This window comes from Amycolatopsis sp. NPDC047767 (genome assembly GCF_040704195.1).
In the GTDB taxonomy this organism is placed as follows: domain Bacteria; phylum Actinomycetota; class Actinomycetes; order Mycobacteriales; family Pseudonocardiaceae; genus Amycolatopsis.
This window is the reverse complement of the sequence record NZ_JBEYSJ010000001.1, coordinates 1-57,671: the sequence shown is the minus strand read 5'-3', so window position 1 is coordinate 57,671 and position 57,671 is coordinate 1. Positions and strand designations below refer to the sequence as shown.

The window sequence follows — 57,671 nt, the reverse complement described above, 5'->3', positions numbered from 1 at the left end:
ATCCTCGACGTCCTCGAACGCCACTACCCGCCGCGCCTCGCCGAGAAGTGGGACGCCGTCGGGCTCGTGTGCGGGGACCCGGCGGAGGAGGTCACGCGGGTGCTGTTCTGCGTCGACCCCGTCGAGGAGACGGTGACCGAGGCCGAGGACCTGGGTGCGCAGCTGATCGTGGCGCACCACCCGCTGCTGCTGCGCGGGGTGCACGGCGTGCCCGCCGACACGGTCAAGGGCGGCCTCGTGCACCGGCTGATCCGCGGCGGCCGCGCGCTCTACTGCGCGCACACCAACGCCGACTCGGCCGACCCCGGCGTGTCCGACGCGCTCGCGAACGCCATCGGCCTCACCGTCGACCGGCCGCTCGACCCGCAGGAGCCCGGTGGCCGCACGGGCATCGGGCGGATCGGGCACCTGGCGGAGGCCGAGCCGTTCGCGGTGTTCGTGCAGCGGGTCGCCGAGGCGTTGCCGGCCACGGTGCCGGGCGTGCTGGGCGCAGGGGACCCGGACCGGCCGATCCGCACCGTCGCGGTGTCCGGCGGTGCGGGCGACTCCTACCTCGCGCGCGCCACGGCCGAGGGGGTCGACGCGTACGTGACGGCGGACCTGCGCCACCACCCCGCCGGCGAGCACCTCGCCGCCTCGGGGCCCGCGCTGGTCGGGCTCACGCACTGGGCCAGCGAATGGCCCTGGTGCGGGCAGGCCTCGGCCCTTGTCGACGCGGCCTTTGCGGGTAACGTCGACAGTCACGTCTCCACGAGGTGCACCGACCCGTGGACCGTCCGCGCGACCCCCGCCAGCTGACTAACGCAAGTCCCCCCCCAATTCCACAAGGAGCACCGTGAAGGCCGACCCCGCCGTCCAGCGCCAGCTGCTCGAACTCGCGAAGGTGGACGCCGAGCTTTCGCGCACCGCGCACCGCCGGCGCACCCTGCCCGAGCTCGCCGAGATCGACGCGGGCGAGAAGGCCGTGCGCGAGAAGCGTGACGCGCTCGTGTCCGTGCAGACCGCCGCGTCGGACCTCGACCGCGAGATCGCCCGGCAGGAGAAAGAGGTCGAGTCGGTGCGGGCCCGTGAGGACCGCGACCGCAAGCTGCTGGAGTCGGGCTCGGTCAACGCCAAGCAGATGACCGACATCGAGCACGAGCTGCAGACGCTCGGCCGCCGCCAGAGCGCGCTCGAAGACGACCTGCTGGAGCTCATGGAACAGCGCGAGGCCCTGGAGCTCGACGCCCAGCGCACCGGCGCCGAGGTCGACAAGGCCGAGGCGGGCGTCGCGGCCGCGATCGAGCGCCGCGACGAGGAGTTCAAGAACCTCGACACCACGCGCGCCCGCCGCGACGAGGACCGCGCGAAGCTGCTGCCGCGCTTCCCGGAGCCGGTGCTCAAGCTGTACGAGCGCGTGCTGGACCACAAGGGCATCGGCGCGGCGCTGCTGCGCGCCCGTCGCTGTGGCGCCTGCCAGCTCGAGCTCGACCGCAACACCATCGCCGAGATCAAGGCGACGCCCGAGGACACCATCGTCCAGTGCGAGAACTGCGGGGCGATCCTGGTCCGCACGATGGAGTCGGGCCTGTGACCGACCGGGTTGTCGTCGAGGCGGACGGGGGGTCCCGGGGCAACCCGGGCCCGGCCGGCTACGGCGCGGTCGTGAAGGACGCCGCCACCGGCGAGGTGCTGGCCGAGCGCCACGAGTACCTCGGCGTGGTGACCAACAACGTCGCCGAGTACTCCGGGCTCATCGCGGCGCTGACCGCGGCGGCGGAGACCGGCGCGTCCATTGTGGACGTGCGGATGGACTCCAAGCTGGTCGTGGAGCAGATGTCCGGCCGCTGGAAGATCAAGCACGCCGCGCTGCAGCCGCTCGCCGCGCGGGCGCGTGAACTCGCGGACGGGTTCGATCGTGTCACCTACATGTGGATCCCCCGCGCAGAGAACTCCCACGCCGACCACCTCGCCAACGTCGCGATGGACAGCGGCACCGGCAAGGCCACCACCCCGGCGCCGGCTCAGGACAAACCGCAGGTCAAGACCACCTCCGGCACCGGTGAGGCCGACCGCGGCGCCAAAGCCGGCTGGACCGGTGCGCGCGGCACACCCACCCGGCTGCTGCTCCTGCGCCACGGCCAGACCGAGATGTCGGTCGACCGCCGCTACTCCGGCCGCGGCGACGTGCCGCTCACCGAGCGCGGGCGCGGCCAGGCGGCCGCGGCGGCGAAGCGGCTCGGCGCGTGGCCCGAGCTCGTCTCCGAAGACGGCGAGGCCGCCCCCATCGTCTCGTCACCCCTGACCAGGACGAAGCAGACCGCGCAGGCCGTGGCCGACGCGCTGGGTACCCGCTTCGTCACGCACCCGGGCCTCATCGAGACCGACTTCGGCCAGTGGGAGGGCCTGACTTTCAAGGAGGCCGCCGACCGCGACCCCGAGCTGCACGGCTGCTGGCTGCGCGACTCGTCGTGCGCGCCGCCCGGGGGCGAGAGCTTCGACGCGGTCCACGAGCGCGTCGACCAGGCCCGCCGCGACCTCATCGAGCAGTACGAGGGGAAGACGATCATCGTCGTCAGCCACGTCACGCCCATCAAGACACTGTTGCGGATCGGTCTCGACGCGGGTCCGAGCCTGCTGTTCCGCCTGCACCTGGACCTGGCGTCGCTCTCGATCGTGGAGTTCTACCCGGATGGCAACTCCTCTGTGCATCTGGCCAACGACATTTCACACCTCTCCTGACCGGGGCTCTGCTGATCGTTTACCGATCCGGCTTCAGCCACGGCGGGTACGGTCGCCGGACGGGATACCGTCCGGTTGGGTGCCCGCCTGCTTCTGGTCGGATTGGTAAATTGTGGGGCGGATCACGCGCAGGGACGACGCGTGAGCGGGTGCCGATCCGGTATTGGCTAGAGTGCTGTGTCGACCGCGGCGCCGCGGCGCGGGTTCCACCCGGGATCCTCATCAGGGGGGCGCAGGCTCGTGCGTTTCTCGGCAAGCTCTGCGAGTAGAAACAGTGACGAGGTAATGACCGCTAGCGCACTCACCGAAGCATCCGAACGCGACCTCCCCGGCGAGGACGCGCCCGTGACCGCCGTCGGCCTGCGCCACGGCTGGATCGCCTCCGTGCTGGCGGTACTGGCCGGTGTCGCCGCGGTCGCCTGGCACGCCACGCGCTACGGCCACTGGATCGTGGACGACGCGGCCATCACGTTCTCCTACTCGCGCAGCCTCGCCGACGGCCTCGGCCCGGTTCTGCAGCCGGGTGCGCCGCCCGTCGAGGGCTTCTCCGACCCGACGTGGATGGTCCTGCTCGCGGGCGGGAAGCTCGTGGGCCTGTTCGACCACGGCCTGCTGTTCGGCATCCCCGACTACGTGCTGTTCCCGAAGGCGCTCGGCCTGCTGTTCACCGCCGGCATCCTCACGCTGTGCCACGTCGTGGCGCGGCAGATCTTCCCGCGCCACGCGTGGGCGGCCACGCTGGCCGTGGGCCTCACGCTGGCGACGATCCCGTCGTTCGTGATCTGGGTGGTCTCGGGGCTCGAGAACTCGCTGTTCGCGTTCGCGGTGCTCGGTCTCGCGGTGCTGCTGTTCACCGCGGTCCGCAAGGAACGCACACTTTCGTGGAAGGTCGCGGTGGGCGCGGGCGTGATCGTGGCGTTCGCCGCGCTGACGCGTCCCGAAGGCCTGATCTACGCCGCCGCGTTCCCGCTCGTCCTGCTGTACGGCGTGCGGCGCGAGGGTTTCTGGGTCAGCGTCCGCTACGCCGTTCTGTCCATTGTGGCCTTCGCGGTCCCGTTCGGCGCGTATGTGGCTTGGCGCCACAGCGAGTTCGGCGGCCGGTTCCTCGCGAACCCGTCGGTGGCGAAGAAACAGGGCCTGCCCGACCTGATGTCGTTGGTGCGGCCCGGAACCCTGATCCTCTACGCCGGTGTCGCCGCCGTGGTCGTGCTCGCGATCGTGGTGATCTGGGCGCTGCGCAAGGCGCCGTGGCGGCGTCCGCTGGCCGCGTTGATCACGCCGTTCGCGCTCGGCGTGATCGCCTTCGGTGTGCTGATGCCCGACTGGATGGCGCAGTTCCGGTTCGCGACGCCGGTGTGGGTGCTGGGCGTGCTCGCGGGCACGTTGTCCTTCGGCGAGCTGCTGCGCACGGTGAAGGTGCGCTGGCGCGCGGTCGCGTCGGTGGTCGTGGTGGCCGCGGCGATCCCGTCAATGGTCGGGTTCGTGCAGCAGTCCGACGAGTTCATCAAGAGCCCCACCGTGCCGGCGTGCCTGATCGCCGACCGCTTCGGCCGTGGCTTCAACACCTACGCCGACATGCTGGGCCTGCAGCAGGCGTCGCTGCTGCTGCCGGACCTCGGCGGCTCGTCGATGACCAGCCGGCTGCAGCTCGTGGACATGGCCGGCCTCGTCAACGCCCCCATCGCGGACCTCACGCACGACGAGAACATGGCGGGCCTGCGCGACTACGTGTTCGACACGGTCAAGCCCACCTTCATCCACTCGTGGGGCCCCTGGGCCGGCGGCAACGGCATCTCCCTCGACCCCCGCATCGACCGCGACTACTACCCGATCTTCATCTACCCCGGCCCCGGCCTCCGCAACGGCGACTGGGTCCGCAAGGACGCGGTCAAGGATCCGGCCAAACTCCAGGCTGTCCAGCACTACGCGGCGACCACGATGATGGACGTCGAGGCCTACCGCTTCGGCAACGGCCTCGACGACTGCGGCCCGACGCTGGAGCCGGGGCAGACCATCCCGCCGCGTTCGTAGCCGGGTCCGTCCCGATCCGTCACGGCAGCACCAGCCACAACGCCGTGGTCGCCGCCGCGAGGGAGACGGGGGTGGTCAGCGCGCCCAGTGCCGTGAACTCGCGCGCGCTCGGCGTGTGGCCGTGGCGGGCCAGCACGCGCCGCCACAGGAGCGTCGCCAGGGAACCGAGGTAGGTCGCGTTCGGGCCGACGTTCACGCCGATCAGCACGGCCAGCAGCACACCCGTGTTCGGGTGGTCGCCGAGCACCGACAGCAGGATGAGCGTCGCCGGCAGATTGTTGAGGACGTTCGCCAGCACGGCCGCGATCGCGGTGGTGAGGAGCAGGTCGGGGAGTGCCGCCGTCGTCGGCAGGAAGGCCTTGAGGGCGCCGCCGAGCCCGTGCTCGTCGACGGCTTCCACCGTGATGGCCAGGCCGAGCACGAACAGCACCAGCAGCGGCGACGCTTCCGTCACCACCTGCCACGGCTTGATCTTGCGCTCGGCCAGCGCCCGGGAGCTGAGCACGAGCGCTGCCAGCGCCGCGACCCACACCGGCTCGACGTGCACGAGCTGGCCCACCCCGAAGCCCAAGAGCATCACGCCGAGCACGACGAGCGCGAACACCGGCGGCTCCCGGTGCTGCGGCTTTTCGGTGCTGCGGGGGCCGGCCAGGTCGCGTTTGAAGAACCGCGCGAACACGGCCAGCTCGATGAGGATCGTGACCAGCCAGGGCAGCGCCATCAGCGCCGTGAACCCGGCGAACGTGAGCCCGGACGCCGCGAACGCGAGCAGGTTCGTCAGGTTGGAGACGGGCAGCAGCGTCGAGGCCGAGTTCGCCAGGTGGGCGCACGCGTAGACGTGGGGTTTCGACTCGAGCCTGAGCCCCTCCGCCGTCGCCAGCACGACAGGCGTGAGCAGGACGACGGTGGCGTCGAGGCTCAGTGCCGCCGTCACACCCGCCGCCGCGACGAAGGTGAACACGAGCAGCCGCTTGGGCTTGCCCCGGCACACCTCGGCCAGCCGGCTGCCCAGCCAGGTGAACACGCCGTCGATCGCGGCCAGGTGGCTGACGAGCAGGATCGCGGCCAGGAACCCCATCGTCGGCAGGATCTCGACGACCCGCTGCCACGCGGCCTGCGGCGTCGTGAGCCCGATCGCCAGCACCACCCCCGCGATGGGCACCGCGGCCACCGCCTCGGGCAGCCCACGGGGGCGCACCATCGCGAACCCCAGCGTCACAGCCAGGAGCACGAGGGACACGACCGCGGCGAGGGGTTCGGGCACGCGAGAACGCTAATCGAGCGTGCGGCCGTCCCCCTCGCCGGTGCCTCAGAGAACCGCTGGTTCGGGAATGCCCTTGCCCTTCGCGAGTTCGGCTTCCTTCTCGCGGATCACGGGCAGCACGTTCTTCCCGAAGTGCTCCACGTCTTCCAGGTAGTGCAGGAAACCGAGCAGCAGCAGGTTCGCGCCGCGTTTCTTGTATTCGATGGCGCGGTCCGCGATGTGTTCCGGCGTGCCGATGAGCTGGGTGCGGAAACCGTCGTTGTACTGCACGAGGTCCTTGAACTCGGAGTCGGCCCACATGCCCTTGTTGTCCGACGTGGACTTCCCGGCCTGTGCGACGGCGGAACGGAATCCTTCGACGGCCGGCCGGTTCGCCTTCTCGATGATCTCGCGCAGCACGGCTTCGGCTTCGGAAGCCGTTTCGCGCGCGATGACGAAGCCGTTGAGTCCGAAGCGGACAGTGCGGCCGTCGGCGATGGCGCGGACGTCTTCGACCTGTTCGGTGAAGCCGTCGTAGTCCTTGCCGTTGCTGAAGTACCAGTCGGACACGCGGCCGGCGACCTTGCGCGCGGCCGTGGAGTTGCCGCCCTGGAAGATCTCCGGGTGCGGCCGTCCGGGGGAGACCTCGGGCTTGGGCTTGATGTCGAAGTCGTGGATGCGGTAGAAGTCGCCGCCGAACTCGGCGTGGTCGTTCGTCCAGAGCTCGCGCACGGCGGTGATGAACTCCTCCGTGCGGCGGTAGCGCTCGTCGTGTTCGAGCCACGGTTCGCCCAGTTTGGTGAACTCGTCCTTGAACCAGCCGCTGACGACGTTGATGGCCGCACGCCCGCCGGAGATCACGTCGGCGCTCGCGACGAACTTCGCGAGCACACCGGGGTGCCACAGCCCGGGGTGGATCGCGGCGATCACCTTCAGCCGCCGCGTGGCCAGCAGCAGCGCGAGGCTGAAGCCGGTGGATTCATGCTGGTAGGCGGCGCCGTAGCTGGCGGTGTAGCGGACTTGGGTGAGCGCGTACTCGAAGCCGTTGTTCTCGGCCAGGACGGCGAGCTGCTTGTTGTACTCGTACCCCCAGTCGGTGCGCTGCTCGATGTCGCTGGTGACCAGGCCGCCGCTCACGTTCGGGACCCAGTAGGCGAATTTCAGGGGCTCGTGCAGGTCTGGTGCGGACATGTCGCGAGTGAAACAGCGGCCCTGAGCAGCGTCAACGCACGTCCACGGCTTGAGATCATCCACAAAGGACCTTGCGCTGATCGACTTGAACCGGTCTCGGACGGGACCCGTACTCCCCTTTGTGAAGGGAGCTGGTGGCTCGTGAACCTGATCAACGTCGTGGAGCTCGTGGCGCTGGCGGTGATCGTGACGCTCGGCGTCGTCGAACTGCTCGCCCCGCCGCGCGCCCGTCCGGTGGTGCGCGGGTACGATTCCCAGGCGGACGAGTTGGCTGGACGGTCGCGAATCGGGGTGACCCGGTCCGAGGAAAGTCCGGACTCCGCAGGGCAGGGTGGTTGCTAACGGCAACCCGGGGCGACCCGCGGGACAGTGCCACAGAAAACAGACCGCCTCCGTCCTCGGACGGGGGTAAGGGTGAAACGGTGGTGTAAGAGACCACCAGCACCCCGGGTGACCGGGGTGGCTCGGTAAACCCCACCCGGAGCAAGGCCAAGAGGGAGCTGCCGCTCCTGCGCAGGCGTTTGAGGACGGCCCGTCCGATGCCTGCGGGTAGGCCGCTGGAGCCTGCCGGCAACGGCAGGCCGAGATGGATGACCGTCGCCCGACCGGCCGAGAGGCCGCGTCGGGCACAGGATCCGGCTTACACGCCAACTCGTCCGCCCTGTCCGGGGCGCCTTCTTCCCCGCAACCAGCCGAAAACCCACCGGCATCCCCGCAGACAAAAAACCTACCGCCCGGTAGCATCCCGCCCATGGGCGAAGCAGCCGAAGCGGCGAAGAAGTTCAAGGGCACCTTCGACACCCTCCACTCCCTGATCTACTTCGTCCCCGAAGCCGAGGAGCACCTCACCGCCGCGGGGTTGCGGCCCGGGCGCATGACGTACTTCGCCAGCCGTTCGGCGCCGATGGGAGCCGTGGAAGCCGGCGTGGTGGCCGCGACGTTCTACAACTTCAACCCCGAGATCGTCGAACGCCACATCCCGCGCGCGTGGACCCTCGCCGAGCCCGAACGGATCATCGAGGCCCGCTTCAGTGCCGTCGACGCCGCGCTCACCAGGCTCCTCGGCGACGAGGTCCACGCTGAAACCACCGCCGAAGCCGCCGAGCTCGCGCGGGAAGCCACGGGCGGCTGCGGCCCCGAAGGCCGGGCCCTTTACGCCGGCCACGCGAGCCTCGCCTGGCCCGAGAAGCCCCACCTCGTCCTCTGGCACGCCCTCACGCTCCTGCGCGAGCACCGCGGCGACGCCCACGTCGCCGCCCTCATGCTCCACGGCCTCGACGGCCTGGCCGCCCTCGTCACCCACGTCGCGAGCGGCGCCGGCTTCACGCCCGAGATGGCCAAGAGCACGCGCGGCTGGAGCGACGAGCAGTGGGACGCCGAGGTCGCCCGCCTGGCGAACCAGGGTGTCATCGGGGCCGACGGCGACCTCACGGACCAGGGCGCCGACCTCCGCGAGCGCGTCGAGGCCGCCACGAACGCGGCCTCCGAAGGCCCGTGGCGGCACCTGGGTGGGGAAAAATCCGCCCGCCTCGCCGAGCTGTGCCGGCCGCTGAGCCGCGCCGTCGTCAAGGCCGGGGCGTTTCCCCGAGCGGTGACGTCTTCCCGATAAGGCACCTCTCGTGCCCGATGTCCGGCATCACGCTATGTAGTGAAAATCCTGGCCCGGCTTGCGCGTATCGTGACGAGCGCCTCACTGCTCCCGGCGACCCTGGGGCAGGGCGGCGGTGACACTGCGGGCTCGCTCGGGGAGGCCGAATGGGGCATGCCACACTGGTTGCGGCCGGATCCCGACCACTTGGGAAGCACCGAGAGTGAGCAAAATACTCCCAGCAGGGTGAGTTCGTGGGTCCACTGCGAAATCCGGGTGGCCGGGGTTAATCCCAAGCACCCTTGCCACCATGATGGAGGGCGAGGAATTCTGACCAGACGACCCCTGCCTCCGCCCGTGTCCACAAGTCGACATTACACAGCGCGCTTTGACCACTACCCCTTGTGACGCCATGATGTTGTTCGAAGCTTCGCCGAAGCCAGAACCGCGCGGGACCGTCCGCGCACCGGGAGTAACGCGATGATGACCATGACCACCCTCGAGACGCTGGCTGCCGGCGAACTCGGCACCGGAAACGTCCGAAACTGGTTGCTCGACAACATCGTCCCCCTGGTGTTGCTCGCCGTCGCGCTCCTGCTGCTCTGGCTCGGTGGCGGCAAGGGTGACAACGCCGGTGTCATGCGCAGGCTCGCCGGTGTCGTCATCGCGCTCGCCATCATCGGACTCGCGGTCAGCGGCGCCGGCGTCAACGTGGGCCAGTGGATCGCCGGCCTGTTCACGGGCTGAGGCGGAGCAGGCGTGCGCATCAGGACGGATGACGAGGTCTATCGGGTCGACGCCGTCTGGCTCGGCCCGCCGAAGGCGACTTTTCCCTGGAGGGCCCGCTACGTAGCGTGGCTCATCGGCATACCGGTCTTCCTGGTCGTGCTCACCGTCGAACGGTGGGCCGGCTGGAGCTTCGGGTTCTTCTCCACGGCGTGGGCTTTCGTGGCCACGATCGTGATCACCCGGTTGATCACCGCCAAGATCAGCCACGAGCGCCCGCTGGGCGCGGTGATCGCGATGGCCGGCCGAGAGCTCAACACACCGCGTGAGAAGGCCGCGGGCACGGGCGGCGCCGTCAGCGCCAGCCGCATCCGCGTGCGGGCCGAGCGCCCGCTGCCGAAGCACAAGAGGAGGCGGCAGTACCGGCACCACGGCTACGGCCAGGGCGCCGGAGTTACGGCCGGAGCACAGGGAGCACCACGAGCGCGCCGGAGCCGCCCTGCGGCTCGGGCCGGGAGGTAGTCGTTGTTCGGTCGCGGCGGAAGCCGAGGAAAGCGGGATCGAAGCGTGCCCACGGGCGCCTGGGAAACCCCGCAGCAGGTCCGGCAACCCTCGCCGAGGAACAACTCCTCGGCGGGCAAGAGGCTGCCCGGTGAGCAGGCCATACCCGCGTACACGCCGTCGATCGCGGCGCGCAGCATCGACGGGCACCTGCTGCGCACCGGGCACGAGGTGTACGCCTGGTACCGGCTCGCGCCGCAACGGTGGTCGTTCCGCTCCGACTCGCAGCGCCGCGACCTGATCGCAGCCATCGCGGGCCAGTACGCCGAGCTGCAGGGCCGCTGGCTGCACCTGCGCGTGACCAACCGGCCGTACCCGATCCGCATGTGGGCCGAGGCCCACGTGCACAACGCCGTCGGCCGGCCGCAGGACGTGCCGGGCGCGCTTTCCTTCGACGACTACCTCATCGGCGAGCAGCAGCAGCTGATGGGCCGTTCGATGGCGGAAAAAGAGGTCTACCTCGGCGTCCAGGTGCAGACCCGGCGCATGGTCGACCGCGCCGTCGAACGCGCGGCCCCCGTGCTGCGCAAGATCCTGCCCGAGGCCGTCGACGCCGAGCTGGTGGCGCTCGACTCCGAGGTCGAGCACCTCGACCAGGTCATCGGCACCGCCGGGCTGGAAGGCCGCCCGGTGCACGCCGAGGAGATGTCCTGGCTGATGCACCGCTCGTGCTCGCTGGGCCTGCCCGCGCCGCGCAACATGCCGGCCGTGCCGGGCGCCGCCTGGGAGCCCGAGGACCTCGCCAGCTTCACCGACGCGGCCGACTTCCACGCCGACCCGTACGCGCCCACGGTCACCGTCCGTGGCCGCACGGGGTCCAACGCGGGCGTGTCGCGGCACCTCGCCGTGCTCACCGTCGGCCAGATGCACGGCCTGCAGATCCCCGAGGTCGACGACCCGTGGATCCAGCACGCCGACCGCCTGCCTGCCGCCGTCGAGGTGTCCGCGCGCATCTACGTGCGCCGGCCCGAAGAGGTCGCGGGTGAGCTGCAGCGCCAGATGAACAAGGTGCGTTCGCAGGTCAAGCATTACACCGACGAGCACGAGCTGGAGCCGCCGCAATCGCTTGCGCGCCAGGCCGGGCGTGTGCTGGAGATCGACGACGAGATGACGTCGGGCTTCACCGCGCTGGCCACGCGGGTGCGCTCGTGGTGGCGCCTGGCCGTGTCCGGTCCGACGGAGCGTGACGCGCTGCGCCTGGCCCAGCAGCTGCTCGACCTGTACAAGCCGAAGGTCGCGATCGAGCACCCCGAGGCCCAGTACGCGATGGCGCGGGAGTTCATCCCGGGTGAGCCGCTGGCGTCGGCGGCGTACATGCGCCGCGGCTCGGTGGTGTGGACGGCGTCGGCCGTGCCCACGGCCACCGCGGAGGTCGGCGACCGGCGCGGCATCCTGCTCGGCGAGACCGTGACCGCGACCCGTCGTCCGGTGGCGTGGGACCCGTGGATGGCGCAGGAGATCCGCGACGGCTCGGGCCTCACCGCGATGGTGGCCGGCCTCGGTGGCGGCAAGTCGTTCCTCGGCGGCGGCATCGTCTACAAGACGCTGCGCGCCGGGGCGCACTGGACGATCCTCGACCCGTCGGGCCCACTGGCTCGGCTGTGCGACCTGCCGGAGCTGCGGCCGTACGCGCGGCCGATCAACCTGCTCAACGCGCAGCCCGGCATCCTCAACCCGTACCGCGTGGTGGCCGACCCGCTCATCGAGCACTTCATGGACGAGGACGACCCAGAGCGCTCGTGGCGCCGCGAAAAGGCGCTCGCCGGCGCGACCCGGCGGCGGCTGGTCCTGGACGTGCTGTCGGGTGTGCTGCCGTACGAGGTGTCGCGCATGGCGCAGACGCGGATCGTGCTGCTGCGTGCCGTCCGTGCCGTCGGCGGTCGCTTCGACGCCGACCCGGGCCAGGTCATCGACGCGCTGCGCCGCGACTCGAGCGAGCACCACGAGCACGCCGTCGTCGTCGCCGACTTCCTCGACGAGATGCGCGAACGCATGGCGCTGCTCATCCCCGAACGCGACGCCGACCCGTACTCCGAGACGCGCGACGACCGCATGACCGTGCTGACCATGGCGGGCCTGACCCTGCCCAAGGACGGCGTGCCGCGCGAGTACTGGACCGACGCGGAGTCGCTCGGCGTCGAGATGCTGAACCTCGCGGCGTGGCTCACGCAGCGGTCGGTGTACGAGAAGCCGAAGGAACAGCGCAAGGGCGTCTGGATCGACGAGGCGTTCTTCCTGTCCGAGGTCCCGACCGGCCGCGTGCTGATGAACCGCTTCGCGCGTGACTCGCGAAAGTGGAACGTCCGCGTGCTGCTGTCGTCGCAGATCCCGGCCGACTTCCTGAAGATCCAGGGCTTCGTGGCGTTGCTGGACTCGGTCTTCGTCGGCCGCCTCGACGACGACGACGCCCAGGCGGATGCGTTGCGCCTGCTGAAGGTCCCGGTCGGCGTGGGCTACGAACAGGTCGTCGCCGCCCTCGGCCGCCGCCCCGGCGCCCAACGCGGCACGGAACGCGACGTGGAACCCCGCCAGTTCATCTTCGGCGACGGCGCCGGCGGCGTGGAACGCATCCGCGTCGACTTCTCCGGCCCCCACCTCGACCAGCTGCGCTCGGTCATGGACACCACCCCGGGTTCCCCCGACGCACACACCAAGCCGGGCGCCGCCCTCGTGCTACCCCACGAGGAAGCGCCCGCCCCGTACGTCCCCACCCCACCGGAGGACGACGAGCTGGAACAAGACTTCGAGCTCCAGGCCGAGCTCGAAGTCGGCCTGACCGACGAGCAGCTCCTCGGCTCGCCGGACCCGCTCGCGTCCGAGACCGGCGAGGTGGAGGGTGCGGTGCACAACGGAAACGGACAACCTGCCAACGGACACTCCCCGGACCGGCACGCCCGGGCCGGCGGCAAGGGTGGTACCGGCAGGGATGCCGCGTGAACACAGTCTGGACGCTGGCGTTCGTCCTGTCGTTCGCCGCCGGCTGGCATGCCCTGAAGCGGCGCATCAAGGAGGGCCCCAAGCCGGGCGGGCGCCGGCAGCCGAGCCGGCGGGCCGCGATGCTCGCTGTCATCACGATCCTCGGCCTGCAGACGGTGCTCATGGCGCCGTCGGCCAACGCCGCGGCCTGTGGTGAGTCGCCGAACCCCGAGCGGCCGGGCTCCGGCATGGTCGGTGCGATCGACCCGCCGGAAGGCCACGGCGAGCCGGGCAGCGCGTACATCGACTACAGCTACGCCGGCATGGTCTGGAACACCTACCAGACCAACTGCACGGCGCTGTCGGCCATCGCCTCGCCCAGCTCCACGATCGACACGTGGGCGGGCAACCAGCTGTTCAACATCGGCAAGAACATCGTCGGCGCCACCAACTCGCTGCACTACACCGTGCTCGAGGGAGGGCTGCTGAACCCGATCTACAACGCGGTGAAATCGGGCGCGGAGAAGGTCTACAACAACATCTACGCGCAGCTGTTCGGGCTCGTCGCGCTGATCCTGTCGATCCTGTTGTTCCGCCAGATCTGGCGGGGTGACCTCGCGGCCGTGAGCAAACGGGCCCTGTACGCGCTCGCGGGGGTGTGGCTGGCGGCGTCGTCGCTGGCGATGCTGCGGTACTTCGACCCGATCGACAAAGCGATCGTCCAGACCACCACGAACATCCAGGCGGGCTTCGTCGACGAGAGCTCCGACCGGATCGTGCGCGACATCCTGCCGACGAACCTGCACACGCAGATCGTCTACGACAACTGGCTGCGCGGGGAGTTCGGTTCGCCGACCGCGCCGCAGGCCGACCAGTTCGGCAAACCGCTGCTCGACGCGCAGGCGTTCACCCGCGACCAGCTCGTGAACGGCGACGACGGCAAGCAAAACGTCGTCGACGCCAAAAAGGCCGCCTTCAAAGACATCTCCGGCAAGCTCGGCCCCGCCACCGGCTACTTCACCGGCGAGTCCGGCGGCCGCACCGGGGCCGGGTTCCTGGCGCTCGGCCAGAGCATCGTCTACTCGCTGTTCCAGTTGCTGGCCAAAGCTTCCGTGCTCCTCGCGCAGGTCCTGATCCGCCTCTTCACGCTCACCGCGCCGCTGATCGGTCTCGTCGCGCTGCTGCACCCGGACATCCTGCGCCGCGTGCTGAAGGTCGCCGGCGGGATCGCGTTCAACCTGGTGGTGCTGTCGGTGCTCGCGGGGGTGCACGCGCTGCTGCTGCAGGCGATCTTCGACGCGGGCAACTCGCTCAACCTGCTCACACAGATGGTGCTCGCCGGCCTGATCACGGTGCTGCTGTTCCTCGTCGGACGGCCCGTGCGGCGGCTGTGGCAGATGGTCGAGATGTCCGTCAACGTGGTGGGCGCGGCCGTGCCTTCGCCCAACGGCGGCATTTTCTCCCGCTTCCGCAAGAAGGCCGGGCCGACGCCGCAGGACGAGTTCTGGCAGAACGTGCGCGAGACCGACGACGTGGTCGACGGCGAAGCGCGCGGCCCGATGGGTGCGACCGTCGGCGGCGGGCGCTACCGGCCGGAGGCCGCGGTCTTCGCCAGCGCGCAGCGGCTCGACAACGGTTCCCGCTCCGCGCGGCCGGCCGCCGCGTGGTCGGGTGCGCCGTGGCCCGGCGCCGTCGGCTCGGCCGGCGAGCGCGCCGCGCTGACCTCGGGCGGCGGAGGAGCGCCGGTGTTCTCGCAGTACAACCCGGTCACGGGCGAGCCGGGCGACTACGCGGTCGGCGGCCGTCGCGTGCCGACGCAGGAGAGCCGGCGCGTCGACACGTCGCCGGTGGCCGACCGGCGCTGGAGCGACGAGCAGGAACCCGTGGTCGTCCCGTCGCGGATGAGCTCGTCGGATCGGGGCTACGCGTCGCCGGAGTCGATTCCGGAGCAGGCAGGTGTCCACACACCGCCGGGCATCCGCGCGCAGCCGCGCCGGGTCGACCCGGAAGTGGTCGCGGGCAAGCCCGTTTTCGTGCTGTACCGGCCTTCCCGTGGCATCGAGGTCCGCGACACCGACCAGCTCATGGGGCGGTGACGCGTGCCGATCCGCACCAACCGCGGCCGGACCGCGGTCTACCGCCGCCTGTGGGGCTACCCGCTCCGCTCGCCCCGGCACCTCGTGGGCACGCTCGTGTTCCTGGCGATCGTGGTCACCGCGCTCGGCATCGTGCTGCCGAAGGTGATGGGCAAGCCGGCCACCGCGACGCCGGGCGCGCCGGGCAGCACTTCGGTCGCCACGACCACGTCGCCGCCGCCGGGCCTCGCGGCACCCGTGCCGACCACCGCGACGCTCCCGACGCGGCTGTCGAGCCCGCTGCTGACCCCGACGTCGGCGGCGCCGAACCCCGAGGCCATCAACGTCGCCAAGCAGTGGGCCACGGCGTGGGTCAACCACCCGGCGGGCATCACCAACGCCGACTGGCTCAACGGCATGCGCACCCTGACCACCGACGAGTTCCTGCCCCAGATGTCCACTGTGGACCCCGCGAACATCCCGGCCACGCGCGTGACCGGCGACGCGACGGTCCAGTCCTCCTACACCAGCTCCGTCGTAGTCCTCGTCCCCACTGACGGTCCGAAGCTGTCCATCACCGTGGTCAACACCGGCGCGGGGTGGCGGGTTTCGGACTACGACCAGGCGAGCTGACACGGTGAAGATCGCGATCCTCGTCGCGGTGCTGGTCGCTGCTGTCTTCGCGACGGTGCTCACCGCGAGCACCGTGACGAAAGTCGTGGTGGACCAGCAGGAAGCCGCCGCGGGCGGCATCCTCAACACCTCGTGCGACGCCGCGATCGGCCCCACGCAGCCCGGCCAGCCGGAGACCGGGGCGGCGCAGGCGCAGAACCTCGACAACGAGCAGCGCGGCATCGTCTCGCTCATCATCTCCATCGGCAAGCAGCGCAGCCTCGCCCCGCGCGCCTGGCAGGTGGCGATCCAGGCCGGCATGACGGAATCACACCTGCACAACCTGAACTACGGCGACCGCGACTCGCTTGGCATCTTCCAGATGCGCCCGTCGATGAACTGGGGCAGCGTCGCGCAGGTCACCGACCCGAACTACGCGATCAACAAGTTCTACGACGTGCTCCTCGCCGTGCCCGACTGGCAGAACAAACGCCCGGGCGACGCCGCGCAGGCCGTGGAGCGGTCGGGTTTCCCCGACCGCTACCACAAGTGGGAAGCCATGGCTTCCGTCCTGATCGAGAACCTGGGCCAGGTCGTCGACGCGTCCGGCTGCGGCCAGGGCCTCGGCGCCGCGCTCCCGCCCAGCCAGGCGGCGGCGCAGGCCATCAAGTTCGCGCTGGGGGAGCAGGGCAAGCCCTACGTGTGGGGCGCGACCGGTCCCGACGCCTACGACTGCTCCGGCCTCATGCTGCGCGCCTACGAGTCGGCCGGCGTGATCCTGCCGCGCGTCTCCCAGGACCAGTACAAGGCCGGCGCGATGCTCCCGGTGCGTGAGGCGCAGCCCGGTGACCTGATCTTCCTCGCGACCGATCCGGCAGATCCGTCCACCATCCACCACGTGGCCATGTACCTGGGCGACGGCAAGATCGTCGAGGCCCAGCAGACGGGCGTCCCCGTGCACGTGCGCCCCTTCTCCTTCGACGAGGCCGAAGTGGTACCGCAGGCGGTGCGCCCCGGCGTCTAGCATGGAGTTCGGGAGTCACCGGCTCTTGACACGGACCGGGGTGACCGCTAAGGCGCTGGACCGGCGCCGCGGATTCACCCGAAGTCGCGGCCTGTCCACGAGCACGCGGCCGCGCGCTGGCAGAGGATGACACACGTGGCACGGAAATTCGGCAAACGAGGCAAGCCCGGCCAGGGCGAACCCCAGGACCCGGCGACGTTGTTCGGTGCGCCCCAGCCCCCGCGGCAGGCCGCGCACCCCGCGTCGAGCACCCCCCTGGCCGACCACCTGGCCCACGGCTGGCCCGGCGTCGACCCCGGGTACGTCGTGCTGCCGCGGTCCTTGGCCGAGGGCATGTCGCTGCCCTGGCAACAACAGATGGCGGCCCTGCTGGCCCAGTTCCACGCCGAACACGCCCAGCTCGCCTGGCCGATCTACCGCGTCGTCCCGTCGCGCTACGAAAAGCTCGTCGACCTCGACGAGGAACAACTGGCCGAGGCCGGCTACCTCGTCGAAATCGACACCGAAGGCGAGATGATCTACCGCGAACGCAGCGGCCGCAAGGTCGACGACCCCCTGAACACGACCGTCCTGGTGTCATGCCTGGACCCGATTCCCAAGCCCACGGCGCGCCCTGCCGCTCCCGCCCCCTCCCAGCCTCTGCGCGCGCCCGCACCCATGAACATCGGCCCGGCCCCGGTGTGGCGGACGGTGCCGCACCCAGGTGAGGGTGAGGTTCCGGGGGTTTCTGGTCCTGGTGCTGGTGTTCCGGGGGCTCCGGGGTTCGGCGCCACTGGGCCTGGCGCTCCGATTCCTGCTTCAAACCCTGGCCAGAACCAGAGCCAGAACCAGAGCCAGAGCCAGAGCCACGGCTCGGGCTCTGGCGATCCTGGCGCTCGGGCTCCTGGTGGTCCGAACCCTGCCGCTCCCGGCCCGGCGCAAGGCACTCAGGGCCCTGTCGGCGCGGGCCCTGGCGCTGCTTCGGCTCCTGCTACTTCAAACCCTGGCCCAGTCCCGGCCGACCCTGTCTTCCAGACGCCAACCCCCGGACCATCGCACCTCGGTTTCAACCCGACTCCTCACACCGCACCGTCGCCCGAACCAGCCGGCTGGCAACACTCCGCCGCAGTTCACCCTGGCGGTTCAACCTTCGCGACCGGCGCCGTCGACCCGACCACAGCGACCTTCGACACGGGCTCTCCGGCCATCGGCGGCGGTCCGAACTTCGCTGCAGGACCCCCAGCCCCAACCGCGGCACCCGAGACTGCTCAGACACCCTCGGCGCCGGTGCCTGTCGTGCCTGCTCAAATCCCGGTCTCCACCCAACCGCAGTGGACCTCGGCTCCCCAGCCACCTCCGGCCCCTCCGGCCCTCCAGCCGCCGATCACCCAGACGCCCGAACCCGGCCTGCTCCCACCCGAAACCCCGCACGCCACGGAACCGGTCACGCACCCCGAGCCCCTTCAGCCGCCTCCTCCTGCGGAGCCCGAGCCCGTCCAGACGCTGGCTCCGCCTGCGGAGCCCGAGCCTGCGCAGACGCTATCCCCGTCGACGGAGCCCGAGCCTGCCCGGACTTCAACGCCCAACCTCGCCGACTCGCCTACCGGCGCCGTTCCTTCGGCGCCTCCGGCAACGACGCCCGCGCCCGCCCCGGCGCCCACCGCGGAAGCCCCGACGCCGACCCCAGACACTCGGCCGGCTCCTGCCGAGCCTCCAGCGAAGGCTGCGATCCCGGCCGATGCGCCGGCGACCGCGCCACCGGCGCCAGAACCAAACCCGGCCAGCAGTGCTCCCTCACTCGAGCCGACCTCCGCGGCCGGGTTGCCGGAACCCTCCGAGGCCCCCAACGCCGGCACACCGGACCTCGGCGAACCCGTAGCACAGATTCCCGAGCCAGCACAAGCCCCGGCGGGCTCTTCGCCGCAGCTGAATGCTGACCAACCGCCGCGACAGACCGAACAGCCGGAGCCAACACCGCCACCCGCACCTTCGGCCGAACACCCGCCATCGACTGATCAGCCGACGTCACCGGGGACGGAACCTTCCCCGCAGTCGCAAATCGCCCTCACCGAGCGGCAGCTGTTGGACCGGTCGTCGCATGCGGGCGAGCAGTCGCCGGCGCCACTGGCGACCGAGCCTTCGATACGGACCCCTGCCGACCAGGCAGAGCCGCAGCCGCTGGACCGATCGTCGCTGGTGGAAGAGCAGCCCCAGGCGTCTCCGGCGAACGAGGCGTCGCCTGATCAGGGGGCGGACGAGGCCACCGAAAGCGGGCTGCAGTCTGCGATTGAGGAGGCTTCGCCGCAGGTTGAGGTGCCGCAGCAGGATGAGGCGGCTTCTGTTGTTGCGGCGGGTCGAGCCGAGAGTGCTGAACCGCTTGCGCCGACTCCGCATGCCGAAGCATCCGAGCAACCGGCGGATGCGCAGGCCGACTCAACACCGGTGCCCTCCACGACTGAGCCGGAGCCGGCCGCAGCGGTCGGTCAGCCGATGTCACAGAGCGCGCCGCCGGAGCAGCAAGTTCCGAGCGCAGAGCATGAGCCGTCTGGTGCGAATGCAGGGTCGGCTGACCAGGAGATCGAGCGCCCGCAAGAGGAGTTCCCGCCGGCGCAGCAGGGCCCCGCACCGGCGCAGGTCCCTCAGGCTCAGCCTCCGGCTGCGCAGTCGGAGCAGGTCGCTGGTCACCCGCACTACAGCGAGCCGGCAAGCGGCGGTGCGCCGGATGGCAGTGCGCTGCCGCAGCAACCTTCCGAGCATCAGCCGACCCACCTGGCGGCTGACGCGCCGCTACCGCCGAGCGAGGCAGCGCCGCAGGAGATCGGTCAGCCGACCGCAGCGCAGCCACAGTCTGGCTGGACCCAGCCCCAGACGCGAAGCGAACAGCAGCCGTCCGACCAGTGGCGCCAGCCGCAGCCGGGCGGGCCTTTGCCGGGCGGTGCACAGCCGGAGTCTGCAGGCGCCGTCAGCGGGTCGCCCCAACCGGGTGCGCCGCAGTTCGCTGGCGCGCAGCCCGATGCAGCCACGAGTGGATTGCCCCAGCCAGGCGGAGTGCAAGGCCCCGATGAGCAACCGCCGGCCGCCCCGGTCAGTGGCTCGCCCGAACTGGGTGCGCAATCGGCGGTTCCAGGAAGCGGCTTGCCACAGCCAGAGGGACACCAGCCGCCGGCCCCGGCGAGCGGCGTGCCACAGCCGGGCGCACAGCCGGAGGTGATGCAACAAGCGGCTTCGGTCAACGGCTTGCCCCAGCCGAGCGGAGCGCAGGGACCTGGCGGGCAACAGCCGTCCGGCCCGGTGAGCGGTTCGCCGCAACCGGGCGCACAGCCGGAGGCGGCGCAGCCGGCCGGTCCGGTGAGTGGCGTGCCGCGGCCGGGCGCACAGCCGGAGGTGATGCAACAAGCGGCTTCGGTCAACGGCTTGCCTCAGCCGAGCGGACTGCAAGGACCCGGCGGGCAGCCGCCGTCCGGCTCGGCGAGTGGCTTGCCGCAACCGGGTGCACAGCCGCAGGTGCCCCAACCGGCGCCCCCGGTGAGTGGCTTGCCCCAGCCGGGTGCCCAGCCGGAGGGACAGCAACCAGCGGCTCCAGTGAACGGCTTACCGCAACCGGGTACACAGCCCGATGGACAACAGCCGCCTTCCCCGGCGAGCGGCTTGCCGCAACCGGGTGCGCAGCCCGATGGACAACAGCCGCCTTCCCCTGCGAGTGGCTTGCCGCAGCCTGGCTGGGGCCGGCAAGAACCGCGAGCCTCCTGGCCCGAGCTGCCCCAACCCCAAACACGGCCCGCGCTGGGTCCCGACGGCCGCCCCCTGCCGGTGTTCCCCGGTCAGGAGACCGGGCCTGTGGCGCCCCCGCCCGCGGCGGCGCGGGCGTATCGCGCCGCGCCGCCGGTGTTTCCCGGGAAGGAGCCCGTGGTGCCGGTGGTGCCGGAGGTGAGCCGGCCCGTTGAGGAGAAGCCGGGGTTGCCGCAGCCGTCGTCGATGGAGAGGAAGTTGGCGGGGCAGCAGGGGCAGGCGGAGGGCGCCCAGGTGAGGGAGGTGCCGCTGGGGTTCTCGGAGCAGACGGTCCAGGGGCAACAACCGAGCGCACCCCAAACCCACCCCGCCGACGACACCCCCACCCCACCCCGCGGCATCCCCCAGGTGCGCGGCTGGTTCGACCAGCATCCCGACAATCCCAGCACCGCACCGCAAACCGCCACGCCACCCAACAGCGACGACCCCGACAGCGGCGAGTTCGGCCCCACCGGCGACCCGACCGAGATCCCGTTCCGCTGGCGCAAGTGACCTGCCGGATGTCAGGCTGGACGCATGGCTGACGACCCCAACCCCGACCCCGGCTGGTACTACAACACCCGCACCCACGAGGTGGAACACCTGGAACGCAGCCGGAGCATCGACCTCCTCGGGCCCTACCCCGACGAGGCCACCGCCCGCCGCGCCCTCGACATCGCCCGCGAGCGCAACCGCCAGGCCGACGCCGCCGACCGCGAATGGGACGGCGACTGACCACCCGCCCCGCCCGGCCGGGTCCATCCGGCCCGGCCCGCTGACGTCCGCCCGCGCTCTCCGGCGAGCCTGATCGAGGCGCGAAGGTCGGCGCGTCCCGACCAGGCCGACACGCCGCCGCCCAGGACAGGTCAGCTCAACGCAGACGGAATCGCAGCCGAGACCGGAGCGGTTAGCGCAGGCGCGACTTCGCCCCCAACTGGCAGGTACGGAGGCAAGGCAAGCAGGGACGTCGGAACCGCCGCCGAAACCAGAGCTGATAGCGGAGTCGTCAGTTCGCCCGCCCGGCATGCGCCTCTGGGGCGGGTCAGCAGAGGGCCCGGTCCGCCGGCGAAACAGGGGCTGATAGCGGAGTCGTCAGTTCGCCCGCCCGGCATGCGCTTCCGGGGCGGGCCAGCAGAGGGCCCGGTCCGCCGGCGAAACAAGGGGCTGATAGCGGAGTTGCCGGATCGCCCGCCCGGCATGCGCTTCCGGGGCAGGTCAGCAGAGGGCCCGGTCCGCCGGCGAAACATGGGCTGATAGCGGAGTTGCCGGATCGCCCGCCCCGGCATGCGCCTCTGGGGCGGGCCAGCAAAGGCGCCGGACCGCCGGCGAAACAAGACTGATCGCGCAGTCGTCAGTTCGCTCCGGCCGCGACGTCGTCACCTGGGCATGCCAGCAGGGCGGCCGCAATCGGCGGCGAAACAGGGGCTGATAGCGCAGTTGTCAGTCGGCCCGGCCTGCTCGTCGCCGCTCGGGGTCGCCGGCTCAATGTGCGGAGTCGCCGCCGAAACCGGCGCAACGGGGGCTACAGCAACCACCGGCCGGCACGTTGCCGCCGTGTCCGGCTCAGCGCACTGACGCACAGCCGATGGACCGTCCCGAGACGTCGCCCCGCGAGTGGAATCGCCAGGCCGACGCCGCCGACCGCGAATGGGACGGCGACTGACCGCCAGCCGCGCCGGGCCGGGTCCATCCAGCCCGACCCGACGGATCCCGATTCATCAGGCCCGCTGTCGTCTGACCCGCGTTATCCGGCGCGCCTGATCGCAGTCTGCGAAGGTTGGCGCAGGCCGACCCGGTCGACACCTCGCCTCCTAGAGACCGTGGCCAAAGCGAGGCATGGGCTGGTTGCCACAGCCCGGCCCGGCCCGGCCCGGCCCGGACCGGGCACGTCGCGGTCCGGGCCGGCGAGCCGGGCCGCCGAGGCGTGACCGGCGTGCCGAGCCGGACACTCGCCGACCCCACAACCTCACAAAGACGTCGAAACCCCCGGCTCCAACACGAACTCGGGGTCCACCTGGGCCTCGAGGTCCTCGCCGGTGCGGCCGTTGGCCCAGGCGCGGGCGTTGCGCAGGTGGAAGTCCACCGCCTGGCGCTGGTAGCGGGACCAGTCGCGGGTGACGCCGTCGACCGTCGAGAGCATCGACGACAGCGTGCCCAGGTTGTGTGGTTCCAGTTCGCCGATGGGGCGCGAAGTGCCGCGCTCGCCGGCGCGGACGTGGCGCGACGACTCGAGCCAGCCCAGCAAAGCCGGGCCCAGCGAGGACTGCAGGAAGGCCACGTCCTCGGCGTCGGTCACCTTGTTGCCCACCGCCACCAGGTGCACGCCGAAGTCGCGCGCGTGGTCGGCGTACTGGCGGTACACGCCGACGCTGCGCAGGGTGGGCTCGCAGACCAGGAACGTCACGTCGAAGCGCGTGAACAGGCCGGACGCGAAGGCGTCGGCGCCGGCGGTCATGTCCATGACCACGTATTCGCCCGGGCCGTCGACCAGGTGGTTGAGCAGGAGTTCCGCGGCGCCGACCTTCGAGTGGTAGCACGCCACGCCGAGGTCGTCCTCGTCGAACTGGCCCGTGACGCCCAGGCGCACGTCGCCCAGGAACCGGAAGCACGCGTCGGTGACGGGGTTGTCCTCGAAGGGCGTGACCAGGCGCGATCCGCGGCCCGGCGGCGTGGTCTTGATCATCGCCGACGCGGAGGGGATCCGCGGGTTGTCGCCGCGCAGGTAGTCCTTGATGAGCGCCATGTTGTCGCCCAGCGTGGGCCACGCGAGCGCTTCCTCCTCGGTCGCGCCGAGGGCGACGGCGAGGTGCTGGTTGATGTCGGCGTCGATGGCCAGCACCGGTTTGCCGGCGTCGGCCAGGTACGAGACGAACAGCGACGACAGCGTGGTCTTCCCGCTGCCGCCCTTGCCGACGAACGCGATCTTCACGGCGAAACCCTTTCACAAAATGAAGATGGTTTTCATTACAGCACGGATCAACGTACACCCGCGCGGCTCGCGCCCGAACGGGCGATCGGCGGCCGTCGCGCGGGATACTGTTGTGTGGTGCCACTCGTGATCAGGACACCCGCGTCGGGAGGGGACTTCGGTCGGCTCCGGACGGAGTTCGCGTTGCCGGAGTCCTTCGGCCCCGAGGTGCTGGCCGAGGCGGAGGCCGCCGTGCTCTCCGCGCGCGCCGAGGGCCGCGAGGACGCCACGGACCTGCCGTTCGTGACGATCGACCCGCCCGGCGCCAAGGACCTCGACCAGGCGATGGTCGTCGAACGCACCGCGGGCGGCTTCCGCGTGCACTACGCCATCGCCGACCTCGCCGCGTTCGTCCCGCCCGGCGGCGCGCTCGACCACGAGGCCCGCCGCCGCGGCCAGACGCTCTACCTGCCCGACGGCAACGTCCCGCTCCACCCCACCGTCCTGTCCGAAGGCGCCGCGAGCCTGCTGCCCGGCGAGATCCGGGCGGCCGTGCTCTGGACCATCGACGTCGACGCCGCCGGCGAGCCCGTCGCCACCCGCGTACGCCGCGCGCTGGTGCGTTCGACCGAGCAGCTCGACTACGAGAGCGTGCAGGCCTCGCTCGACGCCGGCACCCCGCACCCCTCCGTCGCCGCGCTGCCGGAGCTCGGCCGGCTGCGGCGCGAGCTGGCGGTGCAGCGCGGGGCTGTGGAGCTGCAGCTGCCGGAGCAGGAGATCAGCGGCGACCCCGACGGCGGCTGGGCGCTGGCCCGCCGCCCGCGCACCGCCGTCGACGCGTGGAACGCCGAGATCTCGCTGCTCACCGGCATGGCCGCGGCGCAGATCATGATCGAAGCCCGGGTCGGCGTGCTGCGGACGCTCCCGCCGCCCGAGCCGGACGCCGTGGAGTGGCTGCGCCGCTCGGCCTCGGTCGTGGGCGTCGCGTGGCCGGCGGGGCTCGGGGTGTCGGAGTTCCTGTCCTCTTTGGACCCCGGACGGCCCTCGTCGATGGCCATCTTCGCCGACACCACCAGGCTTCTGCGCGGCGCGGGCTACACGTCCTTCGACGGATCCCTGCCCGCGCTGACGACCCACGCGGGCATCGGCGGCGCGTACGCCCACGTCACCGCACCCATCCGTCGCCTGGTCGATCGCTTCGGCACGGAGGTCTGTCTCGCCGTCACGGCCGGGCGTGAGGTGCCGTCGTGGGTTCGCGACGCGCTCGCGGAGGTGCCACTGCAGATGTCCGCTTCGGACGGCCTCGCCGCCCGCGTCGAACGCGCCTGCATCGACCAGGTGGAGGCGTGGGTCCTGGCGGAACGCGTCGGGCGCGAGTTCACGGCTGTGGTGCTGCGCGCGGAGGAGACGCGCGCGGAGATCCTCGTGGAGGACCCGCCGGTGATGGCCAAGTGCACGGGCGAGAAGTTCCCCGAAGGTGAACGCATCGGCGTCCGCCTGACCGCGGTGGACGTCGACAAGCGGAAGGTGTCGTTCGAACGCGTATGAGCAACCTGGTCGACGACCTCGGCGAGCCGGTGCCCCTCGCCGGGCCGCCCGAGCGCGTGGTGTCCCTGGTCCCCTCCTTGACGGAGGCGGTCGAGGTGAGCGCCCCCGGTCGTCTGGTGGGTGCGACGGATTACTGCACGCATCCGTCCGATTTGGACGTTTCACGCGTCGGTGGATCGAAGTACCCGAAGATCGACGACGTCCTCGCGCTCGAACCCGACCTGGTGCTGGCGAACTCGGAGGAGAACCGCCCCGAGGACGTGCAACGGTTGCGGGCCAACGGGATCCCGGTATTCGTCATGGAGGCGGCCGCTTCGGTGCCGGCCGCGCTGGGCTCCTTGCGGCGGCTCTTGACGCAGGTCTACGCCCTCGACGAGCCCGCGTGGCTGGTCACCGCCGAAGAACTCTGGCGCACGACGGCCCCGATCCGATTCCGCGCCGTCATCCCGGTCTGGCGCAAGCCGTGGATCGTCCTGGGCCGCGACACCTTCGCCGGCGACGTCCTCCGCCGCGTCGGCGTGGCGAACGCGTACGCCGACGCCGACGACCGCTACCCGCGCCCGCCGCTGGAAGAGCTGCGAGCAGCCCGAGCCGACGTCGTGGTGCTGCCGGACGAACCGTACGAATTCACCACCGACGACGGCCCGGGCTTCTTCCCCGGCTTCCGTCCGCTGCTGGTCTCGGGCCGCCACCTGACCTGGTACGGCCCGTCCCTCGTCGAAGCCCACGCCGCGTTGACCGAGGCGATCGCGACTCGGTCAGAGCGTTAGTCCCGTCAACACGGTCACCCTTTCCTCGGTGAAGTCCGCCATCGCGGCGGCCGGGCCTTCGCGGCCGACGCCCGAGTCCTTGACGCCGCCGTAGGGCATCTGGTCGGCGCGGAAGCTGGGAACGTCGCCGATGAGGACGCCGCCGACCTTGAGGCGCGCGGAGACGTCGAACGCGGTGGGCAGGTCGCGCGTGAAGACGCCGGCCTGGAGGCCGAAGCGCGAGGCGTTGATGCGCGAGATGCCCTCGTCCACAGAGGACACCCGGATCAGCGAAACCACCGGCCCGAACACCTCCTCGGCCATGACCGAAGCGGATTCCGGGACGTCGGCGAGGACCGTCGGCTCCACCGTCGCGCCGGAACGGCCGCCGCCGGTCAGCAGGGAAGCGCCGGCGGAGACGGCGCCCGAAACCCACGAAGCAACGCGCGAAGCCGCGGCCTCGTTGATCAGCGGGCCGACATCCACCCCGTCCGACGCGGGGTCGCCGGTGCGCAAAGCCGCGACCTGCGCCAGAACCCGCGACTCCAGCTCGTCGTAAACATCGGTGTGCACGTAGACCCGCTGCACCGAGATGCACGACTGGCCCGCCTGGTACATCGAGAACGTCGCGATCCGCTGCGCCGCGAAGTCCAGGTCGGTCCAGTCCGGACAGACCAGCACGGCGCCATTGCCGCCGAGCTCCAGAGAAACGTGCTTTCGCGGCACACTGTCCCGAATGGACCAACCAACGGGAACCGAGCCCGTGAACGAAACCACCGGCAGCCGCGGATCCTGCACCAGCGAAGCCGTTTCCTCATTGCCCAGCGGCAGGATCGACCAGCTCCCCGACGGCAACGCGGTCTCCGCCAGGATCTCGCCCAGCAGCAACGACGTCAGCGGCGTCGCCGGCGCCGGCTTCAGCACGATCGGCGCGCCGACCGCGATGGCCGGCGCGACCTTGTGCGCCACCAGGTTCAGCGGGAAGTTGAACGGTGTGATGCCGAGTACCGGCCCGCGCGGCACGCGCCGCACCAAGGCCAGCCGGCCGGTGCCGCCCGGGTCGGTGTCGAGGCGCTGCAGCTCGCCCGAGAACCGGCGAGCCTCCTCGGCGGCCCAGCGGAACGTCGACACCGCGCGCCCCACCTCGCCGCGCGACCACTTCAACGGCTTGCCCGACTCGGCCGTGATGAGGCGCGCGATCTCGTCGGCCCGCTGACTCAACGAACGGGACACGTGGTCCAACGCGCCCGCGCGCACGTGCGCGGGCGTAGTGGCGAACTCATCGGCCACCGAAGCCGCCGCGGCCACCGCTTCCTCGACGTCCGACGCGGACGGCAGGTAGTGCGAACCGGCCTCGCTCCCGTCGTAGGAATGGCGGACGACCGCGGTCGAAGAACTCGTCACCGGCTTGCCGGCGACCCAGAACGGAACAGTCACTTGCGCACCTCCGTGCGGACCGCGTGCTCGAACACGGACAGGCCCTCGTCGAGCAGCTCGTTGGACAGGGAAAGCGGCGGCAGCAGCCGGATGACGTTGCCGTAGGTACCGCAGGTCAGCACCACCACACCGAGCGCGTGGCACACCGCCGCGACGCGCTTCGTCAGGTCGGCGTCCGGCTCGGAAGTACCGGCGCGAACGAACTCCGCAGCCAGCATCGCGCCCCGCCCGCGCACGTCGCCGATCACGCCCGTCTCGGCCGCCAGCGCGCGCAGCCGCGGCAGCACCACGGATTCCACCCGCTGCGCGGACGACGCCAGATCCGCGGACCGCATCGTCTCGATCGAACCCAGCGCCGCGGCACACGCGATCGGGTTGCCGCCGTAGGTCCCACCGAGCCCACCGGGCCCGACCGCGTCGAGCAGCTCCGCACGCCCGGTCACGGCCGAGAGCGGCAGCCCGGCCGCGATGCCCTTGGCCGTCGCGATCAGGTCCGGCACCACGCCCTCGCGCGACGACGCGAACCAGTCGCCCGTGCGGCAGAAGCCGGTCTGCACCTCGTCGGCCACGAACACCACGCCGTTCGCGGTGCACCACTCGGAAAGCGCGGGCAGGAACCCGGGCGCCGGCTCGATGAACCCGCCCTCGCCCTGGATCGGCTCGATCACGACGGCCGCCACCTGGTCGCCGCCGATCTGCTTCTCGATCCGGTCGATCGCGATCCGCGCGGCCTCCGGGCCCGAAAGCCCGTCGCGGTACGGGTACGACCCCGGCACGCGGTACACCTCGGGGGCGAACGGCCCGAAGCCGTGCTTGTAGGGCACCGACTTCGCGGTCAACGCCATCGTCAGGTTCGTGCGCCCGTGGTACGCGTGGTCGAACACCACCACGGCCTGCCGCCCGGTCGCGGCGCGCGCGATCTTCACCGCGTTCTCCACGGCCTCCGCGCCGGAGTTGAACAGCACCGACTTCTTCGCGTGGTCACCCGGCGTCAGCTCCGCCAGCGCCTCGCACACCTCCACGTAACCCTCGTACGGCGTCACCATGAAACACGTGTGCGTGAACCAGCACGCCTGCTTGCGCACGCGGTCGACGACCTCGGGCGCGGAGTGGCCGACGTTCGTCACGGCGATGCCGGAGCCGAAGTCGATGAGCACGTTGCCGTCGGCGTCGGTGAGGAGGCCGCCGCTGGCCGACGTGATGTAGGCGGGCAGCGTCGAGCTCACCCCCGCCGCGACCGCGGCCGTCCGCCGCTTCTGCAGCGCGCGCGACGCCGGGCCGGGGATCTCGGTGCGCAACTGGCGCTGACGCTGCGCCGGGGCCACCAGGGTCTCGGTGGTCGTGGTCATGGGCTCAACTCCTGGGAAACGGGCTCGGTCACCTCCCAGGATGAGGCGGCGGGGCCACCGCGTCTGCTGGCCAAGTTGTCCAGAAACGTGCGTAAACTTGGCCACTATGGCACTCACCCTGCGCGCGCTCGCCGAACAGCGGCCGCTCGCCCTTCGCGTGGTCGCGGGGGAGGCCGGGCTCGACCGCCCGATCGGCTGGGTGCACCCGACCGAGCTCACCGACCCGCACGCCTTCCTCGAAGGCGGCGAGCTCCTGCTCACCACCGGCCTGGCGCTGGACGACACGACGTCCGAGGCCTACGTCCGCCGCCTCGTCGAAGCGGGCACCGCCGGGCTCGGCTTCGGCGTCGGTCTGAGCCATGAGCACGTGCCGGCCACGTTGAAGGCGACCGCCGACGAGGTCGGCCTTCCGGTGCTCGAAGTGCCCCGCAAGACGCCCTTCATCGCGATCACCCGCGCCGTCTCCCGCGCGGTCGCCGCCGACGAGTACGCCGCGACCGTCCGCATCGGCCGCGCCCAGCAGGAGCTCACCCGCACCGCCGTCGGGAAGACGGGTGCGGCCGGCGTCGTGCGCCGTCTCGCCCGGCTCGTCGACGGCTGGGTCGTGCTCTTCGACGCCGCCGGCCGCGTCCGAGAAGTCTCCTCTGCGGCCGCTCGCGCGCACGGGGAACAGCTCGACGTGAGGGACCTGCGCGCCGGCACGCGGGTCGTCACGCTGGGGGAGCAGGAGGTCGTGCTCCAGACCTTGCACACGCGCGGCACCCTCGCGGTCGGTACCGCCGAGCCACTCGACTCGACCGGTCGCCACATCGTGAACACCGCTGTCTCGCTGCTTTCCCTTGCCCTGGAACAGGATCGTGCTCAACGCAGCGCACTGTCCCGGCTGCGCACCGGCTTGCTCGACCTGTTCACCGACGGCCAGGAAACCCTCGCGCTCGACGTGTTGCGCACCGTGCAGGGCGCGCCGCCGCAACCGTGGACCGTGCTCGCCGTCGCGGGCCCGCCCGCCGTGCGGACCGCCGTGTACGACCGCCTGGAACCCATTGCGGCACAGGTGTTCTCCGCCCACTCCGAGGCGCTCCTCGTCGCCGCGACCGACGACGCCGACCGCGTGCTCACCGTGGCCGCCGAAGTCGGCGGTTGCCACGTCGGCGTCGGCGACGCCACTGAGTTCCCGGCCGCCCTGCGCCAAGCCAAGCAGGCGGCTGAAACCGCACGCAGCCAGGGCATCCCGCTCCTGCGCTACGCCGACCACGCCGGCCGTGGCCTGCTCAACCTCCTGGATCCCCTTGCCGCCCAAGCCTTCGCCCACGAGCTGCTGAACCCGCTGCGCACCCACGACGAGTCCGGCCGCGGCGAGCTGGAGGAGTCCCTGCGCTGCTGGCTGGAAAACCACGGCCACTGGGACCGCGCGGCCTCGCAGCTGCACATCCACCGCCACACCCTGCGCAACCGCATCACCAAGACCGCCGAGCTCCTCGGTCAGGACCTCGACTCACCCGGCACCAGGGCCGAACTCTGGCTGGCCCTGAACGTCACACGCTGACGAGCAACGCGATCGGCGAATCCCCGCACCGCCGCAACGTCGCGCCGCCCGACATCGTCTGCGGTTCCGCGCCCGAGGTCCACCACGCCGGCACGTCGACGTCGCGCACCAGCGAACCCGTCGCCTGCCGGACGCTGTTCGACACGATCACGCGCCCCTGCGCGTTGAGCAGCGCCGCGCGCCGGCCCAGCGACCGCAGCCGCCGGCTGACGGTGCGCTCGAACTCGCGCACGTAGACGTCCGCGCCCACCACGCCGGCAAACGCGCCGTCGCGGTACACGGGCAGCGTGAACGTGAGCGTGTACTCGTCGGTGCAGAGGTAGTCGACGTACGGCCCGTTGATGTGGCGCCGCCCGCTGTCGCGCGGCACGGTGAACCACGACTGGCGCGTGTAGTCGAGGAAGTTGGGGCTCTCCGGGTCGAGGCTGATGAACAGCTGCTCGGGCGTCTGGTCCGAACCGGTGGTGGTCCACCACTCGAAACCGAACTCCTGGTCCGACAACACGTGGGGCGCGCTCACGAACCCGGCGCCGATCACGAGGCCGCCGAGTGCCTCCAGCACCTGCGGCCGGATGCCGTGGAGCGTGCCGGAGCCGGCGCCGCCGGGCTCGGCCAGCAGCGTCTCGGCCGCGGCCAGCACGGGCTTGAGCCGCTCGAAGATCTCCTCGACCAGCGCGGATACCTGCGCGACGACCTCGTCGCCGGTCAACGTGCGGGTGTCGGTCACGATGCTCACCTCGATCGCGGGGTCATCGAAGCTTACGGCGTTTCGAGGCTTAAGTGCAGATCCACGAGCCGGTCGAGCGCGCTCAGGATGTGCTCCTCGGTCAGCTTGCGGGCCAGGTCGCCGTCGGCCGCCGCGATCGCGGTCACGATCGCGTGGTGCTCAGCGTAGGACTGGCGGCAGGTGTCCTCGCCGTCGAGGGGCACCCAGAGCAACCCGCCGTGTTCGCCCTGCAGTTGGACCTCCTGGTTGGTGAGCCGCGGCGACTGCGCGGCGGCCGCGATCTCGAGGTGGAAGTGCCGCTCGGCGCGGGTCGCTTCGGGACCGGTCGTGCCGAGGAGGTCTTCGCTGGTCAGACGCAGTCTTTCCAGGTCTTCGGGCGAGCTGCGCTCCGATGCGAGCTTGGCCGCCGACCCGGCCACGGCGAGGTAGTGGTCGCCGAAGTCGCGCAGATCCGCGAGCGAGACGAGCCGCAGGCGCTGGGCCCACGAGCTCGGCGCCGGCCACGCGGGCGTGCGCACGAAGCTGCCGCCGCCGCGGCCGCGCCTGGTCTCGACCAGTCCCTGCTGCCGCAGCACGGCGAGCGCTTCCCGGACCGTCACGGTGGACACGCGGAACTGCGCGGCGAGCTCGACCTCGCTCGGCAGCTGCTCGGCGTCGTCGAGCAGACCCAGGGTGATGGCGTCGAGCAGCCGGGCCGCGACCGCCTCGGCGCGGCCGAGCTGGTCCAGCGGAGCGAACATCGCCAGTCGTGCGCTGTTCGACATCTCCTTGCGCATCGTGGGTCCACCCGTCTCGGCGTGCGATTGGGGCCAATAGTGCCCCAGGACCTTGTCATGTGAAATATGGAGTTATATGTTTCACCCTGCCACGGAGAGTCAGGAGGCGCACGCGTGCAGGAACTGAAGCACTACGTCGGCGGGAAATTCGTCGACTCGCTGTCAGGGAAGGTTCTCGAGATCGTCGACCCGGTCACGGGGCGCGCGTACTGCACCGCGCCGGTGGCGGGCGCCGAGGACGTCGACCGCGCGCTCAAGACCGCGGCCGAGGCGTTCGAGAGCTGGAAAGAGACCACGCCGGCCCAGCGCCAGCTCGCACTGCTGAAGATCGCCGACGCCGTGGAGGCCCGCGGCGAGGAGCTCATCGCCGTGGAGTCGCGCAACACCGGCAAGCCGGTGGCGCTCACGATGTCCGAAGAGCTGCCGATGATCGTCGACCAGCTGCGCTTCTTCGCCGGCGCCGCGCGCGTGCTCGAAGGCCGTGCGGCCGGCGAGTACATGGAAGGCCACACGTCCTTCATCCGCCGTGAGCCCGTGGGTGTCTGCGCGCAGGTGACGCCGTGGAACTACCCGCTGCTCATGGCGATCTGGAAGATCGCGCCGGCGCTCGCCGCGGGCAACACCGTGGTGCTCAAGCCGTCGGACACCACGCCGGCGTCCACGCTGCTGCTGGCCGAGATCTGCGGCGAGTTCCTGCCGCCGGGCGTGTTCAACGTCGTGACCGGCGACCGCGACTCCGGCCGTGCGCTGGTGGAGCACCCGATCCCCGCGATGGTGTCGATCACCGGCTCCGTGCGCGCCGGCATCGAGGTCGCGGGCGCCGCGGCCCGCGACGTCAAGCGCGTGCACCTCGAGCTGGGCGGCAAGGCGCCCGTGATCGTCTTCGAGGACGCCGACCTCGAGGCCGCCGCCGAGACCATCGCGATGGCGGGTTACTTCAACGCCGGCCAGGACTGCACCGCCGCCACCCGCGTGCTGGTGTCCGACGACGTGCACGACACCTTCGTCGCCGCCCTCTCGCGCCAGGCCGAGGCCAACAAGACCGGCAAGCCCGACGACGACACCGTCGCCTTCGGCCCGCTCAACAACGCCGCGCAGCTGGAGAAGGTGTCGGGTTTCATCGACCGCCTGCCCGGCCACGCCACCGTCCACTGTGGAGGGCGGCGCGCCGGCGACGAGGGGTTCTTCTACGAGGCCACCGTGGTCTCCGGCGTCACGCAGGACGACGAGATCACCCAGAACGAGGTCTTCGGCCCGGTCATCACCGTGCAGCGCTTCTCCGACGAAGCCGACGCGGTGAAGGCGGCCAACGGCGTGCCCTACGGCCTCGCGTCCTCGATCTGGACCAAGGACCACCAGCGCGCCATGCGCGTGTCCGCCAAGCTCGACTTCGGCTGCGTGTGGATCAACACCCACATCCCGCTCGTCGCCGAGATGCCCCACGGCGGGTTCAAGAAGTCGGGTTACGGCAAGGATCTCTCGCTGTACGGCCTCGAGGACTACACCCGCGTCAAGCACGTGATGAGCGCGCTGTAGGTACCAGGTGACGAGATCCACGGGAAGGCCCGCCATGCCCCACCAAGCCCCGACGACCGCCCGCCGGCCCGAACGGCCGCGGGCCGGCGGTGAGCCGGCGATCCGGCTCACCGGGCTGCAGAAGCACTTCGACAAGGTCCGCGCCGTCGACGGCGTCGACCTCGACATCCCGCCCGGTGAGTTCTTCTCCATGCTCGGCCCGTCGGGCTCGGGGAAGACCACGGTGCTGCGCATGATCGCCGGTTTCGAGCTGCCCACCGCGGGCTCCATCGAGCTGGCCGGCCGGGAGGTCAGCCAGCTCGCGCCGTTCGAGCGCGACGTGAACACCGTGTTCCAGGACTACGCGCTCTTCCCGCACATGTCCGTGCGGCAGAACGTGGAGTACGGCCTCAAGGTCAAGCGGGTCGGCAAGGCCGAGCGCCGGCAACGCGCCGCGGAAGCCCTCGAGACCGTGCGCCTCGGGGAGTACGGCGACCGCAAGCCTTCGCAGCTCTCGGGTGGTCAGCGCCAGCGCGTCGCTCTCGCGCGGGCGCTGGTGAACCGCCCGAAGGTGCTGCTGCTCGACGAACCGCTGGGAGCGCTCGACCTCAAGCTGCGGCAGGCGATGCAGATCGAGCTCAAGCAGATCCAGCGCGAGGTCGGGATCACCTTCGTGTTCGTGACGCACGACCAGGACGAGGCGCTGACCATGAGCGACCGCATCGCGGTGTTCAACGCCGGGCGGATCGAACAGGTCGGCACCCCGGTGGAGGTGTACGAGAGACCGGCGAGCGCGTTCGTCGCCGGCTTCGTCGGCACGTCCAACCTGCTCAGCGGGCGTGGGGCCGAAGCGGTGATCGGCAAGCCCGGCGTGTACAGCATCCGGCCGGAGAAAATCCGCATCGATGCTGATCTTGCGTCACCGGCCGGTCCGGGCGAGACTTCGGCGACCGGAATCGTCACGGATGTCGTATACGCCGGATCCACAGTGCGCTACGCTGTCGCGCTCGATGCGGGGGGTCAGTTGTCCGTGGTCCGCCAGAACACCAGTGAACCGACCGAGTTCGCCGACGGCCGGGTCCGCCTGCGGTGGCGCCACGAACACAGTTTCCGGGTCCCCGAAGCCGGCTAGTTCTCACGGGAAGGTTTCTCTCGACATGAAGAACAGGAAGACGCTGCTCGCGGGTCTGTGCGGCGTGAGCCTGCTGCTCGCGGCCTGCGGGACGTCGGGCTCCGACTCGAGCGCGGGGTCCGCGCCGGGCGCCCAGGGGTTCACCCCGCCCAAGCTGGCCGCACTCACCCAGCTGGGCCAGCCGGAAGGCCAGCTGAACGTGCTCGCGTGGCCCGGTTACGCCGAAAACGGCGCCACCGACCCGAACGTCAACTGGGTCAAGCCGTTCGAGGACCAGACCGGTTGCAAGGTCAACGTCAAGGCGTTCGGCACGTCCGACGAGGCCGTGACGCTGATGAAGACGGGCCAGTACGACGTGGTGTCCGCCTCGGGCGACGCCTCGCTGCGCCTGGTCGCCTCGGGTGACGTCGAGCCGGTCAACACCGCGCTCGTGCCGAACTACAACGACGTCTACCCGTTCCTGAAGAACAAGCCGTGGAACAGCGTCAACAACGTCGCCTACGGCATCCCGCACGGCTGGGGCGCGAACGTGCTCACCTGGCGCACCGACAAGGTGAGCCCGGAGCCGACGTCGTGGTCGCCGATGTTCGACGTGAACTCGCCGTACAAGGGCAAGATCATCGCCTACGACTCGCCGATCTACATCGCCGACGCCGCGCTGTACCTCATGGCGCACCAGCCCGACCTCGGCATCAAGAACCCGTACGCCCTGGACGACAAGCAGTTCAACGCGGCGGTGGACCTGCTGAAGAAGCAGCGGCCGAACGTCAGCGAGTACTGGGCGGACTACCTCAAGGAAACGCAGTCGCTCAAGAACGCGGACGCCGTGATCGGCACCGCGTGGCAGGTCACGGTGAACCTGGCCAAGAGCGAGGGTGCTCCGCTGGGCGCGACCGTGCCGAGTGAAGGTGCCACCGGCTGGTCGGACACCTGGATGGTGGCCACGAAGTCGCAGCACAAGACGTGCGCGTACAAGTGGATGGACTACATCATCAGCCCGAAGGTGAACGCCCAGGTCGCCGAGTACTTCGGTGAGGCACCGGCCAACTCCAAGGCCTGCGCCGAGTTCACCGACAAGTCGCTGTGCGACACCTACCACGCCAACGACGCGGCCTACGCCGCCAAGATCCAGTACTGGACCACGCCGATTCCGCAGTGCCTCGACGGCCGCACGGACGTCAAGTGCAAGGACTACGGCGACTGGACCCGTGCCTGGACCGAGATCAAGGGTTGACGTGTTCACGGGTGCCTTCACCGCACCCGTGAGATCTCCCCGGTAGCTCCGGGGGCGGCGGGCACCCTCCCCCCTCGTCCGCCGCCCCCGGACCCCCTTTCCCGAAGGTGTCTTCCTCATGACCGCCGTGAGCCCGCCGAGCCGCCGCGCTTCGGCTTTCTTCTTCCGCAAACCCATGCTGCGCCTGGGCATCCTGCTCACGGCCCCGCTGCTGTGGCTCGGCCTGGCCTACCTCGGCGCGCTCGCCGCCCTGTTCATCACGGCCTTCTGGACCACTGACGTGTTCACCGGCCAGGTGGTCACGGACTGGTCGTTCGACAACTTCGTCACCCTCTTCACCGACTCGGTCTACCGCACGATCACGCTGCGGACCGTCGGCATCGCACTGCTGGTCACGGTGATCGACGCGGTCATCGCGTTCCCGATGGCCTTCGCGATGGCCAAGCTCGCTTCCCCGAAGGCGCAACGGATCCTCGTGATCGCCGTGATGACGCCGCTGTGGGCGAGCTACCTGGTGAAGGCCTACGCGTGGCGCACCCTGCTTTCCGGCAACGGCGCGATCAGCTGGCTGCTGAGCCCGTTCGGCCTCTCCGGCCCCGGCTACGGCGTCGCGGCCACCGTGATCACGCTGTCCTACCTGTGGCTGCCGTACATGATCCTGCCGATCTACGCGGGTCTCGAGCGGCTGCCGGACTCCCTTGTGGACGCTTCGGGCGACCTCGGCGCGAAGTCGTTCCGCACGTTCCGCTCGGTGATCCTGCCGCTAGCCTTCCCGGCGATCGTGGCCGGCTCGATCTTCACGTTCTCCTTGTCGCTGGGCGACTACATCGCCGTGAAGATCGTGGGTGGCACGTCGCAGATGCTCGGCAACGTCGTCTACGACAACATCGGCGCGGCCAACAACCTGCCGTTCGCCGCGACCGTGGCCATCGTGCCGGTCGTGATCATGCTCGTGTACTTGGCCGTCGTGCGTCGCACCGGCGCGCTGAACAACCTCTAGGAGACCGCCGTGCGCATGTCGAAGACCGGCCGGGTGGTGCTGTGGACGGCACTCGGGGTCGGGTTCGCGGTGATCTACTTCCCGCTTCTGGTGGTGCTGCTCAACTCCGTGAACTCGGACACCACGTTCGGCTGGCCGCCGAAGAGCTTCACCCTCGAGTGGTGGGGCCGCGCGGTCACCAACGCCGGCGCGCTGCACGCCTTGTGGACCAGCATCGAGGCCGGGGTGGCGGCCACGGCGATCGCGCTCGTGCTCGGCACGATGGCCGCGTTCGCCCTGCAGCGCTACCGGTTCTTCGGCCGGGACTCGATCTCGCTGCTGATCATCCTGCCGATCGCGCTGCCCGGCATCGTCACCGGCATCGCGCTGAACAACGCGTTCCGCACGATCCTCGGCATCGACCTCGGCCTGCTCACGGCGATCATCGCCCACGCGACCTTCTGCATCGTCGTGGTGTTCAACAACGTCGTCGCCCGCCTGCGGCGCATGGGCGGCAACCTCGAGGAAGCGTCGATGGACCTCGGCGCCGACGGCATAACCACGTTCCGGCTGGTGACGTTCCCGATGCTGCGCTCGGCGCTGCTGGCGGGTGGTCTGCTGGCGTTCGCGCTGTCGTTCGACGAGATCATCGTGACGACGTTCACGCTCGGCACCGGCATGGAGACCTTGCCGATCTGGATCTACGACAACCTGTTCCGCCCCAACCAGGCCCCGGTGGTCAACGTGGTGGCGGCGGTGCTGATCATCGTCTCGACGGTGCCGGTGTACTTCGCGCAGAAGCTCTCCGGCGGTGACAGTTCTTCGGGTGGCCGGATCTAGGGGTTCCTAGATCACGGAGCGGATGGTGCCACCGTCCACGCGGAGGGTGGCCCCGCTGACGTAGTCGCCGTACGGGCTCGCCAGGTACGCCACGGCGCCCGCGATCTCCTCGGGCCGGCCGAAGCGGCCGATGTCGTTGGGCACGAAGTCCTGCGCGGCGTTGTTTTCGATCGTGTCCCAGGTCTCGCCCCAGCCGTGCTCCGGCGCGAGGTCCGTGAGCAGCTTCTGCACGGAGTCCACGAGGATCGCGCCGGGTGCGACCACATTGGACGTCACGCCGGTGTCTTTCAGCTCCCGCGCAAGGGAAACCGCGAGGTTGTGGCGGGCGGCGAGCGTCGCGTTGTAGTGGGGGAGCGACGCCATCGGCTGGCCGGACAGACCGCCACCGATCTGGATCACGCGGCCCCAGCCGCGTTCGCGCATGCCGGGCACGAGGTGCCGGATCATGCGAACCGACGAGACCACGTTGACCTCGTACGTCCGCGCCCACTCCTCGGGCTCGGCCTCGGCCCAGCTCAAGTGCTGGTAGGCGCCGGCGTTGTTCACGAGGATGTCGACTTCGCCGGCTTCTTCGGCCACTTTCGCCGCGCCTTCGTCGGTCGCGAGGTCGCCGATCGCCACGGCTTTCGCGCCGATTTCGTCCGCCACCGCACGGGTCCGGGCTTCGTCGCGGCCGTGCACCACGACGTCGGCGCCCTCTTCCGCGAGCAGCCGCGCGATGGCTTCGCCGAGGCCGGAGCTCGAGCCCGTGACGAGTGCGCGGCGGCCGGTCAGGTTGAGTTCCATGGTTCTCCGTTCAGGTCTACGGGTGTAGATTTAGTTTTAGTCTACACTCGTATACATGACTGCACCACGTCGTCGCGACGCCGCCGCGACCCGGGAAGCGATCCTGCGCGCGGGCGTCGAGGCGTTCACGCGCTTCGGCTACGACGGCGTCGGCGTGCGGGAGATCGCGCAGACCGCCGGCGTCACGGCGATGCTCGTGAACCGCTACTTCGGCTCGAAGGAAGGGCTCTTCGCCGAGGTGGTGGAGGTGTCGATGACCGAGCGGACCGTGCTGACCGGCGACCCGGCCACGCTCGCGCGCGACGTCGCGGCTTCGCTGGTGTCCCGGACGTCACCGGACGCCGACAACCTCGACCCGTTCCTGCTCATGCTGCGCTCGGCGCCCAACCCGCGCGCCGCCGAGATCCTGCGCGCGGGCATCGAGAAGCACGTCGAGGCACACATCCTCGACGTCGTCCCCGGCGCGCGCGGGACTGATCGCGCGGCCGTGGCGCTGTCGCTGATCTCGGGCTTCTGGTTGATGCGCAAGGTGATCGGCAGCACCGCTCTGAACGCGACTGACGAGGCTGCGTTGGCCTCGACGTTGGAAGGGCTCTTCCGGCTTCTGCTGGCCGTCTAGCGGAAGTCGTCGGTCGCCTGCCGCAGTGCGGCCAGGGTGCCCGGGTCGTTCACGGCGTGCCCCGCGCCTTCGGTGATGCGCAGGATCGAGCCGGGCCACGCGTGGTGGAGCTCGTACGCGGTGATCGGCGGGCAGACGGCGTCGTAGCGGCCCTGAACGAGCACGCCCGGCACGCCGGCGAGCTTGCCGGCGTCGCGGATCAGCTGCCCGTCCTCGAGCCAGGCGTCGTGGCTGAAGTAGTGCACCGCCAGCCGCGCGAACGTCAGCGCGAACGACGGGTCGGCGTACCGGTTCAGGAACGCCTGCTGCGGCATGAGCGCCACCGTCGCGCCTTCCCAGACGCTCCACGCGATCGCAGCCCGCTCCCGCACGCCGCGGTCGGGGTCGTCGAGCAGCTCGGCGTACCCGGCGAGCGGATCCTTGTGGTGCTCTTCGGGCAGCGGCGCCAGGAAGTCCTCCCATTCGGCCGGGAAGAGGTTCGCCGCGCCGCCGCGGTAGATCCAGTCGAGCTCGCGCTGCCGTGCCGTGAAGATCCCGCGCAGCACCAGCTCCGTCACCTGATCGGGGTAGGTCTGCGCGTACGCCAGCGCGAGCGTCGACCCCCACGACCCGCCGAACACCTGCCAGCGCCGGATGTTCAGCCGCTCCCGCAGCAGCTCCATGTCTGCGACGAGGTGCCACAACGTGTTCGTGCTGAGGTCCACGTCCGGATCCGCGACGCTCGGCGTGCTCCGCCCCGCCCCACGCTGGTCGAACAGGATGATCCGGTACGCGGCGGGGTCGAAATGCCGGCGCGCCATCGGCGCGATCCCGCTCCCGGGCCCCCCGTGCAGCACCACCACCGGCTTGCCCTGCGGGTTCCCCGCCTCCTGGCAGTAGATCCAGTGCCCGTCGCCCACGTCGAGCATCCCATCGGCCAACGGCTGCAGCGGCGGGTAGAGGTCGTCCATACCGATCACTCTGCCGGACCGGCGACCGTCGCGCGGGAGTCGCCGCGCCGTTCAGCCGAAAGGCCGCGAGCCGTCCGGGTGTCGGCCGGCCTGGTGCGCGCGGACGCCGGTTTCGCCTCCGTGCGCGGCCGCCGCCGAAAATGCGGCTGTGTAGTGCGTCACGCGGGAGTCGGGACCGCTTTCCTCCGACGTCGGGCGAAACGGTCGCGGTCCGGGTTCGCAGCGAGGCCGCTTGCACTGTCGCGCGTGCCGCCGGCGTCTCGCTGAGCTCAGCGGCACCTGCATCGAGAGAGAAGGTGGAGGCCCGCCCCCGCCGCCGGGCTGAGCGGGCCCCCGTCCGTGTCGCGTCGGTGGCTCACGGGAGACGTGGCCGCGTCGCGATTTCCTTCACCGGGGTGCGGACCTCGGGCGGCGGGTCGCACGGGAAGCGCGTGAAGCTCCGGCTGCTTCCGGCATCCCGTCCTCCTCGCTCGGCTGAGGTTCACACCTTCGTGGTGGGGACCACGCTAAGCCACGGCCCGAACACCAGTCAAGGACATGATTCGTGTTCATGGATGTGAACAAGCACAGGCCGGCTGAGGAGGTTCTTTCGCCCCCTTGCCCCGCGTTTACCCGGTAGTGGGTAGCTTGCGCGAGGAAAGGCCGAACCGACGCGAGAAAGGCTCGAGAATGTCCGCGGTCACGTATGTCGAGTCGATCGTCGTCGGCGCGCTGCAAGGCGTGTCGGAATTGTTTCCCGTGTCCAGCCTCGGGCACAGCATCCTGTTGCCCGCGGTGATCGGCGGATCTTGGCAGCGTGATCTGAGCATCGGTGAGGATTCGCCTTATCTCGCGGTGCTCGTGGCGATGCACGTGGCCACGGCGCTCGCCCTCGTGCTGTTCTTCTGGCGCGACTGGGTGCGCATCATCGGCGGCCTGATCTCCTCGATCCGCCACCGCGAGGTCCGCACGGCCGACCAGCGCCTGGCGTGGCTGCTGATCCTCGCGACGATCCCCGTCGGCATCGCCGGTCTGCTGCTGGAAAGCCTGCTGCGCGACTTCCTCGGCAAGCCCGTGCCGTCGGCCATCTTCCTCATCCTCAACGGCGGCGTGCTCTACGCGGCCGAACGCTTCTCCCGCGCCGCGCCGAAGACCGGGATCTCCGGCAGGACAACGGAAGACACCGTCGACTTCAGCGCCGAAGACACCCTCGTCATGCGCGCGATCACGGTCGAGGAAGCCACCGACGCCCGCCTCTCCAAGCTCAGCGTGAAGGAGGCCGTGCTCATCGGCTCGGCTCAGGTTCTCGCGCTCCTGCCGGGCATCAGCCGCTCCGGCATCACGATGGTCGCGGGCCTGCGCCGCGGCCTCGGCCACCAGGATTCGGCCCGCTTCGCGTGGCTGCTGGCCACCCCGGTGATCCTCGCCGCGGGCGTGCTGAAACTCCCGTCGTTGTTCACGCCGGAGAACAGCCCGTCGCTCGGCCCGGCGCTCGCCGGAAGTCTGGTGGCCGGTATCGCGTCCTACATTTCTGTCCGTTTTCTCACGAAATACTTCGAAACGCGCACCTTGACGCCGTTCGCCATCTACTGCGTCCTCGCCGGAATCGCCAGCCTGCTCGTCTTCAGTTTCTGAGGGCGGTGTCCCGGCCCGATTTCCGGAAGGGGACACTGGCGCTATCGAAACCCCGCTGACCGGCACCACGCTCTTCACGGCCTGGACACTCGACGTCCCGGCCGTGGTCGTCGTGCTCGCCCTCGGCGCGGCCTACGTCGTCGCCGCGCGGAAGCAGGAGACCTGGGCACCCGGCCGGACCACGGCGTTCCTCGCCGGCCTCGCCACGATCGTCCTCGTCACGTGCTCGTTCCTCGGCGTCTACGACACCACGCTGTTCTGGATCCGTGCCACGCAGAACACTGTGCTGCTGATGGTCACGCCGCTGCTGCTGGCCCTCGGCGCGCCGATCACGCTGCTCATGAGCGCCGCGCCGCCCGGGCTGGCGGCGTGGTTGCGCCACCACGGCCGCAGCGCGTTCGCGAAGTTCCTGACGTTCCCGCTCACCGTCACGGTCGTGCTGATCGCGCCCTTCGTGATCATCTACCTGACGCCGCTCTACGGCCTGGCGCTCGACTACCCCGTGGTCGGCGGCCTGGTGCGGGTGTTCCTCATCGCCGCCGGGTTCCTCTACTTCTACAGCCGCGTGGCGCTCGACCCGACCCCGCGCGGCGGCTCACACCTCGTGTCCGTGTGGATCTCGTTCACGGAAGTCGTCTTCGACGGCGCGCTCGGCCTCGTGCTCTGGCTCGGCCCGCTGCTGGCGCCCGCGCACTACGCCACGGCGCACCCCGGCTGGGGCCCGGATCCGCGCACCGACCAGATCATCGGTGCCGGCGTCCTGTGGATCGGCGGCGACGTGGCGGGCCTGCCGTTCGTCGGCGCGCTGTTCGTGCGCTGGGTCCGCGACGACCAGAAGCGCGCGAAGCAGATCGACGAGCGCCTCGACGAGGAAGCCGAATCCGGTGAGGCCCCGACGGGTGGCCTCTGGTGGCAGAACGACCCGGAGCTCGCCGAGCGGTTTCGCCGCCGGTGAGCCCCGGGCCTGGGAAATCTCAGTGGAACGCGTGCTCCGGAGCCGGGAACTCGCCGCGGCGGACGTCCTCGGCGAAGGCCGAGGCCGCGCCCTGCAGCACGTCGGCGAGCTCGGCGTAGCGCTTCACGAACCGCGGCGCCTTGCCCCGGCGCAGCCCGGCCATGTCCTGCCACACCAGCACCTGCGCGTCGCAGTCGGGCCCGGCGCCGATGCCGACCGTCGGGATCTTCAGCTCGTGCGTCACGCGCTTCGCGGCTTCGGCGGGCACCATCTCCATCACCACGGCGAACGCGCCGGCCTCCTGCAGCGCCAGCGCGTCGGCGAGCAGCACGTCCGCCGCTTCACCGCGCCCCTGCACCCGGTAGCCGCCGAGGTTGTGTTCACTCTGCGGGGTGAATCCGATGTGTCCCATCACGGGGATGCCGGCCGACGTCAGCGCCTCGACGTGCGCGGCGAACCGGCGCCCGCCTTCCAGCTTCACGGCGTGGGCGCGGCCTTCCTTCATGAACCGCACGGACGTGGCCAGCGCCTGCTCGGGCGAGAGCTGGTAGGAGCCGAACGGCAGATCGGCCACGACGAGCGCCCGCTTCACCGACCGCGTCACGGCGCGGACCAGGGGCAGCAACTCGTCGACCGTCACCGGCAGCGAGGTGTCGTAGCCGAACACGTTGTTGGCCGCGGAGTCGCCGACGAGCAGCACCGGGATGCCGGCCTCGTCGAAGATCTGCGCGGTGTACATGTCGTAGGCGGTGAGCATGGGCCACGGCTCGCCGCGTTCCTTCAGCTCACGCAGGTGGTGCACGCGGACCTTGCGCCCGGTCGTCGCGGGTTGCGCGGGCGCGGCGCCTGTTCCGTACGGGGCGGCCACCTCGTCGGATCCGTTCGGGTTGGCAGACATCGTCGTCGACCGTCCTTCCCTCGAGGCCTCGGTGAGGTCCCCGGGTCGTGGAGTCAGAACACGTCAAAGCCTGACATGTCCGCCGGGCCGCCCCAAGGTCGTGCGATGAGCTTCACACGCGCGTGGTGTGCTCCGTCAGGACGATCCCGGCTCAGCCTGCCGGGTGATGACTGTGTTTGTCCTCAGACAACCATTCGCTGTTCACTGACGTCTCTGCACCAGTCGTGAGGATCACGTGAGAAGGGCACCGATGGGAACCCCAGCGAGCACGCGCACCCGTATCCCGGCCTGGAAGGCCAGGGCGGGCGGCATCGTGGCGACCGTCGTGCAGCTCGCCGCCGTCTTCTCGGTGGTCCTGCTGATCGCCGGCGGCACCCGCGGGCGCCTGCTCAACGGCATCGACATGGCCTTCTCGGCCCTCAGCGTGCCGACGAGCGCCAGCCTCGTGATCGTGCTGCTGCTCGTCGTCCTCGGCGCCGCCCTGCGCCGGCGGAAGAAAGCCGCGCTCTACACGTTGCTGCTCTTCCAGCTCGCCGGCCTGGCCATCACGCTGGCGTTGCAGGCGGTCCTGCTGTGGGCACCCGACCTGCTCACCCTCGGCCCGCGCCAGATCCGGCACATCCCGATGCAGGTCGGCGTGCTGACGATCGCCGACGTCCTGTCGGTGCTGCTGATCTGGCTGCTGCTGGCCCTGCGCCCGGCGTTCCCCGCGCGGCTCGCGCCGGGCGCCTGGCGCGACGGGCTGGCGGTGCTCTTCGGCGGCCTGCTCGTGGTTGTCGCGCTCGGCTGGGCGCTCACCGAGGCGTTCCCCGGCACGCTCGGCGACTCGTGGGAACGCCTGGTCTGGGTGCTCAACCACGCCACCGGCGAGAACCTGCAGCTGCGCAGGATCGGCGTCGGCGAGGGCCCGGCGTGGATCGACGTCGTGCTCGACCTCGGCGCGACCTTCGTGGCCACCGGCGCGCTGTACACCCTCTTCCGCGGCGTCCGGCACCGCCGCCGGCGCACCGACGACGAGGAACTGGAGCTGCGGCGCCTGCTCGCCGAGTTCGGCGACGACGACTCCCTCGGCTACTTCGCCACGCGCCGCGACAAGAGTGTGGTCTTCTCGCCCAACGGCCGCGCGGCCGTCACCTACCGGGTGCTCGGCGGCACCAGCGTCGCCAGCGCCGACCCGATCGGCGACCCCGACGCGTGGCCCGACGCGGTGCGGGCGTGGCTCGACGAAACCCGTTCGTACGGCTGGATTCCCGGCGTCCTCGGCGCGAGTGAGCGCGGCGCGAAGACCTACGCCGCCGCGGGCCTTCGGGCGCTGGAGATCGGCGACGAAGCCGTGCTCGACGTCCGCGAGTTCTCCCTGACCGGGCCCGAGCGCAAGTCCGTGCGCCAGGCCGTGAAGCGGATCGAACGCGCGGGGTACACCGCGCGCGTCCGCCGGCACGGCGAGATCCCCGACGACGAGATGCAGGGCCTGCTCGCGCGGGCGCAGCAGTGGCGCGGCGCCGAGTCCGAGCGCGGCTTCTCGATGGCGCTGGGCCGCCTCGGCGACGCCAGCGACGCCCGCAGCGTGATGGTGGAGGCCTACGACGGCGAAGGCGAGCTGCGCGGCCTGCTGTCCTTCGTGCCGTGGGGCCGGCGGGGCCTCTCGCTCGACCTGATGCGCCGCGACCGAGCCGCGGAAAACGGCCTGAACGAGTTCATGGTCGCCGAGGTCGTCGCGGCCGCACAGCACCTCGGCGCGCAGCGGATCTCCCTCAACTTCGCCATGTTCCGCGCGGTCTTCGCCGAGGGCGAGCGCATCGGCGCCGGCCCCGTGCTGCGCCTGTGGCGGTCGGTGCTGGGCCTCGCGTCACGGTTCTTCCAGCTGGAGTCGCTGTACCGGTCCAACGCGAAGTACGGCCCGGACTGGGAGCCGCGCTTCCTCTGCTACTCCTCGGCCCGCCGCCTGCCGCGCGTCGGCATCGTCGCCGGCGCGCTGGAGGGCTTCGTCCCCACGGGCCGCTCGCGCGTGCTGCGGCTCGAGACGGTGAGCGACGAGTTCGTGGCCGAGGTCCGGCGCATCGAGGACGCCGCCGCTCGTGTCGTCCCGAAGGCCGCGCGGCGTCCGGAGCAGGTGCGCGTGCGCGTGGCGAAGCTGGACAAACTACGTGATCTCGGCGTGGACCCCTATCCTGTCGGCTTCAGCCGCGAAGACCTGCTGGGCGACGTCGTGAGCAAGTTCGCCGATCTGCCGGCGGATTCGCGGACCGGGCACCGCGTGCGCGTGGCCGGCCGGGTGCTCGCGCTGCGGACGCTCGGCGGGCTGTGTTTCGCGCGCATCAAGGACTTTTCGGGCGAAGTGCAGCTGATGCTCGACGCGGGAGTGCTCGACCTCGTGGGCTGGCGCACCGGCGTGGACCTCGGTGACCACGTGGGCGTGAGCGGCGAAGTGATCACGTCGCGCCGCGGTGAGCTGTCCGTGCTCGTGGACGAGTGGACGGTCACCGCGAAGTGCCTGCACCCGTTGCCGGACAAGCGAAAGGGCCTCACCGACCCCGAGACGCGCGTGCGCCAGCGCTACCTCGACCTGGCCGTGAACCCGGAGTCCGCGCACATGCTGCGGCTGCGGTCCACGGTGGTCCGCGCCGTGCGCGAGCGGTTGCACCAGGGCGACTACCTCGAGGTCGAGACGCCGATGCTGCAGACCGTCCACGGTGGAGCCAACGCGCGGCCGTTCGTCACGCACATCAACGCCTACGACATGCGCATGTACCTGCGCATCGCGCCGGAGCTCTACCTCAAGCGCCTCTGCGTCGCCGGCGTCGAGCGCGTCTTCGAACTCAACCGCAACTTCCGCAACGAAGGCGTCGACGCCACGCACAACCCCGAGTTCACGATGCTCGAGGCGTACCAGGCCTACGCCGACTACAACTCGATGCGCAACCTCACCCGCGAACTGGTGCAGCACGCGGCCGAAGCCGCCTTCGGCGCGCAGATCGTGCGCCGCCACGACGCCGACGGCCAGGTGACCGAGTACGACATCTCCGGCGACTGGCCGGTGATCCCCGTGCACGAAGCCGTGTCGGCCGCACTGGGCGAGGAGATCGACTCCGGCACCTCCGTGGCCACGCTCCGGCGCCTCTGCGGCGCGGCCGGCGTGCCGGTGGGGGAGGACGCCGGCCACGGTGACCTGGTGCTCAAGGCCCACGAGCACCTCGTCGAGGGCTCGACGGTGCTGCCCACCTTCTACACGGACTACCCCACGGACGTCTCGCCGCTGACCCGCCAGCACCGCCGCGACCCGCTGCTGGCCGAACGCTGGGACCTCATCGCGTTCGGCTCGGAGGTCGGCACCGCGTACACCGAGCTCACGGACCCGATCGAACAGCGCCGCCGCCTGGAAGCCCAGTCGCTGCGCGCCGCGAGCGGCGACGTCGAGGCGATGGAGCTCGACGAAGACTTCCTGCTCGCGCTCGAACACGGCATGCCGCCCACGGGCGGGCTGGGTCTCGGCGTCGACCGCCTGCTGATGATGCTCAGCGGCGCGTCGATCCGGCAGACGGTGCTGTTCCCGTTCGTGCGCCCGCACGCCTGAGGTTCGTTGCGACCAGGGAAAAAGTGACACCTCCGCGCGCAACGTCGCACGGCTTCGCTTAATGTGTGGGCGTGCGTACTGCGCGACTCACCGTGGTCGCCCTGGTCGGGCTCGGGGTGGTGGTCTATTCCGCCTGGCTGCTCGAATTCTTCCTGCCCACCGGCGTTTCGCCGGCCCAGCAGACCGTCGAAGCGTTGCTGCGGGCAGATCCGCTGTTCCGGATCACCACCGGGGTCGCGGGCTTCGCCTTCCTGCTCGCCTGCCCACCGCTGCTGCGCCTGGTGCCGGTGCACTGGACCGGCCGGGTCGCCGCGATCACGCTCGGGTTCTTCGGGCTCGTCCTGGTCGCCGACGCACTGGTGCCGGGCACGACCGCCGCGCAGCTGCTGGAGAACCTCGCGTTCGTGGGGGGCTCGTTCAGCCTCATGTTCTGGTGGCCGCCGCCGTGGCGCGAGTGGGCGATGGCGGGGTTCGCGCTGGTGCTCGTCACGTGGGCGCTGGTCCTCATCGCGTCGCTGCTCGGGCCCGGACACCTGGCCGGCGTGTTCAGCCGCGTGCAGCTCGGGGTGCGGGCCGCGCTGCTGATTTCGGGCGTCGCGTACATCGTCATCCGGCCCCTGCCGCGCTTCGCCTCGCGTCCCGTTCGCTGAGTTTTGTCGGGGGTCGCTCGTACCCTGGGCCGATGAGGTCCGGATTCACCGTTTTCGACACGCCGCTGGGCGCGTGTGGGCTGGCCTGGCGCGAAGGGGTCATCATCGGCACCGCGCTGCCCGGCAGCTCGCCCGCGAGCACCCGGGCGTTCCTGGCCCGGCGGTTCCCCGACGCGGTGGAAGCGGTGCCACCACCCGAGCCGGCCGATGCGATCGAGAAGATCACCGCGCTGCTCTCCGGCGCGCACCACGACCTGCGCGAGATCCCGCTCGACCTCGACTCCGTCCCGGAGTTCAACCGCCGCGCCTACGAGATCGCCCGCGCCATCCCGCCGGGGAAGACCAAGACGTACGGCGACATCGCCCACGAGCTGGGCCTGCCCGGTGCCGCGCAAGCCGTCGGCCAGGCCATGGGCAACAACCCGTTCCCGATCGTCGTGCCGTGTCACCGCGTGCTCGCGGCCGGTGGCAAACACGGCGGCTTCTCGGCCCCGGGTGGCGTCGAGACCAAGCGGCGGATGCTCGTCATCGAGGGTGCGCTGCCCGACGAACCGACGCTTTTCTAGGCTTTGCGCTCCCGCCACGCGTTGGTGATGGGCAGCCGCCGGTCGCGCCCGAACGCCTTGAAGGTGATCTTCGTGCCCGGCGGGTACTGCCGCCGTTTGTACTCCGCGCGGTCGACCATCCGCACGACCCGGTCGATGGTCTCCGGCTCGAATCCGGCGGCGACGAGGTCGGCGTAGCCGCGGTCGCCCTCCACGTAGTCGTCGAGGATGTCGTCGAGCAGCGCGTAGTCCGGCAGTGAGTCGGTGTCCACCTGACCGGGTGCGAGCTCGGCCGAGGGCGGTTTGGTGATCGAGTTCTCCGGGATCGGCGGGGTTTCGCCGCGCTTGGCCGCCTCGTCGTTGCGCCAGCGCGCGAGCTGCCAGACGTGCGTTTTGAACACGTCCTTGATCGGCGCGAACCCGCCCACCGCGTCGCCGTAGATCGTGGAGTAGCCCACGGCCAGCTCGGTCTTGTTGCCGGTGGCGAGCACGAGGTGTCCGTCCAGGTTGGACAGTGCCATGAGGAGCATGCCGCGCGTGCGGGCCTGGATGTTCTCCTCGGCGAGCCCCGTCAGCGCCAGCTGGTCGACGTAGACCTTCACCATGTCCTCGACCGGTTCCACGCGGTAGTGCGCGCCGATGCGGCGCGCCAGGTCCGCGGCGTCGTCCTTGGAGTGCGAGGACGAGTACTTCGACGGCATCGAGACGCCGTACACGTTGTCGCCGCCGAGCGCGTCGGCCGCCAGCGCCGCGCACACGGCGGAGTCGATGCCGCCGGAAAAGCCGAAGGTGACCGACGAGAAGCCGTTCTTGTGCACGTAGTCGCGCAGCCCGGTCACGAGCGCCGACCACACCTCGGCCTCGTCCGAAAGCGGCTCGCTGAGCACCGGATCCGTCAGCGGCGGATAGGCGGGCAGCGGCTCGGCGCTCAGCACCCGCCGGTGGACGTGCAGGCCCGCCAGGGCGCCGTCGCCGGCGTGGCCACCCGACGTCAGGTCCATGTCCACCACCAGCAGGTGCTCCACGAACTGCGGCGCCCGCGCGAGCAGCTTGCCGTCGGCGCCCACCACGAGCGAGTCGCCGTCGAACACGAGGTCGTCCTGGCCGCCGACCAGGTTCGTATAGACCAGGGGCGCGCCCGCCTCGGCCGCGCGCCGGGCCACCAGCGGCAGCCGCTGCTCGTCCTTCGACCGCTCGTAGGGCGACGCGTTGGGCGCCACGACCAGGTCGACACCGGCCTTGCCCAGCGCGGAGATCGGGCCGCCGTCCTGCCAGATGTCCTCGCAGATCACCATGCCGATGTCGATGCCGTGCAGCCGCAAAACCTGCAGCTCCGTGCCCGGCTTGAAGTAGCGGTGCTCGTCGAACACGCCGTAGTTGGGCAGATGGTGCTTGTACTGCTTCGCCACGACTTCGCCGCTGAACAGCGCGGCGGCCGCGTCGCGTGGGCCGGCCTCGTCGTGGTCGAGGTAGCCGACGTAGGTGAGCACCTCGCCGCAGCCCGCTTCGGCCAGCCGGCGGGCCAGCTCGTCGAGGGACTTGCGCGACGCCTGCGCGAAAGTGGCCCGGAACGCCAGGTCCTCCACGGGATAACCCGTCTGGGACATCTCCGGGAACACGACCACGTGGGCGCCGGCCTCGGCGGCTCGGCGGGTCCACTCGACCGTCAGCGCGGTGTTGCCGTCGATGTCGCCGACGGTGGGGTTGACCTGGGCCAAGGCGATGCGCAGTTGCGGCATGCGGTCATTCTGACCTGGCTCTGCGCTCCGGACCGAGTGAATGTGGGCCAATCAGCACAGTGAGGCCCGGGTGTGGGCAAAAAAGGAGCCCGGCCACCAACACAGGTGACCGGGCTCCTCAAGAACAAGATCAGGACTTCTTCATCCGCATCATGCTGCGCACCTTCTTCACCGTCTGCTCGAAGTCCGAGTCGAACGGGTTGTCGTGCACCAGGTAGGTCCACGTCGTGTTCGCCCGCCGCACGCCGGCGTCGGCGAGATCGATGCCGTCGTCGGTGATCTCGGCTTCCTCGAGCGTCTTTGAAGCGCGCGCCGCCGACTCCGGGATGATCTTGTGGAACTCCGGGATCGCCGCGCGGTGGAACTCGTCGAGCGGCGTCTCCCGGGCCAGCGCCCGCAGGTGGATGCTCTCGCGCACGTCGGTCAGGTACGCGAGGTGGTCGGACCAGAGCTGGTCGAGGTGGAACAGCACGACCTCGCGCGAAAGCTGCTCGAGCCGCTCGGTGTCGTCGAGCTTCTCCTTCACCTCGGCGAACTTCTCCGGCTGCGCCTTCTCCAGCTCCTCGGCCGCGAACGCCGTGTGCAGCACCTTGTCACGGTGCTCCAGCAGCTCCGTGCGCTGCCGCTCGATCAGCCGCGTGTAGCGCCAGGTGTTGCGGTGGATCTCCAGGTCGACGCCCTCGGCCACGCGCTGGGCGTGGTTGATCTGCCGCAGCGCCGCCGGGTCGGTGATCTCCCCGGTCTCGGTGTCGGCGTCGATGCCCTCGGGGATGTCGGGCGCGTTGGAGAGGACCAGGTCGTCGTTGAGGCTCGCGAAGAAGATCGCGCTGCCCGGGTCGCCCTGGCGGCCGGAGCGGCCACGCAGCTGACCGTCGAGCCGGCTCGACGGGTACCGCGCGGTGCCGATCACGTGCAGGCCGCCCAGCTCGGCGACCTCCTCGCGGCTCGCGCCGTCGGTGCCGCCGAGGCGGATGTCGGTACCGCGGCCGGCCATCTGAGTGGACACGGTGACCGCGCCCTTCTTGCCGGCCTCGGCGATGATCGCGGCCTCTTCGGCGTCGTTGCGCGCGTTGAGCACGACGCACGGCAGATCGACCTTCGCGAGCTTGTCGGCCAGCTCCTCGGATTCGGCCACGTCCTGGGTGCCCACGAGGATGGGCCGCCCGGTCTCGTGCACCTTCCGGATCTCCTCCTCGATCGCGCGCAGCTTCTGCGACGGCGACCCGAAGATCCGGTCCGGCTGGTCCTCGCGGACGTTGGGGGTGTTCGGCGGGATCACCGCGACCTCGAGGCGGTAGAACTCGCGCAGCTGCTCGGCCACGGCCACGGCCGTACCGGTCATGCCCGCCACCGACGGGTAGCGCGCGAGCAGCGCCTGCACCGTGATCGAGTCGAGGATCTCGCCGCGGTCGGTGGCCGCCACCTGCTCCTTCGCCTCGACAGCGGCCTGCAGGCCGTCCGGCCAGCGCTGCAGCTCGGCGACGCGGCCGCGGGCGGCGTTGATGAGCTGCACCTTGCCGTCGCGCACGAGGTAGTCGACGTCGCGGGTGAGCAGCGCGTGGGCGTGCAGGGCGACGTTCACGGCGGCCAGGCGGTCGGAACCCGTGTCGCCGTAGAGGTCGATGCCGCCGAGCGACTTCTCGACCACGGACGCGCCGGCGGTGGTGAGCCACGCGTTGCGGCCGTCGGTGTCGGTCTCGTAGTGCAGGCCGAGCCGCAGGCGCCGCACGACCGTGGCGACCTCTTCGTCGGCGTCGTTGTGGTCGATCGAGCCGGCCATCACGAGCGGCACGCGGGCCTCGTCGACCAGGACGGAGTCGGCTTCGTCGACGATCGCCACCTCGGGCGCGGGCTGCACCAGGTCGTCGACGTTCGTCACGAGCCGGTCGCGCAGCACGTCGAAGCCGATTTCGGCGACGGCGCCGTAGGTGACCTGCTTGCCGTAGGCGTCCTTGCGCTCGTCGCGCGAGTGCGCGGGCTCGACCCAGCCGACGGTGACCGCGAGCAGGTCATAGACGGGCTTCATCCACTCGGCGTCGCGTCGGGCGAGGTAGTCGTTGACGGTGACGACGTGCACGCGGCTGCCGCGCAGGGCGTACCCGGCGGCCGCCAGCGCACCGGCGAGCGTCTTGCCCTCACCGGTCTCCATCTGCACCACGTGCCCGGTGAGCAGGCCCATCGTGCCGAGGATCTGCACGTCGAACGCGCGCTCACCGAGCGCGCGCCGGGCGGCCTCCCGGCCGAGGGCGCAGGTCTCCACCAGCTGGTCGTCGTTGAACACCTTCGCGCCGCCGAGGTCCTCACGCAGCTTTTCGGCACGTTCGGTGAGCTCGGCGTCCGAGAGCTTCTCGAGCTCGGGTTCGAGCTTCGCGACTGCGGGCAGCAGCGCTTCGTAGCGGGTCAGCTCGACGCTGCCCGGCCGCTGGATGATCCGGCGGAGCCGCTTGCCCACCCGGCTGATCAGTGCCACCCCTGGTCTCCCGTCCTGTCTTGCTCGTGTCTCCGACCGCCACCTCGAATTACCCAACGCGCCGGTGGTGCGTCGGAGTTCCGCCGCCGGATGGCACGATCAAACCGTGCCTCCCCATGCCAGCGCCAGCTCTCGCGCCCTCCGGATCGCCGCTCTCGCGGTGGCCGGCCTGCTCGGCGGCACGCTCGTCGCGTGCTCGTCGAACACCGGCCAGACCGTGCCCTCGCCGACGACCGAATCGCACCCGCCCGTCGGGCCGGTGCCCACGGGGCTCGCGCGCTTCTACGGCCAGAGCATGACCTGGGCCGACTGCGCACCCTACGCGACCTCGGACGACGCGCAGACCGCCTTCCGTCGGTCGGATATCCAGTGCGCTCGGCTGACCGTGCCGCTGGACTATGACAAACCGGACGGACAGACCATCACGCTCGGCGTCCTGCGGCACAAAGCGAGCGAACCGGACGACCGCATCGGCTCGCTGGTGGTCAACCCGGGCGGTCCCGGCGCGTCCGGCATGGTCGCCGCCGCCGGTTTGATCGACCAGGTCAAGAACAACGACCTCGGCAAACGCTTCGACCTCGTCGGCTTCGACCCGCGCGGCATCGGCGCGAGCGAACCGCAGATCCGCTGCCTCACCGACAGCGAACGCGACGCGGACCGCGCCGACGACAGTGAAACCGACGGCACGCCCGCCGGCGTCACGAAGCAGGAGACGCAGGAAAAGGACTTCGCCGCGAAGTGCGCCCAGCGCACGAAACTCGGCGACGACATGCTCGAACACGTCGGCACCCGCGACGTCGCCAAGGACCTGGACGTGCTGCGGTCCGTGCTCGGCGACGAGAAGCTGACCTACCTGGGCTACTCCTACGGCACCCTCCTCGGCTCGACCTACGCCGAGGACTTCCCGCGCAACGTCCGCGCGCTCGTCCTCGACGGCGCCGTCGACCCGACGCAGGACCCGGAAGACTCGCTCGTCGCGCAGGGCCAGGGCTTCGGCGTCGCGTTCGGCGAGTTCGCGAAGTGGTGTGCCGCTCGGCAGGACTGCGCACTCGGCACCAACCCGGCCGGGGCGACGAAGGCGTTCCAGGACCTCACCCGCCCGCTGATCGACTTCCCGGTGCCGGTGGGCGACGGCCGCAAGCTGTCGTACGAGGACGCCACCACCGGCGCCATCCAGGCGCTCTACCAGCAGAACCTCTGGGAGTACCTCAACACGGGCCTCAACGAGCTGCGCAACCAGCGCGGCGCCACGCTCGAGCAGCTCGCCGACATCTACAACGAGCGCGGCCCCGACGGCCGCTACGGCACCACACAGGACGCCTTCACCGCCATTCGCTGCGTCGACGACCCGCGCGTCACCGACCCGAAGGCGATCCTCGACGCGCAGCAGAAGTACGAGCAGGTGGCGCCGTTCCTCGACGACGGCCGCCCGGCCAGCTCCGCGCGTGACGCCTGCGCCTTCTGGCCGGTGCCGAACACCATGACGCCGCACGAACCGCAGGTCGAAGGACTGCCGAAGACGCTCACCATCTCCACGACCAACGACCCGGCCACGCCCTACCAGGCAGGCGTGAACCTCGCGAAGGCGCTGAAGGGCGCGTTGCTCACCTTCGAGGGCACGCAGCACACGGCGTTCCTGCAGGGCAACGCGTGCGTGGACAAGGCGGGCATCGCGTACCTCGTCGACGGCACGGTGCCGGCCGACGGGACGCGTTGCGCGGGTAGCTGAGTCAGCCGAGCGGAGTCGGCACGGGCTGGTTCTCGTTCGAGAGCGTGACCTCGAACATCACCGGGCTGTCCTTCTCCGTCGGGGGCGGGACCTGCAGCCAGAACCGGGCGAACCGCCGCGGCTCGGCGGCCGTGACCCACACCTTCACGTTCACGTCCGAGTGAATCTGGGGGAGCAGCCGCGTCGCCACCTTCGCGGGCAGTACCCCGCCGACGCGGTAGGTGTCGAGGCCGTGCACGGGCTCGCGCGTCTCGGTCTGCGGGTTGCCGAGTGAGCTGAGCATCCGCGCCAGGCCGCCGTCGGGGCCGAGGAAGTCTCCGACGGTGAACGTCGCCGGGCCCGACCAGGTCGCGCCGGTGCTGTCGTGCGTGGTGGCGTGGGTCCCGTCGAGGACGAAGGAGAGCTTCCGGTCGCTCGTCGCGTTCTCCAGCTCGGCGGTGCCGGCCGCGTGGCCGCCGTCGTCGAGCGTCGCGTCGCCGTCGACGGTGCTCAAGGGCAGGCCGGGCAGTACGCCGTTCACGACCACGGAAAAGTGCAGGCTGCGCACGCCGGCGAAGTTCGCTCCGGCCGCGCCGAGCAGGTCACCGGCCGGGGGCAGCGAGGGCGCTGTGCACCCGCCGACGAGTCCGAGGAGCAGCAGCGCCGGCAGGAAGCGTCGGCAGCGCATGGCGGTGAGACTACCCGTGGCCCGATCCTTTCGGACGGTGTCCTTCAAGCCACTGTCGAGGACGCCGAAGACGAATCAGACTCATCACCCGTGACCGTCGAGACCCGCACCGCGCCCCGCGTCCACCGAGCCTGGTTCGTGGCCGCGGCCGCGTTCATCGCCCTGCTGGCCGCGGCCGGGTTCCGGGCCGCGCCGAGCGTGCTGATCGACCCGCTGCACGAGGAGTTCGGCTGGTCCCGCGCGACCATCGGCCTGGCGGTTTCCGTCAACCTCGTGCTTTACGGCCTCTTCGCCCCCTTCGCCGCGGCGCTCATGGAACGTTTCGGTATCCGGCGTGTTGCCGCGACCGCCTTGTTCGTGGTCGCGCTCGGTGCGGGCGGCACGGTGTTCATGAGCACGAGCTGGGAGCTCATCCTGTGCTGGGGCGTGCTCGTCGGCGCCGGCACGGGCTCGATGGCCATGAGCTTCGCCGCGACCGTCACCACGCGCTGGTTCGTGCGCCACCGCGGCGCCGTGACCGGCATCCTCACCGCGGCCGGCTCGACGGGTCAGCTCGTGTTCCTGCCCGTGGTCGCCACGCTGGCCGTGAACGACGGCTGGCGCACGGCGTCGCTGGTCATCGCCATCGCGGCGCTCGCGGTGGTCCCCGTCGTGCTGCTCGTGGTGCGCGACCACCCGGCCGACCTCGGGGCGGTCGCGTTCGGCGCGCCCGAGGGCACGGAGGTGGCCCACCCGGACGTCAAACGCGGCTCGGCGGGCCGGGCGATCCGCGTGCTGTTCCAGGCCATGCGCTCCCGCTCGTTCTGGCTGCTGGCCATCGGCTTCGCGATCTGCGGGGCGACCACGAACGGCCTGGTCGGCACCCACTTCGTGCCGGCCGCGCACGACCACGGCATGCCGCAGACCACCGCGGCGAACCTGCTCGCGCTCGTCGGCGTGTTCGACGTGGTGGGGACCGTCGTGTCGGGCTGGCTCACCGACCGGGTCGACCCGCGCATCCTGCTCGGCGTGTACTACGCCCTGCGGGGGCTCTCGCTCGCGTTGCTGCCGCAGCTGTTCACCGACTCCGTGCAGCCCAGCATGTGGGCGTTCATCCTTTTCTACGGTCTCGACTGGGTCGCCACGGTCCCGCCGACGGTCGCGCTCTGCATCCGCTCCTTCGGCGAGGCCGGCCCGATCGTGTTCGGCTGGGTCTTCGCGTGCCACCAGCTGGGCGCCGCGTTCGCGGCGTCGGCGGCCGGAGCCGTGCGCGACCAGCTGGGCGACTACGCCCTGGCCTGGTACGTGGCGGCGGGCCTCGCGGTGATCGCCTCGATCGCGTCGGTGTCGATCACCCGATCCGGGAAACGCGAGCTCACGTTCGTGGCCTGAGGTGAGTTCGCGCATTGTGGACACTTCCGGCGCGTCGCGAAACATGTCGTTAACACGCCGTCGTTAGGGTGCGGCCATGGATCGCCAGCAGGAATTCGTGCTCCGGACGTTGGAAGAGCGCGACATCCGTTTCGTCCGGCTCTGGTTCACCGATGTGCTGGGGTTCCTCAAGTCCGTCGCGGTCGCGCCGGCCGAGCTCGAGGGCGCGTTCAGCGAGGGGATCGGCTTCGACGGCTCCGCCATCGAGGGCTTCGCCCGCGTCTACGAGTCGGACATGGTCGCGAAGCCGGACCCGTCGACGTTCCAGGTGCTCCCGTGGGAGACACCGGACGGCGGCCCGTACTCCGCGCGCATGTTCTGCGACATCGCGATGCCCGACGGCTCGCCCTCGTGGGCCGACCCGCGGCACGTGCTGCGTCGCCAGCTCTCGAAGGCCGGCGAAGCGGGCTTCACGTGCTATGTGCACCCGGAGATCGAGTTCTTCCTCCTCGCCACCCTGCCCGACGACGGCAGCGAACCCGAGCCGGCCGACAACGGCGGGTACTTCGACCAGGCCAGCCACGCCACGGCCACGCACTTCCGCCGCCACGCCATCGAGACGCTCGAGGCGATGGGCATCTCCGTCGAGTTCAGCCACCATGAGGGAGCGCCGGGCCAGCAGGAGATCGACCTGCGGTACGCCGACGCCCTCACCATGGCCGACAACGTGATGACGTTCCGGTACGTCGTCAAGGAGGTCGCGCTGACGCAGGGCGTGCGCGCGACGTTCATGCCGAAGCCGTTCACGGACCAGCCCGGCTCGGGGATGCACACCCACGTGAGCCTGTTCGAGGGCGACCGCAACGCGTTCTACGACGCGGAGGACCCGTACGAGCTGTCCGCGACGGGGAAGGCCTTCGTCGCCGGGCTGCTGCACCACGCCAAGGAGATCTCGGCGGTCACCAACCAGTGGGTGAACTCGTACAAACGCCTGATCAGCGGCAGTGAAGCGCCGACGACGGTGTCGTGGGGCCGGGCCAATCGCTCGGCGTTGGTGCGCGTGCCGATGTACTCGCCCGGCAAGGCGTCGTCGCGGCGGGTGGAGATCCGCACGCTGGATTCGGCGTGCAACCCGTACCTGGCGTACTCGGTGATCCTCGCCGCCGGCCTCAAGGGGATCGAAAAGGGCTACGAGCTGCCGCCGCCCGCGGAGGACAACATCTGGCAGCTGTCGGAGTCGGAGCGTCGTGCCGCGGGGTACGCGCAGCTGCCGCAGAACCTCGGGGAGGCGCTCGCGGAGATGGAGCGCTCCGAGCTGCTGCCCGACGCGCTGGGGGAGCACGTCTACGACTTCTTCCTCCGGAACAAGCACGCCGAGTGGGACAACTACCGGAGTGCGGTGACGCCGTACGAGCTGAGGACCCTGCTGCCGGTCCTCTGACCCCGCGGACCGTTCGAATCCGGCTCCCTCGCCCTGCCTTCGCGGCGGGTGGGGGAGCCGGTTCGCGTTCCGGGCCGGCGAGCCGTTGCGGTCGGTGACCGTCGCGCGGGGTCGAATCGGCCCCTGACCTGCGGCAATGTCGTTAAGTGACCCCCCTGTTTTCGGGCCGTTGCGGGGCATGTAATCTTCTCTTCGTCGCCAGGAACACCGGGCCGGCGGGGCCGAAAGCCCCAAGGGAACGGGGCGCCAGGGCCGAGCGGGTTGACACCGCGAAACGGACCAGGTAATGTTCAGCGTCGGCCCACGAGCGGCCGCCGACTCTCTGCGAGTTACCTTGCAGGCATCGGCATGCTCGACCAAAAAGCTTGAAACAACGCGGTGATCTGGTTTGCCTGCTGGGTGGGCTGGGTTGCGGTGTGTTGCTTGAGAACTCAACAGTGTGCTAGTGAACTAAGCCAGTAGAGCTTATATGAAACCCCCTCGTCGGGGTTTCCTTTGAGAAAACTAGA

43 protein-coding genes, 1 other RNA gene and 1 pseudogene (1 of these 45 running past the window's edge) are annotated in these 57,671 nt (G+C 70.6%); 32 read left to right on the top strand and 13 right to left on the bottom strand.

Annotation, left to right across the window (positions count from 1 at the left end; genetic code table 11):
* The 4 genes from AB0878_RS00225 to AB0878_RS00210 all read left to right on the top strand — a co-directional run.
* Positions 1-798, top strand: partial view of a Nif3-like dinuclear metal center hexameric protein gene (locus AB0878_RS00225; protein WP_366575062.1) — the 3' portion only. It extends 18 nt beyond the left edge of the window; 798 of the gene's 816 nt are visible here — the last part of the coding sequence; its start codon lies beyond the left edge, outside the window; it ends in the stop codon at positions 796-798.
* Positions 799-835: 37 nt separating this feature from the next.
* Positions 836-1,573, top strand: a complete 738-nt coding sequence (locus AB0878_RS00220; RefSeq protein WP_366575061.1) for a C4-type zinc ribbon domain-containing protein — start codon at positions 836-838, stop codon at positions 1,571-1,573.
* Positions 1,570-2,721 (top strand): bifunctional RNase H/acid phosphatase, encoded by a 1,152-nt coding sequence (locus AB0878_RS00215; protein ID WP_366575059.1) that lies wholly within the window; start codon positions 1,570-1,572, stop codon positions 2,719-2,721. Before AB0878_RS00220 ends, AB0878_RS00215 begins: the two co-directional genes overlap by 4 nt.
* Before the next feature lie 285 nt (positions 2,722-3,006).
* The gene (locus AB0878_RS00210; RefSeq protein ID WP_366575057.1) at positions 3,007-4,752 is read left to right on the top strand and encodes a hypothetical protein; all 1,746 of its coding nucleotides are present in this window, start codon (positions 3,007-3,009) and stop codon (positions 4,750-4,752) included.
* A 19-nt stretch (positions 4,753-4,771) separates the two neighbouring features.
* On the opposite strand, the gene AB0878_RS00205 is transcribed toward AB0878_RS00210, so the two are convergent.
* Both AB0878_RS00205 and sfnG read right to left on the bottom strand, forming a co-directional pair.
* Complete coding sequence (locus AB0878_RS00205) at positions 4,772-5,953, bottom strand: SLC13 family permease (protein ID WP_366575917.1); 1,182 nt, start codon at positions 5,951-5,953, stop codon at positions 4,772-4,774.
* A gap of 108 nt (positions 5,954-6,061) precedes the next feature.
* Positions 6,062-7,186: a dimethylsulfone monooxygenase SfnG gene (gene sfnG / locus AB0878_RS00200; RefSeq protein WP_366575055.1), complete on the bottom strand. Its 1,125-nt coding sequence runs from the start codon at positions 7,184-7,186 to the stop codon at positions 6,062-6,064.
* Positions 7,187-7,449: 263 nt separating this feature from the next.
* Between sfnG and rnpB the strand changes: the two genes are divergently transcribed.
* The 11 genes and pseudogenes from rnpB (at position 7,450) to AB0878_RS00145 (ending at position 21,170) form a co-directional block, all read left to right on the top strand.
* An RNA gene (gene rnpB, locus AB0878_RS00195) (RNase P RNA component class A) lies at positions 7,450-7,845 on the top strand.
* Positions 7,846-7,937: 92 nt separating this feature from the next.
* A complete protein-coding gene (locus tag AB0878_RS00190; protein WP_366575053.1) occupies positions 7,938-8,795 on the top strand; it encodes a hypothetical protein in 858 nt (285 codons plus the stop codon).
* A gap of 459 nt (positions 8,796-9,254) precedes the next feature.
* Positions 9,255-9,521, top strand: a complete 267-nt coding sequence (locus AB0878_RS00185; RefSeq protein WP_285970229.1) for a hypothetical protein — start codon at positions 9,255-9,257, stop codon at positions 9,519-9,521.
* 12 nt (positions 9,522-9,533) lie between these two features.
* Positions 9,534-10,022 carry a hypothetical protein gene (locus AB0878_RS00180; protein ID WP_366575051.1) on the top strand — a complete coding sequence of 163 codons (489 nt, stop codon included), beginning with the start codon at positions 9,534-9,536 and terminating at the stop codon, positions 10,020-10,022.
* 3 nt (positions 10,023-10,025) lie between these two features.
* Positions 10,026-12,998 carry an ATP-binding protein gene (locus tag AB0878_RS00175; protein ID WP_366575049.1) on the top strand — a complete coding sequence of 991 codons (2,973 nt, stop codon included), beginning with the start codon at positions 10,026-10,028 and terminating at the stop codon, positions 12,996-12,998.
* Positions 12,995-15,073 carry a magnesium transporter gene (locus AB0878_RS00170; RefSeq protein ID WP_366575047.1) on the top strand — a complete coding sequence of 693 codons (2,079 nt, stop codon included), beginning with the start codon at positions 12,995-12,997 and terminating at the stop codon, positions 15,071-15,073. The genes AB0878_RS00175 and AB0878_RS00170 overlap by 4 nt, the downstream gene beginning before the upstream one ends.
* A 3-nt stretch (positions 15,074-15,076) precedes the next feature.
* Complete coding sequence (locus tag AB0878_RS00165) at positions 15,077-15,685, top strand: hypothetical protein (protein WP_366575045.1); 609 nt, start codon at positions 15,077-15,079, stop codon at positions 15,683-15,685.
* A gap of 4 nt (positions 15,686-15,689) precedes the next feature.
* On the top strand, positions 15,690-16,688 hold the full coding sequence (locus AB0878_RS00160; RefSeq protein ID WP_366575043.1) for a C40 family peptidase: 999 nt from the start codon (positions 15,690-15,692) through the stop codon (positions 16,686-16,688).
* A gap of 135 nt (positions 16,689-16,823) precedes the next feature.
* Positions 16,824-17,381: pseudogene (locus AB0878_RS00155) on the top strand (hypothetical protein); the annotation flags it as partial.
* Between the two features lie 3,195 nt (positions 17,382-20,576).
* A complete protein-coding gene (locus tag AB0878_RS00150; protein WP_366575978.1) occupies positions 20,577-20,948 on the top strand; it encodes a hypothetical protein in 372 nt (123 codons plus the stop codon).
* A gap of 24 nt (positions 20,949-20,972) precedes the next feature.
* On the top strand, positions 20,973-21,170 hold the full coding sequence (locus AB0878_RS00145; protein WP_220246518.1) for a hypothetical protein: 198 nt from the start codon (positions 20,973-20,975) through the stop codon (positions 21,168-21,170).
* Positions 21,171-22,401: 1,231 nt separating this feature from the next.
* On the opposite strand, the gene AB0878_RS00140 is transcribed toward AB0878_RS00145, so the two are convergent.
* Entirely contained in the window at positions 22,402-23,364 is a 963-nt protein-coding gene (locus tag AB0878_RS00140; RefSeq protein WP_366575042.1) for an AAA family ATPase, read from the bottom strand.
* Between the two features lie 126 nt (positions 23,365-23,490).
* On the opposite strand from AB0878_RS00140, the gene AB0878_RS00135 reads away from it, so the two are divergent.
* Together AB0878_RS00135 and AB0878_RS00130 are read left to right on the top strand one after the other, a co-directional pair.
* Positions 23,491-24,891: an RNB domain-containing ribonuclease gene (locus AB0878_RS00135; protein ID WP_366575916.1), complete on the top strand. Its 1,401-nt coding sequence runs from the start codon at positions 23,491-23,493 to the stop codon at positions 24,889-24,891.
* On the top strand, positions 24,888-25,661 hold the full coding sequence (locus AB0878_RS00130) for a helical backbone metal receptor (RefSeq protein WP_366575040.1): 774 nt from the start codon (positions 24,888-24,890) through the stop codon (positions 25,659-25,661). The genes AB0878_RS00135 and AB0878_RS00130 overlap by 4 nt, the downstream gene beginning before the upstream one ends.
* On the opposite strand, the gene AB0878_RS00125 is transcribed toward AB0878_RS00130, so the two are convergent.
* Together AB0878_RS00125 and gabT are read right to left on the bottom strand one after the other, a co-directional pair.
* Positions 25,650-27,077 (bottom strand): aldehyde dehydrogenase family protein, encoded by a 1,428-nt coding sequence (locus AB0878_RS00125; protein ID WP_366575038.1) that lies wholly within the window; start codon positions 27,075-27,077, stop codon positions 25,650-25,652. The genes AB0878_RS00130 and AB0878_RS00125 overlap by 12 nt on opposite strands.
* Complete coding sequence (gene gabT / locus AB0878_RS00120; protein WP_366575036.1) at positions 27,074-28,426, bottom strand: 4-aminobutyrate--2-oxoglutarate transaminase; 1,353 nt, start codon at positions 28,424-28,426, stop codon at positions 27,074-27,076. The genes AB0878_RS00125 and gabT overlap by 4 nt, the downstream gene beginning before the upstream one ends.
* Before the next feature lie 106 nt (positions 28,427-28,532).
* On the opposite strand from gabT, the gene AB0878_RS00115 reads away from it, so the two are divergent.
* A complete protein-coding gene (locus AB0878_RS00115; protein WP_366575034.1) occupies positions 28,533-29,972 on the top strand; it encodes a PucR family transcriptional regulator in 1,440 nt (479 codons plus the stop codon).
* Here the strand turns inward: AB0878_RS00115 and AB0878_RS00110 are convergent.
* Complete coding sequence (locus tag AB0878_RS00110) at positions 29,962-30,699, bottom strand: cache domain-containing protein (protein ID WP_366575032.1); 738 nt, start codon at positions 30,697-30,699, stop codon at positions 29,962-29,964. The genes AB0878_RS00115 and AB0878_RS00110 overlap by 11 nt on opposite strands.
* A gap of 32 nt (positions 30,700-30,731) precedes the next feature.
* A complete protein-coding gene (locus AB0878_RS00105; RefSeq protein WP_366575030.1) occupies positions 30,732-31,475 on the bottom strand; it encodes an FCD domain-containing protein in 744 nt (247 codons plus the stop codon).
* Between the two features lie 114 nt (positions 31,476-31,589).
* Between AB0878_RS00105 and AB0878_RS00100 the strand changes: the two genes are divergently transcribed.
* From AB0878_RS00100 to AB0878_RS00080, 5 genes are all read left to right on the top strand, one after another.
* Positions 31,590-33,011 carry a gamma-aminobutyraldehyde dehydrogenase gene (locus AB0878_RS00100; protein ID WP_366575028.1) on the top strand — a complete coding sequence of 474 codons (1,422 nt, stop codon included), beginning with the start codon at positions 31,590-31,592 and terminating at the stop codon, positions 33,009-33,011.
* A 34-nt stretch (positions 33,012-33,045) separates the two neighbouring features.
* Complete coding sequence (locus AB0878_RS00095; protein ID WP_366575026.1) at positions 33,046-34,122, top strand: ABC transporter ATP-binding protein; 1,077 nt, start codon at positions 33,046-33,048, stop codon at positions 34,120-34,122.
* A gap of 25 nt (positions 34,123-34,147) precedes the next feature.
* Positions 34,148-35,356, top strand: a complete 1,209-nt coding sequence (locus AB0878_RS00090; protein WP_366575024.1) for an ABC transporter substrate-binding protein — start codon at positions 34,148-34,150, stop codon at positions 35,354-35,356.
* 118 nt (positions 35,357-35,474) lie between these two features.
* Entirely contained in the window at positions 35,475-36,356 is an 882-nt protein-coding gene (locus tag AB0878_RS00085) for an ABC transporter permease (protein ID WP_366575022.1), read from the top strand.
* 9 nt (positions 36,357-36,365) lie between these two features.
* The gene (locus tag AB0878_RS00080; RefSeq protein ID WP_220246532.1) at positions 36,366-37,175 is read left to right on the top strand and encodes an ABC transporter permease; all 810 of its coding nucleotides are present in this window, start codon (positions 36,366-36,368) and stop codon (positions 37,173-37,175) included.
* A gap of 6 nt (positions 37,176-37,181) precedes the next feature.
* On the opposite strand, the gene AB0878_RS00075 is transcribed toward AB0878_RS00080, so the two are convergent.
* Positions 37,182-37,961: an SDR family NAD(P)-dependent oxidoreductase gene (locus AB0878_RS00075; protein ID WP_366575020.1), complete on the bottom strand. Its 780-nt coding sequence runs from the start codon at positions 37,959-37,961 to the stop codon at positions 37,182-37,184.
* A 55-nt stretch (positions 37,962-38,016) separates the two neighbouring features.
* Here AB0878_RS00075 and AB0878_RS00070 point away from each other — a divergent pair, with 55 nt between their 5' ends.
* The gene (locus tag AB0878_RS00070; protein ID WP_366575018.1) at positions 38,017-38,580 is read left to right on the top strand and encodes a TetR/AcrR family transcriptional regulator; all 564 of its coding nucleotides are present in this window, start codon (positions 38,017-38,019) and stop codon (positions 38,578-38,580) included.
* On the opposite strand, the gene pip is transcribed toward AB0878_RS00070, so the two are convergent.
* On the bottom strand, positions 38,577-39,530 hold the full coding sequence (gene pip / locus AB0878_RS00065) for a prolyl aminopeptidase (RefSeq protein ID WP_366575017.1): 954 nt from the start codon (positions 39,528-39,530) through the stop codon (positions 38,577-38,579). The genes AB0878_RS00070 and pip overlap by 4 nt on opposite strands.
* A 669-nt stretch (positions 39,531-40,199) precedes the next feature.
* Here pip and AB0878_RS00060 point away from each other — a divergent pair.
* Both AB0878_RS00060 and AB0878_RS00055 read left to right on the top strand, forming a co-directional pair.
* Positions 40,200-41,144: an undecaprenyl-diphosphate phosphatase gene (locus AB0878_RS00060; RefSeq protein ID WP_366575016.1), complete on the top strand. Its 945-nt coding sequence runs from the start codon at positions 40,200-40,202 to the stop codon at positions 41,142-41,144.
* Positions 41,145-41,256: 112 nt separating this feature from the next.
* Positions 41,257-42,099, top strand: coding sequence for a cytochrome c oxidase assembly protein (locus AB0878_RS00055; RefSeq protein ID WP_366575914.1), 843 nt, complete (start codon positions 41,257-41,259; stop codon positions 42,097-42,099).
* Positions 42,100-42,118: 19 nt separating this feature from the next.
* Here the strand turns inward: AB0878_RS00055 and panB are convergent, their stop codons facing one another.
* On the bottom strand, positions 42,119-42,997 hold the full coding sequence (gene panB / locus AB0878_RS00050) for a 3-methyl-2-oxobutanoate hydroxymethyltransferase (RefSeq protein WP_366575014.1): 879 nt from the start codon (positions 42,995-42,997) through the stop codon (positions 42,119-42,121).
* 250 nt (positions 42,998-43,247) lie between these two features.
* On the opposite strand from panB, the gene lysX reads away from it, so the two are divergent.
* The 3 genes from lysX to AB0878_RS00035 all read left to right on the top strand — a co-directional run bounded on the left by lysX (position 43,248) and on the right by AB0878_RS00035 (position 47,787).
* A complete protein-coding gene (gene lysX, locus AB0878_RS00045) occupies positions 43,248-46,571 on the top strand; it encodes a bifunctional lysylphosphatidylglycerol synthetase/lysine--tRNA ligase LysX (RefSeq protein WP_366575012.1) in 3,324 nt (1,107 codons plus the stop codon).
* Between the two features lie 71 nt (positions 46,572-46,642).
* Complete coding sequence (locus AB0878_RS00040; RefSeq protein WP_366575010.1) at positions 46,643-47,221, top strand: hypothetical protein; 579 nt, start codon at positions 46,643-46,645, stop codon at positions 47,219-47,221.
* A 32-nt stretch (positions 47,222-47,253) separates the two neighbouring features.
* On the top strand, positions 47,254-47,787 hold the full coding sequence (locus AB0878_RS00035; RefSeq protein WP_366575009.1) for a methylated-DNA--[protein]-cysteine S-methyltransferase: 534 nt from the start codon (positions 47,254-47,256) through the stop codon (positions 47,785-47,787).
* On the opposite strand, the gene AB0878_RS00030 is transcribed toward AB0878_RS00035, so the two are convergent.
* Both AB0878_RS00030 and secA2 read right to left on the bottom strand, forming a co-directional pair.
* Positions 47,784-49,505 carry an NAD+ synthase gene (locus AB0878_RS00030; RefSeq protein ID WP_366575007.1) on the bottom strand — a complete coding sequence of 574 codons (1,722 nt, stop codon included), beginning with the start codon at positions 49,503-49,505 and terminating at the stop codon, positions 47,784-47,786. The two genes, AB0878_RS00035 and AB0878_RS00030, sit on opposite strands and share 4 nt — an antisense overlap.
* 130 nt (positions 49,506-49,635) lie before the next feature.
* Positions 49,636-51,975, bottom strand: a complete 2,340-nt coding sequence (gene secA2 / locus AB0878_RS00025; RefSeq protein WP_366575005.1) for an accessory Sec system translocase SecA2 — start codon at positions 51,973-51,975, stop codon at positions 49,636-49,638.
* Between the two features lie 160 nt (positions 51,976-52,135).
* Between secA2 and AB0878_RS00020 the strand changes: the two genes are divergently transcribed.
* Positions 52,136-53,704: an alpha/beta hydrolase gene (locus AB0878_RS00020; protein ID WP_366575913.1), complete on the top strand. Its 1,569-nt coding sequence runs from the start codon at positions 52,136-52,138 to the stop codon at positions 53,702-53,704.
* A 1-nt stretch (position 53,705) separates the two neighbouring features.
* On the opposite strand, the gene AB0878_RS00015 is transcribed toward AB0878_RS00020, so the two are convergent.
* Positions 53,706-54,371: an LppX_LprAFG lipoprotein gene (locus AB0878_RS00015; RefSeq protein ID WP_366575003.1), complete on the bottom strand. Its 666-nt coding sequence runs from the start codon at positions 54,369-54,371 to the stop codon at positions 53,706-53,708.
* Positions 54,372-54,461: 90 nt separating this feature from the next.
* Here AB0878_RS00015 and AB0878_RS00010 point away from each other — a divergent pair, with 90 nt between their 5' ends.
* Positions 54,462-55,742 carry an MFS transporter gene (locus AB0878_RS00010; protein WP_366575001.1) on the top strand — a complete coding sequence of 427 codons (1,281 nt, stop codon included), beginning with the start codon at positions 54,462-54,464 and terminating at the stop codon, positions 55,740-55,742.
* 76 nt (positions 55,743-55,818) lie between these two features.
* Positions 55,819-57,162, top strand: a complete 1,344-nt coding sequence (gene glnA / locus AB0878_RS00005; protein ID WP_366574999.1) for a type I glutamate--ammonia ligase — start codon at positions 55,819-55,821, stop codon at positions 57,160-57,162.
* Positions 57,163-57,671 lie beyond the last annotated feature (509 nt).

Bases quoted from the DNA above. Each gene is read 5' to 3' on its own strand.
- AB0878_RS00210 (WP_366575057.1), top strand. From the start codon at position 3,007: ATGACCGCTAGCGCACTCACCGAAGCATCCGAACGCGACCTCCCCGGC.
- AB0878_RS00205 (WP_366575917.1), bottom strand. From the start codon at position 5,953: ATGGTGCGCCCCCGTGGGCTGCCCGAGGCGGTGGCCGCGGTGCCCATC.
- sfnG (WP_366575055.1), bottom strand. From the start codon at position 7,186: ATGTCCGCACCAGACCTGCACGAGCCCCTGAAATTCGCCTACTGGGTC.
- AB0878_RS00190 (WP_366575053.1), top strand. From the start codon at position 7,938: ATGGGCGAAGCAGCCGAAGCGGCGAAGAAGTTCAAGGGCACCTTCGAC.
- AB0878_RS00185 (WP_285970229.1), top strand. From the start codon at position 9,255: ATGATGACCATGACCACCCTCGAGACGCTGGCTGCCGGCGAACTCGGC.
- AB0878_RS00145 (WP_220246518.1), top strand. From the start codon at position 20,973: ATGGCTGACGACCCCAACCCCGACCCCGGCTGGTACTACAACACCCGC.
- AB0878_RS00130 (WP_366575040.1), top strand. From the start codon at position 24,888: ATGAGCAACCTGGTCGACGACCTCGGCGAGCCGGTGCCCCTCGCCGGG.
- gabT (WP_366575036.1), bottom strand. From the start codon at position 28,426: ATGACCACGACCACCGAGACCCTGGTGGCCCCGGCGCAGCGTCAGCGC.
- AB0878_RS00115 (WP_366575034.1), top strand. From the start codon at position 28,533: ATGGCACTCACCCTGCGCGCGCTCGCCGAACAGCGGCCGCTCGCCCTT.
- AB0878_RS00105 (WP_366575030.1), bottom strand. From the start codon at position 31,475: ATGCGCAAGGAGATGTCGAACAGCGCACGACTGGCGATGTTCGCTCCG.
- AB0878_RS00095 (WP_366575026.1), top strand. From the start codon at position 33,046: ATGCCCCACCAAGCCCCGACGACCGCCCGCCGGCCCGAACGGCCGCGG.
- AB0878_RS00090 (WP_366575024.1), top strand. From the start codon at position 34,148: ATGAAGAACAGGAAGACGCTGCTCGCGGGTCTGTGCGGCGTGAGCCTG.
- AB0878_RS00085 (WP_366575022.1), top strand. From the start codon at position 35,475: ATGACCGCCGTGAGCCCGCCGAGCCGCCGCGCTTCGGCTTTCTTCTTC.
- AB0878_RS00075 (WP_366575020.1), bottom strand. From the start codon at position 37,961: ATGGAACTCAACCTGACCGGCCGCCGCGCACTCGTCACGGGCTCGAGC.
- AB0878_RS00070 (WP_366575018.1), top strand. From the start codon at position 38,017: ATGACTGCACCACGTCGTCGCGACGCCGCCGCGACCCGGGAAGCGATC.
- pip (WP_366575017.1), bottom strand. From the start codon at position 39,530: ATGGACGACCTCTACCCGCCGCTGCAGCCGTTGGCCGATGGGATGCTC.
- AB0878_RS00060 (WP_366575016.1), top strand. From the start codon at position 40,200: ATGTCCGCGGTCACGTATGTCGAGTCGATCGTCGTCGGCGCGCTGCAA.
- panB (WP_366575014.1), bottom strand. From the start codon at position 42,997: ATGTCTGCCAACCCGAACGGATCCGACGAGGTGGCCGCCCCGTACGGA.
- lysX (WP_366575012.1), top strand. From the start codon at position 43,248: ATGGGAACCCCAGCGAGCACGCGCACCCGTATCCCGGCCTGGAAGGCC.
- AB0878_RS00035 (WP_366575009.1), top strand. From the start codon at position 47,254: ATGAGGTCCGGATTCACCGTTTTCGACACGCCGCTGGGCGCGTGTGGG.
- AB0878_RS00030 (WP_366575007.1), bottom strand. From the start codon at position 49,505: ATGCCGCAACTGCGCATCGCCTTGGCCCAGGTCAACCCCACCGTCGGC.
- AB0878_RS00015 (WP_366575003.1), bottom strand. From the start codon at position 54,371: ATGCGCTGCCGACGCTTCCTGCCGGCGCTGCTGCTCCTCGGACTCGTC.
- glnA (WP_366574999.1), top strand. From the start codon at position 55,819: ATGGATCGCCAGCAGGAATTCGTGCTCCGGACGTTGGAAGAGCGCGAC.